A 49709-nucleotide genomic window follows, 5' to 3' on the forward strand; every position below is an offset into this window, starting at 1 on the left:
TAAAGCGAAGGCTAAGCTCGGTTGGGAACCATCAGTGACGTTTGAGCAGTTGGTTCACCTGATGGTGGGAGCTGACTTAAAGGCATTAGGCTTAATTCCCTTAAACGGTCATGTTGTGCCATCGGTACCGGACATTGCAACTGTTCGCCAAGTGGCTGGTAGTTCTCTTTCTTAAGAGGCTCAAACTTTCTTAAGAGGCTCAAAGATTCCTGCACAGTTACCTGGTTGAGAAGCTTTCTTGATGACAGAGACTGAATTTGATCTGACTGACAAGCGCATTTTGGTTACTGACGGTGCAGGTTTCCTGGGCAAACAAGTCATCAATTACCTTTGTAAAGCTGGGGCAGATCCAACCAAGATCACGGTGCCACGATCGCATGATTGCGACCTGCGACTGATGGAAAACTGCCAACAAGCTGTCGATCAGTAAGATGTGGTGATTCATCTCGCGGCACATGTAGGCGGCATCGGCTTAAATCGGGAAAAATCGGCTGAGTTATTTTACGACAACCTAATGATGGGAACTCAACTGATTCATGCTTCCCATCAAGCTGGCATCCAAAAATTTGTCTGTGTGGGAACGATCTGAGGCAAGGACTGCAAAAGACAATTCATTGGTATCGGAAGCACTCGATTGGCGTATGAGTTACTTAGTTGAAGACTGCAGGTTGAAGACTGTAGGTTACATACGAGGTAGTCCTAAATAGGTAAGGATGAGCATACGTCTTAGCACATAAGGCTTTCAGAGCTTAGAGTCAACCTTACAGGCTTGAAGCATCCTGGCTTTTTTGATGCCTTTGCAGCTACCAGCTAAGACATTAACAAAATAATTGGCGCTGTGGCTCCTGTCTTGGGCAGATACTTAACGCTTTTCACGCGGCAGCAAATCAATGGACTCTATGCTACTGGGGATTTCCAAGCATCCTTACTCGTTTAGGACTACCAGGTTTTTTAGATTCGATGGATACCAAGGTTCCTGCCAAAAATCATGGGGCGACCATCGTCTTGCCAGACAATTGGAAAATCTGAGTTGTTGATTAAGGTCACTTGGACAAGACGTGCAGGCATGGAATTACTCCTTGGATCGTGCTGATCTAGCTTTTAAGCTTCATAGTCGATTGCACTCAGCAACGGGTCTTGGGTTAGTCCGCACCTTTTTCAACTTGTATGAATCTGCTACGAAGATACGTTGCGATCGCCTACAAAGCAATTCGTCATTTGACCCATGCGATCGTGAAGCGATCGTTACAGTCAGTCTGAGTAGAAGCATTTGGCAAGCGGAACTTATACTGAAATGACGGAGGGAAATTGACATGGTTAACACACTGCCATCCCCACAAAACCTGATTACCGACACCTGGGTACGTGCAACCTGGGAGGAATTTTTGGCAGTGTGCGATCGCCTTGACCTTCCTTCAGACGATCGTCCTGCCTTAGAGAAAGCACGGTGCTACTACGATGCGGGTTGGATGAGGATTGAAGCTGTGGGTATTGGTTCAGCTCATGGGCAAGATAATTCGCTTCTAGCAGCCGTAGTCACGCTCTACGGAACGCTGCGAAATATCCCTCAGATTGCGTTTACGAATGGCAGTTTTCGCAAAGTGGGTGAACGAGAGTGTCAGCCCGATCTGGCTTACTACATTGGGGCTGGAGTGCAACGCCCGCCGAAGAATAACCAGCCTGTGGATGTCAATGCCTATGGTGCGCCAACTTTAGCAATTGAAATCGCGTCTACCACGTTAAACGATGATTTAGGGCAAAAGCGCTTACTGTATGAGCGTTTAGGAGTGCAGGAATATTGGGTGGTGGATGTGCAAAATGCGATCGTGATTGCCTTTGCAGTCGCAGAGGGAGGCAGTCGGCAAATTCAGGTATCGCAAGTGCTACCGGGGTTGGCGATGAAGACGGTTGAGGAAGCCTTGCAACAGAGCCAGACGGCTGATGATACAGAGGTTAATCGCTGGCTCATGCAGCAGTTTCAAGCCTTGGGTTGATTGTATTTCCCCACAGCCCAGCAGACCTCACTCAAAAATGACAGTGATTCTTATACGGATGGCAGGCTCCCAGTCTACTTCTCCCCTTACTATGAATCGGTTGTTCAGTGGAACGACGTTATAGACCTTCATGGTAGCGTCCCCTTGAAAAGGAGTGCCATTTCTGTCAACCTCGGTAAGCGCCGCAACCGCACTGTTTCCGGGTGTCACTCCAGTTCGATCAATTGATTCAGTAAATATCCTACTAGCTGTTATGACCTTTTGAACTGATGCCATTCATTCTCTCCTTTTGTTTTTGCTGAGGACTGCTACGAGGATAGGTTGCAGGCACTGATGAGGCAATTCGTCATTTGACCCATGCGATCGTGAAGTTTTTGTTACAACTTCTGGAAAATTTATTGCAATCAGGGATTAATTTGAACAGCCTCCAAATTAGCCCCCAAAATGTATGGAATCTTTGTCGCTTAGCGATACGCAAAACCTCCATCAAGGCATTCAGAAGCTCTACACCCTTCACAATCTTGATACGTTTGGTGTAGATGCGCTTTCAATCTTGAATCAGCTTGTTCCCAGCGATATTCCAACCTTTCATGTCACTTACGTTCGGACGCGCCAAACTTCAGATACTCACCTACCCGGCTTTCCTGGCTTTACCCCTGAAATGAAACGGGTACGTCTGCAACATTTTGATGAGCATCCCGTTATCCATCACATGCCGCAGACCCTTAATGGAGTCTATAAAGTCTCAGATTTTGTTAGTCAGAAAAAACTTCATTGCCTTGAAGGATTTTATCAGCAGTTTTTACGACTGGTTAACATAGAAGATCAGATGGTCTTTTTTCTACCAAATGCTAATTCGGGCAATTGGTGCAACCTTGCTCAAACAGATGCAACCCTGGTGGGATTTGCACTGCATCGCACTCAGCGAAACTTTATGGAACGCGATCGCCTCATTCTCGATCTCCTGCGTCCTCACTTGTTCCAGGCATATAGCAATGCTCAACACTATCAGCGATTGCAACAAGATCTAAGCCAACTTCAGCAGTCCCTCAATCCTCTTGGCTTGATGATTTTAGATACTGAGGGACAGGTACAGTTCGTCACGCCCCAAGCCATAGTATGGCTGGAAGCCTATTTTGCCAAACCGACTGGCAACTTTCAACTGCCTGACCATTTATGGGCTTGGATCAAGCATCAAGTCACTAGCGCTCAAACAGACCTGCCAAAGGCGTGTTTGCCACTGCGAATCGAACAGACTGATAAGCAGTTGGTGATTCGTTTAGTCGTCGAACCTGGGAATCAATACCTGCTTTTTCTGGAAGAACAGACGCTACCCGTGTTGAATTCACTAAAGCTATTGGGCTTGAGTCAGCGAGAGACTGAAGTTCTCTTTGAGGTGATGCAAGGCAACGATAACAAAGCGATCGCAGCCCAATTGAGTGTTGGCAAAAGCACCATCCGCAAGCACCTGGAAAGCATTTATCGCAAGTTGGGGGTGCAAAGTCGCACCGAGGCGATCGCGCAGGCATTGACAAAACTAGGGCTTTTACATGCTTTGCCATTGAGCTGAGGGTTTGAGGGTGAAGGGAAGGCTCACAGCGATTACTAATCGGGTAAGCTACAGTCCTGTGAAGACGGGTGTGGGGTGTAGGGTGTGGGGTAGCACCTGCTGACAGTTTTTCTAGAAGCCACTACGCCTCAGCAAGACGTTGAGTAGCTGATGACAGATAGTTTCTTGACTGTGCTTTCTCGATCTACGGTTTGCTGACTCATTTTGACCATTTGCTGACTCATTTCAGTAGTTTCCGCAAGCAAAACGGCAATTTGCTGTCTCATTTTGACCATTTGCTTTCTCAAACTGCGGTTTGCTGTCTCATTTCAGTGGATCGCGCATTCATTTTGGTGTTTTCCGCAAGCAAAAGGGTTGCTTGCTTTCTCAAACTGCGGTTTGCTTTCTCATTTCAGTAGATCCCGTATTCGTAACAGCGATCGCACTGTAGCAAAAGCGATCGCAGATTTGCCGAAATTCGCTCAGGCTGATCGACACGAAAATTCTTTAACGTGAGGGATATTAACCCGATTAAATCACAACGTACCCGTTATGGCTCGTCGTAAAAGAACCTCTCAAGTATTAGAAAAAGCCGTCCGCCGTGCGGCTGGCATGACTTCCATCGATCCTCATTTAGATGTTGGAACCGGACTCACTCTACCGTCCTTTTTCACTCTGATCGAAACCATGCGAACCAGAGAGAACGCCTATAATACTGCTCTTTCTAACGTGGATAAGCTCTACCGTGAAATGCTGGAAACCGAGCGCGAGTTGTCCGATATGGCAGAACATATGCTGTTAGGCGTTGCCACCAAGTACGGCAAAAGCAGCGCAGAGTATGGCATGGCAGGAGGCGTTCCCAAAAACCAACGCCGCAAAGGGCTGCGAGGCGAATCGCCAATCTCCAGCTCTGAGCAACCTGCTTTCGTTGCCAATACAAACGGCAATAGCAACACAAACGGCGACAAGAACGGCAAGCCAGCAGTTGCAACAACGTAGGCTATGTGCAAACTGATGCAGGATCAAACGTGCTTGCATGTAACGCGATCGCCCTCTGACAGCACGGTTTAAAAACAGCTTCAAACCATCATTCACAAGGGACGCTGCGTAGAACTTGGGCGATCAACGGAAACTTCTGCATGAGTCCGACAGTCTCAAGTTGCACCCAGGTAGCTGGTCAACTCCTTTAGGGGAGGGGTTTTTCCTTTTTCACCTTTGACCGCCAGCGACGGTGCATCACCCTGAAGCACTCTGCTTTCAGTCGAACCCAACGTTAGGAAATTGCACTATGAAACGAATAATGCTTGCAGCGATCGGGATCCTTCCGATCGTTGCTCTGGCATCGTTGCCCAAGCCAGCCTCAGCCGGGGTGGTCATTCGGGAATCGAATGTCCGGTATCCTGTAGTCGTTATCGATCGACCTGACTACTCCGATCGACGAGGCTACGACAACCGCAACGACGATCGGCGTGACTACAACAACGATCGACGCAACAACGCTGGCTGGCGCGACAACGACAATCGTAACAACGATTGGCGTGATAATCGCCGATGGAACAACCAGCGCCGGGTTTGGATTCCCGGTCATTGGGAACGCGGTTTTCTAGGGATTGGTCGCAAATGGGTGGCTGGTCGCTACGAGTATCGTTAAAAGTTCTCTGAGGCTGATTTAGGCAGCAAAAGGGGCTGGACATCAGCCCCTTTTGCAACACATCAAAAGACTTCTTGCATCAATCATTTCGCCCTCACCCTCACCCTCACCCTCTCCCTATGGGAGAGGGAACATGATTTCTAGCTCCCTTCTCCCTGGGGAGAAGGGCTGGGGATGAGGGTTTGAACGATTCGCGCAAGAAGTCTGATGATTGAATGATCAGTAACGTCGCCGCTTTCTAAACCTGAGGTTCAAACAACGCTTGAGTTACTTCGAGAGCACCGGATGGGCAATCACAGGACAGTTGATAATTGCCTGGGTGGGTCGCAGTCCAAACAGCCAGGGATTGCCAGGTCCTTCAGGATTAATGGACGCACTGGTTACCAAGCCTGCTTCCACCAGTCCTTTGAGGTCTTCAAACGACGTGATTCGTCTGACCTTGTTTGCCTTGATAGCAGCATCCGTCCACATATTCACATGGGCATCCCACAGAGGGCTGTAGTTGTTAGCAGCGGAGCGATCGTCGTTGGAAGGCGGAATGGGGAAGATATTGATGGGGTCAATCCCCCCGTTTGCCAGGGATGCAGTAAAGCCCTGATCTTGACCCGTGCGAGTGTCAGTAATCCCATTCAAGACAGGCGAGAAACCCAATAAAGCGGAGCGATCGGTTGCTCTTGATTTGCCGATCTCAGGCAGATTGGCAAGCCGAGGTGCAAAGACCCCTTTTTCGAGCACCGATGGTACTTCTGCCGAGACATCCGTCACCAGATGGTAGAAGTACTGTTTGCCACCCTGGAACCCATCCAAAATCGACATGGTTACCGTCTGCTTCTTGAGGTCTAGCGCGATCAAGCGATCGTGGCTCCCCGAACCGTTATGCACCATTTGTACATTGAGTACGACTTGGCTGGGCATCACCACCATCGAAGACCACTGTGCATCACCAATCGCCCCTGGCTTTGCCACTTTAGGTGGAAACGGATTAGGGGAACCCGGCTCGACTTGATACTCCGGGGAAAAATCCACATTGCCCTTGAATTGAATCAAGCCACCGTTCATAGTGACCGTTTGCGCTCCAGCAGAGCCGATCGCATTCTTCATTTTGGGCGCAAAGTTGATGCCCAGTTTCTTTGCAACATTGAAATCAGATGCTTCGGTGATGATGTAATAAACTGGCTCACCTTTGGGTGAACGACCCTTAAACAGGGGCAGCGTAACGGTTGCCTTGCCTGGTGTGAAATTAACTGCTAAAGCGCTTTTAAGGTACACATTGTCGCTTGCCTTAAACTTAACGGCTGTTGTTTCGGAGTAGCTGGGGCGACCGGATTCCTTCGCGGCGGTTGACAACAAAACCTGTGCTTCTGCTACTCCACTTGGTGCAGCTACAACATTGGTTGACACGAGCGGTACCATCAAAGCAAGCAAAAATGCGATCGTCAAGCCTATTTTTTTGTTCATGTATCGTTCCTTTAAGGGCGATTCAATTCATAAAGGTCTTCTCCATTTGGCGACTGCAAGCTGAGAGTGGTCTGAGAGAACATAGAGAATGACTTAAAAGTTGCCATTGTCAGCCTGTAGCATTCACATCAGACATCTAACAGGGCAGCGGTTGGTCGATTAGAACAGAAATGATGCATTTGACCAAAACCTCGGAGGTTTAAGCGACTATGTTGGTGACGATGCTCGGTTCCGGGTCAAAACCTCCGAGGTTTACGTAAGTCCTAAGAGGTTGTTTGAAAAGTGTCTGGTGGTTAAAACCGCGACTACGTAAACAAAGTCCGCCTGCGCGGACTACCGCAGAGTAAGGGTTTTATCACCTGCAACGGCAGGTTTTGCCTCTGTAGCCGCGACTTCAGTCGCCAATGCTACAAGCATCTGGACTTTTAAAACGTCCTCTAAGGCAACGGTTGATAGATTAGAGGTGGAAATTGATCTGCCAACTTGTATGACTGCACCACCAAAACAGAAGACTGCCCTACCTTCAGCATTCATCATTCGGTTTGGTCGTTTCGTCTGGACGACACTCTGGCGCTTGATGATGTCTCGCTTAGCCCCGCGTGATGATTCTGGAGCCTACACTCGCCCCGCCAGTACGTTTAGAGGCACCGTAAGCGCAGAGGCAGGACAGCCATATTTGCCTGCTGCACAGCGGTATCGCCTCTATGTTGGCTGGGGCTGTCCCTGGGCACATCGCACGCTTATGGTTCGCGCCCTGAAAGGGTTAGAAGCTGCTATACCCATCACGATCGTTTCACCATCACCGGAAGCGGGCGGTTGGGTGCTCGATGAACCAGAGGCAGGCTGTCAGACGTTAGCTGATCTGTACCGCAAAGCGACACCGGGCTATTCTGGACGATCGACGGTGCCCGTGCTGTGGGATGACCAGACGCAGACGATCGTCAATAACGAAAGCGCCGACATTATCGTCATTTTGAACGCACAGTTCAATGACTTTGCTCAGCAGCCCGACCTCGACTTGTATCCAGAGCACCTGAAAGTAACCATTGACCAGTGGAACGAGACCATTTATCATGCCGTCAACAACGGTGTCTATCGCTGTGGCTTTGCCCAAACGCAAGCGGCGTATGAGGTTGCTTGCAACGAACTATTTACAGTACTTGACGAGCTTGATGCGGTCTTAAAAACCAAACGATACCTGTGTGGCAGTAGTTTGACGTTGGCAGACGTGCGACTCTTCACAACGCTCTATCGGTTCGATCTCGTCTATTACGGGCTTTTCAAGTGCAACCGCCGCCGCATTCAGGATTACCAGTCTTTGGGCGCATACCTGCAAGAGTTGTATCAACTGCCCGGTATAGCTGATACCTGTGACCTCGAAACGGTGAAGCGGGACTACTACGGCAATTTGTTCCCGCTCAATCCCGGTGCCATTATTCCTTCAGGTCCAGATCTGAGCTATCTCACAGCACCACCGCAGCGATCGCTGGTAACTCATGAGAAAGTTATACCTTAAATTGCTGCCTGTATCAGCGATCGGTTCATTCAAACTGCGATGACGATGTACAGATGACTGGAGTTTCGACTACCAGGGCAGGTTATCCTGGAAGTCTGCGTATTACTGGTTGCCTATGCTTCCGCTCCGTCGATCGCTCCCGTCCCGGCTCTATGCTCGTGGGCTGACGTTCAAACAGTTTGCTAGAACGATCGCTTTGCTGCTGACGCTTTTACTGAGTTGGAGCATGGTTCCTGCTGTTGCTCTGGCGCGCACTGAGGTACCAGCAGTGAAGCCGTCGCAGTCGATTCAACCATATCTCGATCGGGTGATTCAACAAATCACAGAATTTCGTTTGGCGAACGGTATGAAATTCATTGTGCTGGAGCGGCATCAAGCACCAGTCGTCTCCTTTCTCACCTATGCGGATGTTGGCGGTGCAGATGAGCCAGAGGGCAAAACAGGAGTCGCGCACTTTCTAGAGCACCTGGCATTTAAGGGCACGACCCGCATTGGTACCACCGATTACAAAGCAGAAGCCCCACTGTTAGACAAGCTCGATCGGCTCTCGGAGCAGATCCAGGCAGCAACCGCACAGAAGCAGAAAGCAGAACTTGACAAGCTAAAGGCAGAATTTGCTCAGGTGGAAGCAGCGGCGGCAAAGCTAGTCAAGCAAAACGAACTGGGGCGGATTGTGGAGCAAGCAGGTGGTGTCGGGCTAAATGCCAACACTTCAACCGATGCAACGCGCTATTTTTACAGTTTTCCGTCTAACAAGCTGGAACTGTGGATGTCGCTGGAATCGGAGCGTTTTCTGGAGCCTGTCTTCCGGGAGTTCTATAAAGAGAAAGACGTGATTTTGGAAGAGCGGCGACTCCGAACCGATAATTCACCGATCGGTCAGATGGTGGAGGCGTTTTCAGATGTCGCCTTTAAAGTGCATCCCTATCGTCGTCCAGTCATTGGCTATAACCAGGATATTCAGGGCTTAACTCGTAAAGATGTGCAGACGTTTTATGAAACGCATTATGCACCCAATAATTTGTCGATCGCCATTGTTGGCGACGTAAATCCAACTGAGGTCAAACGACTGGCACAGCTTTACTTTGGTCGGTTTAAGGCAAAACCTGCACCCCCGGAAGTTGTAGCCACTGAACCCGCTCAAGCCGAGCCACGATCAGTTACCCTGCGGCTAGAAACGCAGCCGTGGTACCTGGAAGGCTATCATCGTCCGGCAGTCAAGCATCCCGATGATGTGATTTACGACATGATTGCGAGCATTCTCAGCAGTGGGCGCACCTCGCGGCTGTATAAGTCGTTGGTTGAAAAACAGCAGTTGGCGCTGAATGCGGCTGGTTACAGCGGTTTTCCGGGCAATAAGTTTCCTAATTTAATGTTGTTCTACGCGCTCACGGCTCCGGGACATACCGTTGATGAAGTGGCAACCGCTTTAGGCGCTGAAATCGATCGCTTGAAAACTACACCTGTTTCGGCAACCGAACTCGATCGCGTAAAAACTCAGGCACGAGCAGGCTTGCTGCGATCGCTCGACTCGGATACGGGTATGGCACAAGCATTGTTGGAATACGAAATTAAAACCGGAAGCTGGCGCAATTTGTTTAAACAAATCGACCAAATTGCAGCCGTAACAACCCAGGATATTCAGCGCGTCGCGCAGGCAACCTTTGTGCCCCAAAATCGCACGATCGGTAAATTGTTACCAAAAGCATCATGAAGTCAATCAATTGATCATCCCTTCCACAGCTTGGTAGAGAAAGACACTAATGCAATTCGCTTTGTGCATTAACGCTAAAGCTCTTCCAGGAAACAAAGTCGAGATTCAAAACTTATGACACTCACTTCTGTAGTCAAAACGTTAAATGTTCTTTCTTTAGAAGACTGGATGCAGAATCCTCCTCAAGGGAAAGAATGGGTTGATGACAAATTGGTTGATAAGCATCCTCTTGTGTGGATAGATAACCAGGGGAGCGAACAGAATGGTATGACTTTAGAACACAGTCGTATTCAAGCCAATCTGTCATTTTATTGGCGAAGTTACCGAGATTCTAGTGGTCAGGGCGGTGAGATTTATACAGATGTTCCGTGCCGTACCACGAAACAGGGTCGCTCTCCGGATGTTGCCTATCTCACGCCAGCGTTAGCCAATCAATATGGTGCTGCTAATGTTCTCCCTCAAAGCTTTCCGTTGAGCGCTGAAATAATCTCGCCAACTGACTTTGCTGACGATGTGATTGCGAAAGCATACGAGTATTTGCAGTCTGGTGGTGAAGAGGTCTGGCTAATTTTTCCGGCAAATCGATGGGTAATCGTTCTTACTCAATTCACTCGACAAATCTTTGTCTCAGGTGAAATCGTAACAACGCAAACTGCTCTCTCTGGTTTTAGCATAGCCGTTGATGATGTGTTCGCTTAAAACTAAAACACTGAGCGTTAGTGGTTGAAGTGAAAAAACTATCTATGAAAGCAAAGATTATGAAAGCAGAGAAGCGTCAGCAAATTGTTAAGCTATTTACTCTCATTTTTTGCTTTTTGGTGATTCCTATTTTGCTCTTAGTTTTGGCGCTGCGCCCAGCGGCAGCAGAAACGCCGAAACACTATACAGACTTGACGTTTTCGTCACCACCAGCAATCAAACTGCCGGACTACACGCGGTTTAAATTGGCGAATGGCATGGTAGTTTATCTAGTCGAAGATCACGAACTGCCGTTGATTAACGGGACTGCCATTATTCGCACGGGCGATCGCTTGGAGCCGTCGGAGAAAGTGGGTTTAGCAGAACTGGTCGGTACGGTGATGCGATCGGGTGGTACGCAGCGACGCACAGCCGATGCGATCAACGAATTTCTAGAGCAGAGAGCCGCATCGGTAGAAGCCGCGATCGACGAAGATGCTGGTAACGCGGGGTTCAATACGCTGACAGAAGATCTGCCAGAGGTCTTTAGCCTGTTTGCAGAAACCTTGCGGCAGCCTGCGTTTCCGATCGATAAGCTCAACCTGGCAAAAACACAGCAGCGGGGCGGCATTGCTCGTCGAAATGACGAACCAGACTCGATCGCCGATCGTGAGTTTCGCAAGCTGGTGTATGGCGACAGCAGCCCCTACGCCCGTTTTGTCGAGTACGCCACACTTACCAATATTTCTCGTGACGATTTAGTGAGTTTTCACCAACAGTACTTCTATCCCAACAACATTCTGTTGGGCATTGTTGGTGACTTTGACACCAAGGCAATGCGTCAACGGGTGGAAACCACATTTGCTGACTGGAAGCCTTCGGAGGCAAAACCCGCAGCGTTGCCAGCAGTCACTCAAGCAAAGCAAGGCGGTATCTTTTTTGTCAATCAGCCCCAACTGACGCAGAGCAACGTGCAGATTGGGCACTTGGGCGGACAGGTGAATAGTCCAGACTATCCAGCGCTATCGGTGATGAATGAAGTGCTGAATGGGTTTGGCGGACGGCTGTTTAACGAGGTGCGATCGCGCCAGGGCTTGGCGTACTCGGTCTATGCGTATTGGGGTTCACAGTACGACTATCCAGGGCTGTTTGTAGCAGGCGGACAGACGCGATCGGAGGCAACAGTCCCCTTCATCAAAAGTGTGCGGACAGAGATTGAAAAAATCCGTGCCGCTCCCATTGCCACCGCAGAACTTGCCTTTGCCAAAGACTCAGTACTTAATTCCTTTATTTTCAACTTTCAGCAGCCCAGCCAAACGCTGTCTCGTCTCTTGCGCTACGAATACTTTGGCTATCCTGACGACTTTATCTTTCGCTACCAAAAGGGTGTGGCTGCAACCACGATCGCCGATGTGCAGCGCGTTGCCAAAACCTATTTAAAGCCCGAAAACATTGTGACGCTAGTCGTCGGTAATCAAGCGACCATCAAGCCACCGCTGAATACGTTAGGACAGGCTGTCACCGCTGTTGATATCACTATTCCAGGATCAAGTAAAAGTTAGGGGACTGCTCTGTGTAACGCTTTAACGGGTTTTAGCCTTGCCAGGGCGATCGTGGTTCTCACGGCACTGCAAAAGTTTTAACTTGCAAAGCCTTAACTTTAGACAAGCAGATGTGCAATGATAACGGCGAGGACTTAAAAGGCAACAGTGTCCCCTAGACACTCACAAACATTTCAGGCTTGAAAATTTCACGTTCGAGTCTTATCCCTCAGAGAACGATGTTTAGAAAAAACACCCCACCGCCATCAAAAGTACTACCAACCTACATTGCGCCCAACAGTGAATTTCAGGGAACGCTCCACGTAGAAGGTGATCTGCTTGTGGAAGGTATCATTCACGGCACCGTTGAGGTGAGGGGCGATATGCAAATTTCTGAAAATGGGCTCATCGAAGGACCCGAAGTACGAGCCAGAAACTTGACCGTCCACGGAGTCCTCAAAGCGCGAGTCATGGTCGAAGGGAAGCTCACCCTCAGTCGTACTGCTCGTTTAGAAGGCGATGTGAATGCCAGCGCACTCAGCGTTGAAGAAGGCGCATTCTACGTTGGTTACATCGAAACGGGTGAAACCAAAGCCTTGCCCAGTGTGAGAACGCGACCAGAACTGGCAGGCAGCGGTGATGCCTATACTGGCGGTCTCGGTAGCTAACTAGCTCCCTGACTTCTTCCTTCAATCATGATTGGATTGCCTCAAGAAGCGATACAGATCCCCGACTTCTTTTTTCAGCCCTGATTGATTGCCTGAACCTGATGCAGAAGTCGGGGATCTCATTGACGTATGACACTAACGCAAGTTTGGGGTGCGCTGTTACTTTTCATCGTCTGTCCACTGTTGGGCGGGCTACCCCTCATCGCCTGGATCACCTATGCCCTGACACAACGATCGCTAGCAACGCTGGGCACTGGCAACATCAGCGTTTCAGCGGCTTTTTATCACGGTGGACGAGTTGTAGGCATTCTGGCTGTCTTGTCAGAAGCGTTAAAGGGCATTGCAGCGGTTTTGCTGGCGCGATCGTTTTTTCCATCTGATCCGGTTTGGGAGCTGGTGGCACTAATAGCACTGGTTGTCGGACGCTACTGGTTTGGCAAGGGCGCAGGGACAACCAACGTCGTGTGGGGCTACGTCGTGCATGACCCGATCGCGGCTGGCTTTGTCTTCCTCATCAGCGGCATCAGTTTTACGATTCTGCGCGAACGGCGACAGGGACGACTCAGCGTTCTCGTGATCTTTCCGCTCATGACAGCGCTACGCCATCCATTAGACCAGGAACTGATTGGAGCGGCGATTATCCTTTCAGTCGTGCTGGGCTGGATTTATACCAAGCTTCCCGATGACCTGGATCTGCCTTCAACATCGGCGCAAGCGGATACTCAGTCAACGTTCAAATTTTTTCGGCGCGATCGTGCCATTCGTTCGTTGAGTGATCCATTGGATGCCCGCAAGGTGGGGCAAAAAGCCGCGACACTCGCACGGTTGAAGCGATCGGGCTATCCCGTGCCAATGGGCTGGGTGCTTAGTCCAGGTGATGACCCAGAGCCGTTAGTAGAGTTGCTCAAGCCGACACCCAAAGCGCCGCTCATCGTGCGATCGTCGGCTGTAGGCGAAGATTCCGAAACAGCATCAGCAGCAGGGCAATACGAATCCATTTCGAGCATCATTCGCCGCGAACAATTGTTGCCTGCCATTTCTCGCTGCTTTGCCTCGTATAACGAATCCGGTGCGGTGCAGTATCGACGCGATCGCACTCTGCCTGATGCCGCGATGTCAGTCTTGATTCAACAACAAGTACGGGGAGTCTTCTCTGGTGTTGCTTTTAGCCGCGATCCAGTCACGAGGCAAGGTGATACGGTAGCGATCGAAGCTCTACCGGGCAGTGCCTCTCAGGTTGTGTCTGGTCAGGTAACGCCTGAAAGTTATCAGGTGATCGTGCCTGCGATCGATGTTCAGCCCACGACAGGCTCGGCTAAAGCCGATTGGGTGTTGCTGGACGATCACACCTTCACGGTTAACGGCATCGGCACCGTGCCATTGCGTCTCATTCAACAGGTCGCGTTTCTGACCAGACACCTGGAAGCGCAGCACCAGGGCATTCCCCAGGATATTGAGTGGAGCTACGACGGTCAGCAGCTTTGGCTTTTGCAAGCGCGACCCATCACCACGCTGCTACCCATCTGGACGCGCAAAATTGCGGCTGAAGTGATTCCTGGGTTGATTCATCCCCTCACCTGGTCGATTAACCGTCCGTTGACCTGTGGCGTTTGGGGCGATCTCTTCACCCTCGTTCTGCGCGATCGTGCTCGTGGGCTGGACTTCAACGAAACCGCTACCTTGCATTACTCCCACGCCTACTTCAATGCGTCATTGTTGGGACAGTTGTTTCGGCGGATGGGCTTGCCACCCGAAAGCCTGGAGTTTTTGACGCGAGGCGCAAGGTTTAGCAAACCACCCCTGCAAGCTACCCTGCGGAACGTACCAGGACTCTTGCGCTTAGCTAGTCGAGAATGGCGGCTAGAAAAGGACTTCCGGCACGATCATCGTCGTCACTTTGCACCCGCACTGGCAGAGTTTTCCCAACAGCCAGCCTCTGACCTTTCTCCGGTAGCGATTTTAAAGCGGATCGATCGCCTCCTCAACCTGCTGCAAACCGCCACGTACTACAGCATTCTGGCTCCTCTTAGTGCAGCGTTGCGGAAAGCTATTTTTAAGGTCAAGGATGAGCAGTTGGACAATAGCGACACGCCAGAAATTGCAGCATTGCGATCGCTTCAGGAATTGGCACAAGCGGCGAGAGAAGTCTTAGAGAGGGAGTCGGGAGTCAACGTTTCTAGCTCCACAAGCGAAGCAGGAGATGGAAGCGTTGAAAGGAATCGGGAATCGGGAGAGGCGGCGGAAGTAGGGGAGGCAGGGGAAGCGGCGGAAGCAAGAAGAAGACAAAATGTTTCCACTCCCCACTCCCCACTCCCCACTCCCCTTACGCTGCTGGCTCAAACCTTTGAGGGACAAACAATCCTGGCGCAGTTTGATGCACTGATGGAGCAATACGGCTACTTAAGTGAAGTGGGAACTGATATTGCCGTGCCAACGTGGCGGGAAGATCCGCAGCCTGTGCGATCGCTGTTTGTCCAGTTTTGTGAGCATCCACCTGCGATCGCGTCCCCAATCGATCGTCAAAGTGGCAACGTCAAACGGGTACAGCGTCGTCTGGCGCTTAAAGGTCGAGTGACGGAGGTATACAGCCGCTTGCTGGCAGAACTGCGCTGGAGCTTTGTGGCGCTAGAACAGAACTGGTTGGAGTCAGAAAAATTGGTAGCTACAGGCGATATTTTTTTCCTGGAACTGGTGGAAATTCGGCGTTTGGTGGAGAGGGGAGAAGAGACACACGTTCGGGCACTGGTGGAGCAGCGACGATCGCAACTGGAAGCCGATCGCGCACTCGAAATAGTGCCGTTTTTGGTCTATGGGAATGATCCACCCACACCAATAATGAGTGTTCACAACTGGCAGTCATCGCAGCAGCTACGGGGCATTGGCGCGAGTCCGGGACAGGCTGAGGGCATTGTTAAAGTGGTGAGGAGTTTAACCGCATTGCCAGAGATCGATCGCGACACCATTCTCGTTGTGCCATATACAGATTCTGGTTGGGCACCACTGCTTGCCAGAGCGGGAGGGCTGATTGCAGAGGTCGGGGGAAGGCTATCGCATGGCGCGATCGTGGCTCGTGAGTACCGCATCCCGGCTGTGATGGATATTCACAACGCGACTCAATTGCTCCAAGACGGTCAGCGCGTCCGCATCGATGGTCAACAGGGCACCGTAGAAATTGTGTAATTGAGGTTGCAACGTTTAGCTTTCAATACTTCTATGTTTCTCATAACGATTACCAGAAACAAGGGATGTTGCTGAACTCTCTCTACTCTACTTTGTCCGTCACGCCTTCAAGGTAGCCGATTACGCCTTTGCCCCACGGAGTTTCTTCGGCAAGATGTTCACCCACTTTGAGTAGACCTTTTTTGACCCCGTTCCACTGTCGTTGCAGGTTCAGAAAGCTTTGCCAGCGTTGAGGCTGCGATCGCTTGATTTCTTGAAACTCGATATCGACGATCGCCGGAATTTGTGCCTCTGTCGCTTGAGGATATTTGTGCTGTAAATCAGCGCCGCTTCGACCTGAGTTTGAGTCAGTTCGTATTCTTGCATCACAGCTTCTTTGGACATGCCGCCTGCAAGGGAACCAAGAATGATGGCAATGGGAACGCGAGTACCCGTGATGACAGGCGTACCGTGGTGAATCGCCGAGTCTACGCTAATATGGGGTGCGATTTCCATTCCCTTACATCTCCCTATTCGCCTACTTCTCGCAGACTATATTCGTATAGTGTTCGCTCAACACGGAAGCCTGCTTGGATAATTAATTGATCGAGCAACGGTTTTAAGGCTGGGATCAGTCCTTGATCTTTTGCATTGATCAGAATGCCGAGAATTCCTCGTATAGAAAGTCCGTACTGCGTAGCGATCGATCGTCCCAACCGCTCATCAATCAGCAGACGATCGACCTTTAGTTGAAGAGCAAGGGCGATCGCTTCAGATTCACCATGATCAAGCGTTTGTTGGAGAATTTGAATCAGTTGAAAGTTGGTGGGTGTTTGAATTTCTAACCACCCCGCTGATACTGATGAAGTAACCATAGGTTGGATTTCGCGCAGGCGCATGAGTTCATCATAAACAGCAGGCGGAATGACGATTTTTGGGTAGATCTGCTGAAGTAGAGCAATCTTGCCAATGACAGCAAAGTTACTCAATGGCGAAGTATTGCTGACAACACGCATTACCAACCTTCTTCTCGCAGGCTTTTTAGGTCTTGCTTAAGGTCATCTACATCGTAGTGAATGTTAATGCCGCGACTGGCGATTAATCGTTGAAATTCAATTTGGTGTATCCCAGCGAGTTGGCTGGCGCTGCCGAGGGTGATGCGTTCTTGCTGAAAAAGAGCAATGGCAAGTTCCTGTCGCAAATCTGCTTCGGTGAGTTGCAAATGGTCTGGTAGGTCGATCGTGATTTGCATATTTAATCTCTTTATGAAGGTATATCGAAAGCTAGAACTGTCAGGAGCAATTTACGATCGTGGTCGTCTGGATGGTGAACAATAAACCGAAACTGAGTTTCTGCGTCAATAGCCACTTCTCGCACAAAATTGGGGTGTTCCCGAACTGCTTGGGTTGTCTGATTCAAAACAGCAATAAAGTTTTGTTTTGATTAAATATTAGCATTGCAAGCTTTGTATCATGTCGCGCATCAAGCAGTATGATTGCCCGTCGAATCTAACCTATGAAGCGGGCAACCGTATTGAGTTAGCCGATTATCGATCCAACCTAGCTCAAAAACAGCGGATGGATTGATATCAGAGACTTTGGGTATATTTTGAAGGCTAACTTTAAAGTTTACCTTCGGATTTTCTCTTCTTAAGGCGAAATATAAACTAAAATGATATGACATTTGAAGGATTAAACCATGAATGAACATATCACGGAAGAGAGTTCTGTAGTGAATCTAGAGCGAGAAACAAAAGGTTGGTCTCTTCAAAAATTTCTTCCAAGTCTACAATTATTAGTGACGATTGGGATTGCAGTAGGTGGATTTCTGGTAAGTACGAAAGTTGATACAACCAAATTAGAGATTGATAAGGCAAATCAAAAACTCACTGAAATCACAACTAAATTTGAGAAAAACAAAAAATTTGCTGATGAAGTCAATACTGCCATTGATCAACTTTCAGGAGAAAAACCAGTCAAGGCTAAAATGACTCTAATCAGGCTTTACACATTTGCTGATACTGAAAATCCGACTTACAAATATGTTCTAGTTAATCTCGCTTTAGCTAGCGATAAGCCTGAACTTTTAGAAACAATGACTGCCTTGCTTGAAGGAGATAATCCGCAAGGCATTGATGAAAGTGTCTTTAAAAAATATCCCGTTCTTGCAGCAGCAAGAGCTAAGCTAGCTAGAAAAATCGAAAAAGAGGGTGCAGTTACTCAACAAGAGTTGAATACTGGTCAACCCATAACTAGTAACAGCCAGAATAAGCCTTCATCAAAAGCAGAGACTTTGGTCAAAGCAGAGGCTAGTCTTTTAAGTCAGTTGACTTCCAAAGATCTAAAAGGTTGGGTTTTTCTAGGTCGAGCAAATCGTAAAACGAAAACGCTTGAGAGCGATATCATTTCTGGCAGTCAGCTTGATCCCAAGATTAATCAAGAGGTCACAGTGACACAAAGTATCAATATTAGACTGAAACGCCCACCAAATAACTACACTCTTAACAACCTACCAAAGCTAATCGGCACCTCAAGAAAAGGTTCAAAAGTAAAAATTATTAAGGTTAGCCGAGTTTATTCTGAGAGTGGAAATATTGGCGTTTGGGCTGAAGTTGAGGTCATCGAAAAAGTTTAGATTGCATAAAAACTGGCTTCCTACAGTCGATTTGATTTGCATTAACTATACCTGTCCCTAAATCTACAAGACTGTGGCTTACTGATTAGAGAACTGTTGTTGTAGGCGCACACCCTATGTCTCGCCAGCACCTTAAACCATTTCTGCTTTTGCGATTCCTATTAGCGTTGAGCTATTGAGGTGTCTGGGCATTCTTGTACGATCGCCCTCACCTTCAACGGCAACTCAACCTGCGTTGGCGTGTAGCGATCGCCCCAGTCTTGGTTTGCTGGATCGGGAAGGATGGATTTGAGGTAACGCTGAAAGTCGATCGCATCCGCCATAAAGAACCAGGCAGCAGAATTTTTCTCCTATCCTACGCATTAAAGTCGGGCACCTGCCACTTATTCTCGTTCGATCGCGCTTAAGACGGTATGCCTTGTCCGTTTGAATGTGTCGCCTACGATTGCTGCTGCCGTAGAGGCTATTCAAATGGCAGCACGAGGCATTAGGACTACGCTTCATCACTGTGCGAATGCGTGTAGTTGCATTACAGGTGTGTCGCCTGCGATCGCTGCTGGCATAGAGCACATTCAAATGGCAGCACGATACATTGTGAATGTACTCTATGGTTTGGCGAAAGCGCGTACTCACGCCAAGCATCTACGGCATGACAACACGAAGGTATCATCTGCTCTCAATTAGTTGTGAACCAGATGTGGCTACTTGAGCAATCAACCGTCAATGGTCAGCGCTGAATCTAGAGTTGAAGGCTAAGCCCAAGGCATGAACTTGAGCATCCATTTAGTCGCACGTTGGATCGCAAGACTGTGCGCCCCGACAAGGGGTCAAACCAAGTCGAGCTGGGAGCGCTAGGGCGATGATTTTAGCAACGGAGAGGGGGAGATTCGAACTCCCGTTGGGTTGCCCCAAACCTGATTTCGAGTCAGGCGCATTCGACCACTCTGCCACCTCTCCAGAAGGGGCTTAGTTTCAGTTGTGAGGTACTCCAACAACTAAAAACTAATGGCTAACGATCTATTCTACAGGGCAGACGGCGAGTTTTCCTGCGATTCTAAAGTTGTCTTGAAGCCATCGGCAGGTGTCCACTGGAGCGCACCATCCCGATCGATCGCGTAAAGCTGAATACCGAGTTGCTTAAGCTGTGCTTCGGCTTGGGGATGGATTCGACTGGTGGCGATCGCCACTTTTGGTCGTAATACTTGAATGATTTCAGGTTCTAGCCGCTGACCCGACCACAAAAGTACCTGCGTTTCGGACAGGCTCACCGTTTGAAGCAGCGTTGCTTGTTCTGGTGGCAGAGTGCCTAACCATGTCCATGTTTGCCCATGTAGATGCAGTGACGCGATTAACGGTGCGGTGCTGAGCAGTTTAAACTGACTGGAGCCAATCTGAGCGGTTTGTCCGATCGTCAGTGGCGTGGGTTTTACCGTCAGCGAGGCTCCCTGCATTGCAGCTTCATTGACGCGATGCAGTTGCGTGATGGGGAGACGCTCCGCAATTTTGCCCCAGCCGCTTGGTCGCTTGGATGGTGCGTCAGCCGCGATCGCCCAGTTAATTTCGTTGATTCCTGCCTTTTGTAAAAACGGCAGTACCGCAAAGCCAGCAGTAGAGGCATCCCCACTATTGATGAGTGCTGTGCGTCCAGCATCCTGAAGCACCAGAATGGGCTGTCCTGCTGCCAGTAGCGTGACGCGGAAGATGGAAGCGTTTGCCTGCCATGCGGGAACGATCACCAGCCCGATCGCCACCAGCAGCGCCACCCACCATTGCCTCTGCCACCAGGGTTGAAGCCAGGTCAGCAAAAGCAGCGCGTAGAGAGCGATCGCGATTACGGTTGGAATGGTGCCCACCGCATAAGCATTTCCAGGCAATTGGCTGAACCCATCCACCACAAGCATGAGTGCCTGCGTAGGATACTTCAGCAGCCATGCGAGAGCGCTACCAGCAGGCGACCAGAGCAATGCTGCCAGGGCGCTTGCCATGCCGCCAATGCTGAGAATGGAAATCAGGGGCGTTGTAATCAAGTTGACTAGTACGCTGTAAGGCGACAGCACTCCGAAGGCAGCAAGCTGAAGCGGTAGTGTCCACAGGTAAGCGGCGATCGGTACTGCAAACAGAGGCGCGATCGCGCTGGGCATCCAATCCAATTGCTTCGTTAGAGCAGGAACGGTAACCATCAATCCGATCGTTGCCAAAAAGCTGAGCTGAAAGCCCAAGTTCCAGATCCAGAGCGGATTAAACAATAGCAAAAGGACTCCAGTGACTAGCAGTGCTCCAAGCGGCTTGACTTTGCGTTCCAACCAGAGCGCGGTTAAACCACCAAAGCCCATGATTGCCGCACGGAGCACCGCAGGCTGAATGCCCGTGAGTCCGACAAACACCAGTAGCGCCGCTGTACCTGCGAAGAACTGTACCTTGGTTGAAAAGCGACGGGTTAACGCCAGCACGACACCCAAAATGAGCGACGACTGGAAGCCTGATGCTGCCAGCGCATGAGCGAGTCCCGCACGAGTAAACTGATCTTTCAAGTCAAAGGGCAGATCGACTCCGCGACTACCTAACACCATGGCGCTGACCAATGCTCCAGCGGGACTACCGAGCCAGAGAATCTGCGATCGCATCACCCGTTGCCGGATCTGCCACCAACCCCAGCGCGATCGAGCCTCCATCACCTCGGTCTGTTTGCCCCGCATCCCCGCAAAGCAACCTTCTTGCCTGAGATACGCCTGAAAATCAAAGCCACCGGGGTTCGTGGCAGGCTGCGGCAAGTACAAAGCACCCATCACCTTCACCAGTTGTCCCGGATAAAGCCCTGTTGCCTGGAGTAGCGGCACCGTGACGTAAAGCTGACCCGTTGGAGCTTTATCATCCACGTACTGCACTTCGCCGCTGACCGAATTGACCTGCCTCACCGTCAACCAAAACTGTGCCTTTTGACTGCGGGTTAGCTGTGGCACGCTGTCTACCTCACCCACAACAACCCATTCCTGCTTCGGCGCATTTGCAGGTGGAATGAGGCGACTAATTTCGGTAGCGGCTGGTTGCGGTGTGCGCATCTGAAAATATAGTCCAGCAACCAGCCCTATCAGCCCAGCCGCCAGCCAAACCCATCGCTTTGGTGCCGATCGCCAGACGTGCTTGATACCAAACGATAGCCCTACGCCCAAAACCAAGATGCCATAGCTACCGTAGGGCACCTTCGTCAACAGCAGCCCTAAGATGTATGCCAAACACAAAACCACTGCACCCATAGCAGTCATGAAGCACCCCGATCGCAGCAAGAAAAACTACGTTAAGAGTGCCCAACAGGGATAGAAGGTTTGAGTTTTGAGCGGAAACAGTTTTTGGTTGTTAGTGGTCAGTGCCTGAGTCATTCCTGAGCACTTACTCCCCACTCCCAATGCTGTTGCTTCTTCTGCCCTACTCCCTACTCCCTACTCCCTACTCCCCACTCCCCACTCCCCACTCCCCACTCCCTACTCCCTCTCTGCCTTCAAAGTGACAGCCCTAGCTTCACTCCCAGCACGGTATGAATGATGAGAAGACCAAGCGTTACCGTGCCTAAAGAGGCGTGGAACATGCGTAAACCAGGCTTGTCACCCCAAAAGTCGGCAAGTGAGAGTGTGCTGCTGATTGATAGAAGGGCGATCGCGGTGGTACCCGTCCAGAAATGAGGGCTTTCGAGAATCGGTTCTTGCTGCATCACCAGCGATAGCACCCCGCCCGTGTAGCCCAGGGCAAGAAACAAAAACATCAGGGGAGCCAGTTTGCGGTGGTCTGCCCGATGTTTAGCAGCAATGTCTTTATCACTGGCAAGCCGTCCGCGCCAACCAGCATACGCGACGTAGCTACCCATCACGAAGATCACAATGCCCATCATGGCGGGATGTCCCCAATGGGTGATGGGTTCGGGAATGCCCAGAGCGCGAAACCAGGCGGCGATCGGCTCCAGCAGTTCACTCAACGTCGTCATAGATTGCGCTCGTTCGATGGGGTAAGGCTTGTTAGATTAGTTTACATTTTTAACTTGCGATCGCAGAAGGCAGAGAAGAATTGAGTGGCGATCGCTGACTTACAGCCGTTTTCGTTTGCATTCACTACACCCCATACCCTACACCCTACACCCGTGGTTACAGGCTATGGCTGACCCAATCAGTAATCGCTGTATTTGCGTCTGTCTCGTGACATCAGGTATTCTCACACCATCAACATTAGTCTTGGTTGAGCGATGCGATTTCGGCGACAACTGCTTCAGCTACAAATGGTATTCAGCGATCGCATGGTTCTGAAGGCACTGCGAAGCTTTGAAGGGGTCATTTCTAAGCTGCTGTCGATCGCAATGGTCTTTGTGATTTTGATTGCAGTCTACGATCTGGCAGATTACCTGGTTACAGATGTCTTTAGTGAACCTCAGGAGCGTTTCAGCACTACATTATTTACCATTTTTGGCTTGTTTCTGAATATTTTGATTGCGCTAGAAATTTTAGAAAATATTACAGCCTATCTGAAAAATCACGTGATTCAGGTTGAGTTGGTCATTGTCACCTCGCTGGTAGCAGTGTCTCGAAAAATCATCATCCTGGATTTGCAGAAAACGGCTGGCTTAGACCTGATTGCACTGGCAGCAGCCGTTCTCTCGCTTTCCATCAGCTACTGGCTGGTGCGGGGAACGAACCGTCGTTCCAAGCCTCATGATGATGAGACTTGAGTTGGAGGTGAAGAATAAGTTTTGGGGTGTAGGGTGTAGGGTGTAGAGAAATACAGCTGGCGTATGACTCAGTTTTTTCAATTTGAGGCAGATTTTGTGGAGTCGCTGCGTTGCATTCCAATGCAGGTACGACTAAAACTTGATACCTGCGGTGTGAAGCTGAAACTGGCGCACTGGCATCAGTTTAACCAGGACGATCGCCAAGCGCTGATTGAGCTGCCCTGCGAAACCGCAGCAGACGTACAGAGCTATCGCCAGTTTCTGGAGCAACGGCTGCAAGAGCGCACAGGCACAGCGGCTTCAATGTTGACGATCGATCCCGCTCCGGCGTGGCTCGATTCAACCATCATTCCAGAGAGCGTACAGGCAAAAGCTGAAGCAAGTGGTGTTGCGATCGCGATCGATCAGTGGGCACAACTGATTCCTGTAGAACGCTTTGCACTCATCAAGCTCAGCCGTTCCAGCCACGAAAACGCAAATTTTCTACCAGCGCTAAGGGAATTCCATTTAGTCTGATGGCAAAGGCAGAAGTTTCCTGTCAGCAGCAACAGGCACAGCGATCGCCTGCGATCACAGTCGTTTACAACAACCGATCAAGAACGTCGGGGTTTCGAGTTAGGTGCAAAGTCAGTCAAGCCTGCGATCGAGGTCAAAGCTAGCTACACCAACGACTGGAACGATGTCAGCAAAGCGAAAGAAGCCACACAGGCATTGCTGGCAAGTGGGGTTGATGTCGTGTACAACATGCTCGATGCCGCAGCAGCGGGTGTCATCGAAACGTTGGCAGAGAAGAAAGCCTACGCGATCGGCTATTTTGAGGATCAGCTCACACTCGCGCTCAAAACCATCCTTACCAGTGCGGTACAAAACTATGGATTGGCGATCGAAACAGTCGCTGCGATCGCCAAAAACGGACAGATGAAAGGCGAAATTTATACGCTCGGTCTCGATAAACCCGCCATTCTCAATGTGGGAGACTTCAGTACCGCCGTCCCTGAAACGACAAAGCAGAAGGTGTTGCAAGCAAAAGACGCACTCATCGCGCAGAACGTGACCTTTGAAGATTGCAAAATCAACGGCAAAGCCAGTTGGTGCCTTAAGGTCGCAAAAGCCGCCTAGACGATCTGCTGCTTACAATCAGCACCGCCTTTAGCAAAGAAGTGGTTGCTTTAGCGTCGGTTCCTGACGTAGAAGCGTTGCGTAGAGGCGTACCATTGCCATGACCTTGCAAAATGTGGTGCCTCAACGCCACTAAAATTCCTTGTGCAAGGATTTCCTGATCGAACACGATTGAGCATGAAGAAAGAAGGAGAAGCTCAAGCCCCCGCTCCAGGATCGCTACAGACTGCTGGTGCATCTACAGCCACAGCAGCCATTTCAACCATTAAACAACCCTACATCAAGCGGTTTGAAGAAGCTGTGAAGCACCGTAACTGGCTCAATCTTTCGGAGTACGCACTACTTGTTGGCGCAGGCATTGGCTCATTGGCATCCGTTGCCTCCCAGCAGATTTTATTTACAGCAGCGCCTGTATCGGCATTGCTGCTGGTGAACCTGGTCAATCGGCGGCGCTTAGAAGAAACAGCGTTAGCACACACTGAATCGTCTGTAGCACAGCTAGATCAGAAGCTTTCAGCGGATCTCAGCGCACTGCGACAGCAAATTCAGGTGCTGCCTAACTTTTTAGACCTCGCCAGCTTGAGAAAATCTGTCTTGCACGAAACGGCAGAAAGTACAGCAGGGCTGTCTCAAGATGTGACCCAACTGAAACGCGAACTAGCGAAGCCTGAATGGCGTTTGCTGGCGCAAGATGTGCGCCAAATGCAAATCAACTACACTGATTTAGCTGATTCGGTGAACGCTGTAACAACCTATTTGGGAAGCTTATCTACGATCGATCGCGTTGATGAGTTGGCTTCTACACTGACCCAATTGAAAGCAGAACTGGCTCAACTGCGAGGCAACCTGCAAAAACTGGGTGACGAGCAGCAAAACAATAATCCTCGCGTCATGCAGGATCAACTGAACCATATCAACCGTCGTCTGAACACCTTACCAACGCCATTTGATGCCAGCGCCCTCAAGCAAGATGTCGATTCGCTGGTGAAGGTACTGGGCGAGATGGTATCACGGCGCGAACTGGCGCGTTTGATGACGCAAATTGAGCAAATTAGTCAGCAGCAAGAAGCGTTAGACCAGACCGTCACGCCAATCAAAATGGCAACGACGATTCTCAAAAAGCAGCTTGATACGGTCACAACCAAGCTGAATATGACCGAGGAGAGCTTTGGTCCGCTGATGGACAGTGGCTTGCTGCAACCCGATCCAGCGATCGTAGAAGGGCTAAAAGCCACGATCGCTGCTCTGGAGCACCGTTTGAATCAGTTGCCGATCGCCACTGACTTGACCCACCTGCGATCGGATATCCAGCATATGGTGACAACTCAGGTGAGTCACCTTCAACAGCAACTTGGCGGTGTGCAGCAGTTTGCCCAAACCCTGGAGCATCAGCAAAAGTCCCTACGTGATTGGGTCAATCGCCTGCCGCAGGTACTCGACTCCACCGCCCTCGAAAGCCAGGTGAAATACTTATCGGCGCGGGTCGAATGGGCGGAGAGCAACGCAATAGATGTGGAAGCGCAAGTGGATGCAGCCGTGAAGAGCCACCTGGAAGACATCGCGCAGGTGCTGCAAACCACCGAAGCCCCTGTCTACGAGTTGGTGTTTGATGTGAAGGGCGCACAACCGCAAGGGGACGCGACCGTTGGATCTAGTCGCTTACTGTTGGAGCAGGCGCTAGACAGCGCACAAGCACGGCTGATTGTGGTCTACCCCTATCCAAGTTCGCAAACGCTAGATGCAGCACTGATTCAGAAATTTAGGGAGTTTCTCGATCGCAAAGGGTGTCTGGATTTTGGCTGGGGGCACCTGGGCGACATGAGTCAGGGTTATGCGTCACGATCGATCGATCGCCGTCGTGCCCTTGACCCAACCAACAAGCAGTTTCTCCACAAAACACTCAATCAGTTGACCCAACTCAAGCGAGAATATCCCGCGCAGTTTCGCTTTAAGGTGCTCGGTACGGATGAACACTTTCTAGTGTGCGATCGCAGCTACGCCGTTTTGGGTACGCAATCTGTCGCCATCGCCAGTGCTGTTTTTCCTCAAGCAGCCGTTGGTTTACGTACGACTGACAGTGATGTCATTCAAGGCTTAGTCGATCGGTTTGATCACCCGACACTGGATGCTAAGGACGCGATCGCCTACTTCAATCGCGCCTCTACCCGCTATGACCTGGGCGATCGTTTGGGCGCGATCGCGGATTATACCGAAGTGGTGCGGATTCAGCCTCACAATGATGTGGCGTACAACAACCGGGGACTGGCTCGCTATGACCAGAACGATCGTGCTGGTGCCATAGCCGACTTTGAGCAAGCGGTGCAGCACAATCCCGAAAACTTTATTGCCTACTGCAATCGAGGGTTCGTGCGGTCTGAACAGGGCGATAAACTGGGCGCGATCGAAGACTATACCTACGCGCTCCAAATTAACCCTGACTTTGCCACCGCCTACTTTTACCGGGGCTTGGCGCGCACTCGCCTACAAAACAAACTCGGTGCCATTCAGGATTACACCGAAGTGATCCGCCTGAACCCTCAAGACGCAACGGCACACTTCTACCGGGGGCTTGCCTGCGTCAAAATCGGGCAGCGCCTTGATGCGATTCAAGACCTTCGCCAAGCCGCGCAACTGTTCTCCGAGCAAGGTGATACCACTAACTATCAGCAAACCCTTAACACAATCAAAAAGCTACACAAAACGCTGACGATCGCCACCTCAAGTCAGCCCCTGGTAACCAGCGAAGCACGATGAGCCGTCCTCGGTTTGCAGTGCTTTGTTGATTCACCCCATTGGGTGAGCCTGCCCGGTGATGGCGCTCCATCCATAGCCCAGTACTTTAGTCAGTATCAAATGGCTCTGGAGGCTATGTGCTGCCTCCTTTGTCCAGCGCTGAGTGTTACCTTGTGCCCGTGACTTCTTATCCATCGCCTCCCCAACCGCTGCTACAAATCGGCTCTACCGATGTTCAAGTCGTCGCCATTCAAAAACTGCTAACCCACTGGAACCTCTACGATGGCGCGGTGGATGGTATCTTCAGCGTGCAGCTTGAACACGCCCTCAAAGCCTTTCAGCGGCAGGTCTTTTTGCCCGAAACTGGCGTTGTAGACACGTTGACGTGGCGATCGCTCTATGCGGGAAGCCCGATCGACATGCCCATCCTGCAACAGGGTAGTCAGGGCAAAGCAGTCTTTTTGCTCCAGCAAGCGCTACAGGCTGATGGATACACGGCAGTGGCACTGACTGGCACGTTTGACCACCAGACAGAAACAGCGGTTCAAGCGTTTCAGCGGCGCAAAGGGCTAGTCGCTGATGGCATCGTAGCTGCCTGCACATGGCTGGCGTTGAGCAAAATTTCCCGCTGATGGTCACTGAGAGCGTAGATGTAAAGAGCAGTGTAAGGTTGTAGAGATACAATGCCTGTTCTTTGCTGCTTTGCGGCACTCTTCTAGCATGATCATGAAACTGACTTACATGGGTCGCTTTGGTTTGGCGATGCTGGTGGGAGTCTTAGCAGCTTGCTCTCGACCAACCACCGATCGAGCTTCAACGGCGATCAATCCTTCGACGGTGCCTTCAACGCCAGTGGTTGAAAACCCGATCGCCAAAATTATTGAAATCCAAAAGCTACCAGTCTTTGTACGCTTGCTCAACGCACCTCAAGAGCAGCCTGCGAAAGAAGGTATGGGCTTACAAGCAGGCGAAACCATTCGGACTCAAGGCAAAGCACTGACTCAGATTGATCTGATCAACGGGCTGGCGTTTCGGTTGGCTGGGGATGCCGTCTTGACGCTTCAGCCTGATAATCGCCTTAATCTCACCGCTGGTGACATGATTACCTGGGTTCAACCTGGCAAAAAGGTGCCCACAGAAATTGTTACACCTGTAGCGGTCGCTGGCATTCGCGGTACAACAGTGTTTGTCAAAATTCCGAAAGACCCTAAGGCAGGGATATTGTTTTTCGCGTGGGAAGGCTCCGTTACCGTCCGACTACCCGGTCAGACAGAAACCGTGCTGTTAAAAACAGCGGATGAAGTGCGAATTAAACCGGGCGATCGTGACATTCGTCAAATCCGTCAGCGAGTGCGGCGGCTGAGTCGGGCAGAATGGCGACAGAAACGCCAGACCGATCCGCTTTTACGCAGCTTTAAGAAAGGGAAAATGTCTACACTGTCAATCATCGAGCGAATCAAACCTGGAGAGGTGACATTAGGCGCACTCTCTGAATCACCTCTACAAGTGAAGACACTCATTGACAGTAACGCGGACATGCGTAAACAACGCGATCGCATCAAACAAAAGCTGTCTAAACGAACAGACAAACCAGGCAAACCAGACAAAGCAGACAAACCAAGAAACCCAGGCAAACCAAGCAAACCAGACAAACTAGACAAGCCAGACAAAGCCCTGAAGCTAAAGGTTGTGCCCGGTGCCCGTAAACCCGATGCGTCTAGGAACAATCATTCCAGACCAAAGGATAAGAATGATCGTGCTCCAGCAAAACCTGAAGCATCTCGAAACGATCGTGCCCATTCACATCGTCGTCAAGCTGACCCATAGCCCTGATCGACTGACAAAAGTCCTGAACGCCAACGGGGTCGCAAACACGGCTCTTGATCAAGCGAGTACTAACTGTTCAGCAAGCAACCTTCGTGGCAATGTTAGCTCTGACACTGGTACGTAGACGCATCAAGATTGTGTAATCTTTATTGTTTTCGATCAGTACAGCGCCTTTCCTCACCAAGAATTTACTGAAAATCCCTCCTGGTCGGAACTAAGCTAAGTGTATAAGTTTGTTAACAGGGTTTGCACTCACTTCAGATCACACTTGAAGGCGCTATAGACATTCCTCTTCGGTAGCAATTGTTTAGGTTAGCCATCGATCGCCATCGCAATCCATTACTTCGCGAACGTTGGCAGATTGTTCCGTTTTTAATTGGGTGCGCCGATTAAATCAGCCTACTTAGGAGTTGCACAGAAATAACAGCACAGTCTGTAGCCGTCAGCCGTCAGCCGTCAGCAAAAAGCTGATCGCTGATCCAAAAGTGTGCAGTTATTTTTTAGCCAGCTCTTAGTGGGCTTGTGCGTTGGCTAGCCTGAGTTTTTAGATGCTTCTTAGCTATTGAGGATTGCGCCTCGAATTAGCTGAGTTTCGCTGATTGTACTGACGATAGATAAACCGAATCATTAATTTAACGAGGAGCACTAGGCAAGTAATGCAAGCACCAAGCAATCTCGTCAAAGAAGCCTGGGAATTATTAGAAGACGCGATCGTATACTACCGAGGTCGCCCTGTAGGTACCGTAGCAGCACGAGATCCCTATGTCGAATCACTCAACTATGACCAGTGCTTTGTGCGAGATTTTGTGTCAGCAGCACTACTGTTTTTGATTAAAGGCAAGCCTGAAATTGTGCGCAATTTTTTGGTTGAAACACTGGCACTGCAAAGTAGCGATAAGCAAATGGATTGCTTCAATGCGGGACAGGGACTCATGCCAGCCAGCTTTAAAGTGGAATCATGGGATGGGCATCAGTACTTGACAGCTGATTTTGGGGAGCACGCGATCGGGCGAGTGACTCCAGTTGACTCGTGCCTCTGGTGGCTGCTGCTGCTGCGAGCGTATGTCAAATCTACAGGCGATATGACACTGGCGCACGAGCCAGAATTTCAAAACGGCATCATCTTAATTTTGAAACTGTGTCTTGCCGATCGCTTTGATATGTACCCCACCATGCTGGTACCCGATGGCGCGTTTATGATCGATCGACGCATGGGTGTCTATGGGCATCCGCTCGAAATCCAGGCGCTGTTTTATGCCGCACTCCGAGCCGCGCAAGAACTTTTGGCTCCTGGTCGTCGTGGTGATGTCTACATTCAGGTGGTGAATCAGCGATTGAGCATTCTAAACTTCCATATTCGGGAATATTATTGGCTGGATCTCAGTCGGCTCAATGATATCTACCGCTATCGAGGCGAGGAATTTGGCGAAGCGGCGGTAAACAAATTCAACATCTATCCCGATTCCATCCCCTATTGGTTGACAGAATGGATGCCCGAAAAAGGGGGGTATCTGGCAGGCAATCTCGGTCCGGCACAAATGGACTTTCGCTTTTTCTCTCTAGGCAACCTGATTGCAATCACCTCTTCTCTTGCAAGCGAACACGAAGCGCAGTTGATTATGGACTTGATCGAACAACGCTGGCAGGATCTAGTGGGCTACATGCCGATGAAGATTTGCTTTCCCGCTGTCGAAGACCTGGAATGGAAAATTCTCACGGGCTGCGACCCTAAAAACGTGCCCTGGTCTTACCATAACGGCGGTAACTGGCCCGTATTGCTCTGGAGTTTGGCAGCCGTTGCCCAAAAGACAGGTAGACCAGAACTCGGCTGGCGGGCTGTAGAAATGGCAGAGCGGCGGCTCAGTGAAGATGAGTGGCCCGAATACTATGACGGTAGAAACGGTAGACTCGTCGGCAAAGCGTCACGCAAGTACCAAACCTGGACGATCTCGGGCTACTTACTTGCGAGAGAGTTTCTCGAAAATCCACAGCATCTGAACCTGATCACCTTTGACGAAGATTTAGAGATGCTGGCACTCATGGGTAAAGTGCGTGAGTTGCGATAGTACAGTGACGATCGGCGGTCTCATTTTCATTGAACGCTTCATAGACATTGATCATAGACATTGATCACTGAAGCGTTAGCTAAGCATGATAGGCATCAGCCCTGCTAGCCAGCTTGAGCATTAGTGCAAAGGCTACTTAGTTAACGTTTAGTCGTTGTAGTTGTTTATGTCAGGAAATGCTGACGGTAAAAAATTCAGTCAATGAACCTCATCCTCCGCTAGAATCGGCACTACAAGCATTTGTTCTCTAAAGCGAGATGGCTCGACAGGGATCACAATCCGCACTAGACTTAGGTTCTAGGCTTCAATGCATCGTTCGATACAAATCTATTCAGGTTGATGAGGTTTTCTAGTGCAACTGCAACGTGTAGCTGTAAAGCGGGTAACTGGCGCATTCGCATTAATTGACAGCTTGAAGCGCCACGGAGTTGAGCACATTTTTGGCTATCCGGGCGGTGCCATTCTGCCCATCTACGACGAAATTTATCGGGCGCAGGCTGATGGCGGTTTCAAGCACATTCTAGTGCGACACGAGCAGGGTGCTGCTCATGCTGCCGATGGCTATGCTCGCGCTACAGGGCGGGTGGGGGTTTGCTTTGCCACTTCTGGTCCAGGAGCCACAAATTTAGTGACGGGCATTGCTACTGCCCATATGGACTCAATTCCGTTGGTAGTCATTACAGGGCAGGTTCCTAGCTACGCGATCGGTAGTGACGCGTTTCAGGAAACTGACATTTTTGGGATTACGCTGCCGATCGTGAAGCATTCCTATGTCGTCCGTGATCCCAAAGACATGGCACGGATTGTTGCTGAAGCGTTTTACATCGCCACGACGGGTCGTCCCGGACCAGTGCTTGTGGATGTGCCTAAAGATATCGCGCAGCAGTTGTTTGACTATGAACCCGTTGCTTTAGAAGATGTCAAGCTACCAGGATATCGTCCGACGGTTAAAGGAAATCCTCGCCAGATTGCTCACGCGCTGAAGCTAATCAGACAGGCGAAACAACCCTTGCTGTATGTCGGTGGTGGCGCGATCGCCTCAAATGCTCATGCCGAAATTAAAGAACTGGCTGAGCGCTTCAGTTTGCCTGTGACAACGACGTTGATGGGCATTGGCGCATTCGATGAGCATCATTCCCTTTCGGTGGGCATGTTGGGGATGCATGGTACAGCCTATGCCAACTTTGCGGTTACTGAGTGCGATCTATTGATTGCTGTGGGTGCGCGTTTTGACGATCGCGTCACAGGCAAGCTAGACGAATTTGCGGCACGTGCCAAAGTCATTCACATCGACATTGACCCTGCTGAAGTGGGCAAAAATCGAGCGCCAGAGGTGCCGATCGTCGGCGATGTCCATCACGTGCTAGTCGAACTGCTGCGTCGAAGCCAGGAGGACGGTGACGTGCGCGATCCTCAGCGCAACCGCGCATGGCTAAACCGGATCGCCCGCTGGCAAGAAGATTACCCTCTGGAAGTGCCGCACTACGCCGACAGCCTTTCCCCTCAGGAAGTTATTGTTGAACTGAGCATTCAGGCTCCCAATGCGTATTACACCACTGATGTAGGACAGCATCAAATGTGGGCAGCGCAGTTCCTGAAGAACGGTCCGCGTCGTTGGATATCCAGTGCAGGTCTGGGTACGATGGGTTTTGGGATGCCAGCGGCGATGGGTGCCAAGGTGGCATTACCCGATGATGAGGTCATCTGTATTAGCGGTGATGCCAGCATTCAGATGAATATCCAGGAGCTAGGTACGCTGGCGCAGTATGGCATCAACGTGAAAACGGTGATTATCAACAATGGCTGGCAGGGTATGGTGCGTCAGTGGCAGCAGGCGTTTTACGAAGAGCGCTATTCTTGCTCCAATATGGAAGTGGGAATGCCGGATTTTGTCAAGCTGGCAGATGCGTATGGCGTTAAAGGTATGATGATAAGCCAGCGAGAGGAGCTGAAAAGCGCGATCGCCCAACTGCTGAATCACAACGGTCCGGTGCTGCTAGATGCCCGTGTTCGCAAGGATGAAAACTGCTATCCCATGATTCCACCGGGTAAGAGCAACGCTCAAATGGTGGGGTTACCAGAACGCAAAACGTTAGAAAGAGCAGCCGAACTCATTTACTGCGGCGGCTGTGGCTCTAAAAACATCAACAACAACAACTTCTGCCCGGAATGTGGCACAAAGCTGTAGTGGAAGGGTGTGCTGCAAGGCATGTGTAGTTGTAATTAATGACAGCCCCTAGAAGGTTCTTCTAACCTGAGATCGGGACGTTCTTGAAGGCTTGCGTCTTTGGAATCAGGATGTCGATCGCAGTCGTACCTTCAGGAATCTGTATCCATACGTAAGCATCGGCTGTCGCATTCGGGTTCAGTTCGCTCACTGAAATGTTGCTCGTTGCGCGGTTGATGCGATCGACGGCTGGGTAGGTCTCTCCTGTAGTGGGATTGCGTGCGGTTGTGCTGCCAGGAAAAATCACGCCCTGGTCGTAGCTGATCGCGTCTGTCTTCGGCGCAACTCGACGCACACGAAATTGAATGTTGACAAAATCACGCAGTTTCGTATTCGGATTTTGAATGCGGTTCACAGCGACGATTTCTACCTGTGCTTTTTGATCGATCGCTGGTTGAGTGATCTGACCAGCCTGACCTGATGTGCTGCCAGATGTCTGAGGCAACGGTTGTGTTGGCTGTATTGCTGGCTCAGTACTGGGACTGGTCGTCAGGGCTGGATTCTGGTTGAGTACGCTATCAATACCCGAGAAAGCTTGCTGCAAATTGAGAAAGCGGTATGCGAGAAAGCCGCTTACGCCCAAACTCAACAGTGAAAGTAAAAAAGCCAATGTCGTCAAAAACGAAAGCCCTGCATGACCGTGCGATCGCTTGGCATAAGCATTTGATGCACTATCCATCGCTTGAGGATCTCGTGTTCTCATAGAGCAACTATAGCCGCTTGCTATAGAATTATCTGACCTTACCAGCGTTCCACTTTAACCCGTCACTTCTCCTCTATCGCACGAGAGAAATTTTGGCGATCGCGCTGACCGACGCTGGAACTTTAGCAGCACCGAGACACTCAAAAAGGATAGCTTAGACTCTTTAACCTTTTGCAACTGGACTCTATGAATGTTGCTCTTGACTATCTCAAACGCGCTCTAGCAGCCTTACTGCCGACTGCTGGCGTGTTGATAGCAATAGGGTCTGCCAGCGCTGCTCAACCGTTGGCTCAACCGAACCCACGATCGAGTGTCCTGGCACAGGCAGGTGCAACCGATGCCGTTTGCCCAGCGCAGTTAGGTGGTGCGATCGATCGCATCACCAAACGTACGTCTTTGGCTGGCGTGCGTTGGAGCATTTTAGTCCAAACGCTTGGCGCTTCCAACAAGACGCTGTTTGCCAGCAACGCCACAACTCTGTTGATTCCAGCCTCTAATAACAAGCTGCTGACAACCGCAGCAGCCCTCAAAGCGTTGGGTGCTCAGTATCGCTTTCGCACGACTGTGTATGGCGATCGCTCTCAACCTAACCTGACGACCTTACGCATTGTTGGAAATGGTGATCCCAGCTTGACGACATCACAGTTAGTTACCCTCGCCCAACAGTTAAGCCAGAAAGGGGTGCAGCAAGTAGAACAACTGATCGGCGACGATACTTACTTTCGCGGCGCTGCAACGAATCCCTACTGGGATGCCAGCGATACGCTACAAGGATATGGTGCACCAGTCAACAGCCTGATGTTGAACCAGAATGGCATTGGGCTGACGCTCTTTCCACAACGAGTTGGACAACCGCTGCGAGTGCAGTGGGATGATCCAACGGATGCAAATAGCTGGCGCATCAGCAATCAATCGGTGACGGTTTCTGCCAGCGGTAGTGAATATGTGGATGCAGTACGCGGGACAAACCAGCGTCTCATTCAGGTGAGCGGACAGCTTCGCGTGGGATCAGAAGCCGAACCGATCGCCGTTTCTATTCCCAACCCTGGCAATTATTTGATCGACAAATTTCGCACCGCCCTGACGAATGCTAGCATTACGATTCAACGCTCTACCGTCGTCAAAACCACGCCTGCGCCACTAGGACAACTTGAACTGGCGGCGATCGAGTCTGCTCCCCTGGCTCAGCTTCTAATTGAAACCAACCGAGAAAGCAACAACACGTACGCAGAAGCACTGCTAAAGACGCTGGGAGTCACACGGTTTCCTGGCAGTCAGGATGCAACGGTAAGCGGCATTGCTGCTGTCAAAGCAGCTCTAACGCCATTGGGTGTGAATCCGGCTGGCTATAGCATGGTGGATGGCTCAGGACTGGCAAACCGCGATCGCGCCAGCGCAGCCGCCCTGGTGCAAACCCTTCAAGCGATGGCACAAGCTCCTGACGCAAAGGTATATCGCAACTCTTTAGCGATCTCAGGCATAAACGGCACCCTCAAAAATCGCTTTCGCAACACAGCAGCACAGGGCAAGCTGCAAGGTAAAACTGGCACCATTTCAGGCGTAGTTGCCTTATCTGGCTACCTCACGCCACCCAATCATCCCGATGTCGTATTGAGCCTTTTAACCAACTATTCTGGTGCTTCTACAACAACTGTTAGAGGTGCCGTGGATGAAATTGTGCTGGTGCTGACACGGCTGCGATCGTGCTAGAGAAGAAAGGCTAAAGGCTAAAGGATGAAGGATAAAAGACCAGCTAAACCCGCGCGGTGCTCAAGCAGTAGTAAACATTTACATGCAGTGCGTAAATCATGCCGATTAAACCCCTGACTCCTACCTCCTGTTCACTGAATCATCGGTCTAACGCGTTGTTCAAGTAGGAACCGTCAACGGTTGACCGTTGTTTTCTGGCTTGAGGCTGAGCAAAAAGGGAACCGCTTTAGTAACCCAATCTTTGAGTGCAGTGTAATTGGCTGCATCATCGCCGTAGCAGATTTCTAACATTTCGGTGTGAATGATGCCAGGGTTGAGGGGAATAGCCGCCATACCAGGAGGTAATTCTTGAGCAAGGGCACGCGTCAAGCCCTCGATCGCCCATTTAGAGGCACAGTACGAGGCGACGTTTGGTGAGGTCGATCGCCCCCAACCAGAACTTAGGTTCACAATAATGCCCTGTTGCTGAGCGATCATGGCGGGCACAAAATGGCGAATCACGTTCACAACGCCCTTAATGTTGATGTCAATTAACGCCGAAAAGTCCTCAGAAGGAACTTGCCAAAGGGGAGCAAGCGCATTAATAATTGCCGCGTTGTTAATCAACAGATCGGGCGCTCTTTGAGTTGCAAGCACACGTCTTGCCCAGGCTTTGACCTCAGCTTCATTGGCAACGTCGATCGTTTCAAAGCCGTGAGGAGAACCGAAGCGCTGGCGTAGCGTTTCGATCGCCTTGTTAGAACGAGCACAACCCAGAACTGTATGACCGTCTTTGACAAAGCCTTCAGTTAAAGCTAAGCCTAACCCACGACTTACGCCTGTAATGAGAATCAGTTTTGGCATCCGCTCCTGCTTGTAACGCTTTGCTAGCCAGAGTGGTTACTTGCCTGATCACTCCAAACTAACAACCAACGACTAAAAACGACTCAATCTCCACCCACGCTGATGCCGCTACCTTGAACGAGTGCGCCCGTGATGTTAATGCCAGTTAAATTCGCACCAGTGGTTTCAGCATTGCTCACATTAGCGCCCTTCAAATTGGCATTTTTAAGGTTTGTCAGGTTCAGGCTAACGTTACTGGCAAATGCACCTGCTAGATTAGCATTCTGCAAGTTGGCTCCGCTCAGGTCTGCGCCTTCGAGATTGGCGTTGGTTAGATCTGCGCCTTGCAAGTTAGCATTTCTCAAATCGGCACCCGTCAGATGGGCGGCTGTCAGCGTGGCTCCAGCTAAATCGCAGCCAGCGCACGATCGCGTTTCAAGCAAGCGTTTAACGTGAGTCGGGTTTTCAGCCCGTGCTGGCATTGCGAATGCTAGAGCAGCGAATGCTAGACCAGTAGAAAGAAGTTTAACGTTCATCATTTGCCTCCTGGAAACTGAAGTGTCAGTTGGCTACTACATGAGAAAAGGTACAGAAATCGGAATCAACTCAGGTTTGTGTTCATTAAACCCAGATTTGAATCACAGCACTCACGACAGGAACATCAAAGGGGTTTAAGAGTCTTCGTTGAAGAACAGCCCTGCAAAGAATGACTGTATGTTTTGTCAGTAGTAACTTGTGCTTTTTTGTACAACTGCTCATAGGTTGACACAGTGAGCGACGATCGCCCTCTGACCAAAGAATGAACTGTTAAAGCCATAGGAAGGAACCGTAACAGCTTCCTATGCCATCGGTTGATTCAAAGGCGATCGGTCTCTCTTTATTCTCGCGCTAAAAACGGGCGCGATCGTGGGGTTCGTTAAAGTTAATGAGTGGTCCTTTCGGCACGATCCGGTTTGGATTTACCTGTGTTTGGCTCATGTAATAGTGACGTTTGATGTGATCAAGATTGCAGGTGTCTTCGATGCCGGGATACTGGTAGACATCCTTCAGATAGTTCCACAGATTCGGGTAGTCAACGATGCGCTTCAGGTTGCATTTGAAATGTCCGTGGTACACCGCATCAAACCGCAGTAAGGTTGTGAATAGGCAAATATCGGCTTCAGTCAACTGATTGCCGCAGAGATACCGCTGCTGCCCCAACACCGCTTCCCAACGATCGAGGTGCTCAAACAATTCCGTCACGGCTTCTTCATAAGCTTCCTGAGAGGTTGCGAAGCCTGAACGGTAAACCCCATTATTGACGGGCATGTAAATGGCATCGATTGTCTGATCAATCGTTTCTTGCAACGCTTGCGGATAGAAATCGGTGTTGGGTTTAGCGATCGCTGCAAACTCGGTATCAAACATCCGGATGATTTCGCGCGACTCATTGTTGACGATCGTCTGCGTTTGCGTATCCCACAACATGGGTACAGTGATGCGCCCAGTGTAGTGCTTATCGGCTTTGACGTAGATCTCTTGCAAGAACTGAGTGCGATTGACCGTATCAGGAACAGCACCCGGTGCGTCTGAAAAGCCCCAACCTTTGTCGGTCAAAATGGGATCGACGATCGACAGCCCGATCGCGGTTTCCAATCCCTTCAACTGACGCATAATCAACGTCCGATGCGCCCACGGACATGCCAGCGAAATATAGAGGTGATAACGTCCCGCTTCTGCTTTGAAGCCACTGGAACCATCCGCCGTAATTTGGTTCCGAAACGTCGTTGGCATTCGGTTAAATTTGCCCGTCTTGTCGCGCTCAGTCCATTCAGTCGTCCATTTGCCATCCACCATCATTCCTAGTGCCACGAGATACCTCCCTTAAAAGTGTTGAGTTTTGAGTAATGCTTTGCGCCGTGTTGCTAGAGAGTTTTGAGTTGATGAGCGGTCAGCGGTCAGCAATCAGCTTTTTTCTAACCACTCCTTCTGCCTTCTGCCCTCGTTCGACTGAGCGCTCACGCCAAAGTCTGCCTTCTGCCCTCTCACCAAAGCGTTCTAGCTCACGGGGCAAATTGAGCGATCGCGTCACCGTTCGATGCTCAAATTCACCCCACGCGTCACGCGGCACACACCAGAGAATTTCAAAGCCATTGCCATCTGGATCTTCACCGTAAACAGACTTTGATACACCATGATCGCTGGTACCCCGTGCATACCCAGTTTGCTGCAAAACCTGAGCGGCAGTTGCCAGAGCTTCAATGGTCGGGACTGCCCATGCCAGATGGTAGAGTCCGATCGTGCCAGATTTGGGTACAACGGCGTTTGAGCCAAGTGCAATCAAACCAAGATCATGGTGATTGCTGGAACCTGCGGCGCGTAGGAATGCCATTTGTTCCCGTATGCGATCGACCTCCTCAAAGCCGAAGACCGTTGTGTAGAACGTGAGCGATCGCTCCAGATCGCGGACAAACAGCACCGCATGATTTAAGCCTGTAATTGGAATCATGGTGTCACCTCTAAATTGGTGATGTTCTAGGCATCTTTTTCCTGTTTGGTAGGGACGTTACGTGTAACGTCCCTACGGAATGTTGCGTCTCCACCGTGTTATGCCAAATCAAACAACAGAATTTCTGCATCGGTACTGGCATCAAAGACCAGCGTGGTTTCGTTGCTAATGGCAGCCGCATCGCCCTTATCAAGAGTCGTACCGTTGAGCGTTACTTCGCCCTGCACAATTTGTACCCAGGCATAGCGATCGGCTTGCAGAGCATACTCACGTCGCTCACCGGGTTCTAACAGAGTGGCGTACATTGCCGCCTTTTGATGCAGTTTAACCGCACCATTGGTTGCGTCACGGTTTGCCAAAGCTTGCCATTGACCGCGCTTGGTTGCCGCCGGAAACTCTTTTTGCTCGTAGCTGGGCGTGATGCCTTGTTGTTCTGGCAGAATCCAGATTTGCAGTAAGTGGAGCGATTCTGCGTTGGATGGATTGAACTCGCTGTGAGTAATGCCTGTGCCAGCCGAGAAGCGCTGAATACCACCTGCACTCACCGTCTCGGTGTTACCGATACTGTCCCTATGAGCGACAGCACCAGAAACAACATAGGTAATGATTTCCATGTCCCGATGAGGATGGGTTGGGAAACCAGACCCAGGGTCGATCGTGTCTTCATTAATGACCCGCAAGCTACGAAAGCCCATATGCTGCGGATCGTAGTAGTTGGCGAATGAAAAGGAATGGTAGGAGTTCAGCCAACCGTGGTTAGCGTGCCCCCGATCGTCAGCCTTACGAACTGTTAACATAGCGTCTTCTCCTGTTGAAACATACTAGGACATACATTTCGCATGCAAACAGAATAACACATTGATCGTTTGAATGCAAACTGTCTTTGCGCCTGTTCTTGAAACGAAGTTGGCTATCAGCTATCAGCTATCAGCTATCAGCCATTGGGCTTGTCGCTGCATAATGACTCCTGACTCCTGACTCCTGACCGCTGACTCCTGACCGCTGACCGCTGATTGCTGACCGCTGACCGCTGACCGCTGACCGCTGACCGCTGACCGCTCTCGCTCTAACTCACAACGATCGACGCTTGCCATCCCTCGTTCTCGTGATGTTCTGCTTTTATTTAAAGGAATTGTGAGAAGTCTTGTCGTTTTACGCTAGGTTTATGGAAGGTTAGTAGAATCTACGGATTACTAGCTTGCTCGTTTTATTGTAAGAATCGCGCTCGGCTCCCTGTTTGTTTGGATGGGTACTGGATTTCAGGAACTTGAGCCATGCTTGACACAGGTCAACTCCAACTCAGCGGCGATGCTCTTCTGTGGTTCAGACAGGGGCTTGCAGCGGCTGCGACTGAGGCTTACACGTTGGCAGTCGCAAATTACGATCGCGTCATTGATGTCAGACCCGATTTTTACGAAGTTTGGTATGAACGTGGCTTAGCGCTTGAAAAGTGCGGCTCTTATGTAGACGCGATCGCCAGCTTTGATCGCGCCCTCAGCCTGCGACCCAAAGGCGATGCATCGGTGCAAATTTGGCTCGATCGCGGTAATGCGTTGCAATACGGTCTTGGCAGCTATGCAGAGGCGCTCGACAGCTACGATCGCGTCTTGCAGATTAACCCAAGCCACGAAGAAACCTGGCAAAATCGAGGGAGCGCGTTGCTGTATGGGTTGAGCCTGCCCACAGACGCGATCGCCAGCTACGATCGCGTGCTGCACATTAACCCAGACAACTATCTAGCGTGGCGTAATCGTGGGAACGCGCTGGTCGAGCTGCACCGCTACACAGAAGCGATCGCGAGCTACGATCGTGCCCTAACCATCAAGCCAGATGACGAACTTTCTTGGCAAGCCCGCCAACTGGCATCCGAGCGATCGGGTCTAAGCTATCGACCGCCAACCACCAATCCAGCCTGGTATGGCAATGGTTTCAGCGATCCGCCGACGTTTATCGACGGTGACGTTGACACCCACGACAGCTTTACCGCCGAGCCTGATACCGATGATGCTTACGGACGCTCTCAGGGAAGACCCTTCCTGGTCATTGAGGACGATCGCGGCAAGCGCGACCTGATCTTAGAGCGTGATCAATATCAATTAGGACGCGATCCAAAGAGCGACATTTGTCTGCATTCTCAGTTTGCGTCCCGACATCACGCCATTATCACCAAAATTTTTCAGTCCGATGGCAGCTACACCTACCAGATTACCGATGGCGATTTGGACGGTAAGGCTAGCACCAATGGGCTACTCATCAATGGGCAGAAGTACCGCACGTGGATATTGAAGCCCGAAGATGTCATCGTGTTTGGTCCTAAAGTAAGAGCAACCTATCGTTCCTCTGCACCGGGAGCGAACGATCGCTAACGGTCGCTGCCTCAGCATGCACTATAGGGAGATGTCATTGACGCATGCTATGCCAATGCCTGTACACTGAGAACTCAATTGAGAGACGCGATGTCTGACCATTGCTGCCAAAAAAAATCTAGTGAACTCAAAAAGCTAGCCAAGCAGCAAGGGAAAGTTTTATGGATCGTACTCAGCATTAACGCTGTCATGTTTGGCATTGAGTTGCTTGCAGGGGTATGGTCAAACTCGTTGGCATTGACAGGCGACTCACTGGATATGTTGGGCGATGCGATCGCCTATGGTAGCAGCCTCTACGTTATCAACATGGGCAGCAAGGCTCAGGCTCGCTCTGCCGTGCTTAAAGGCGGCATCATGTTTTTATCGGCTGTCGTTGTTTTTGCAAGGGCTGTCTATCAACTTGCCTTAAGTACACCTCCAGAACTCAGAGTCATGAGTGGTGTTGGGGTGATCGCTCTTTGTGCTAATTTAATTTGCCTGTATTTCCTCACGCGGCATCGCAACGACAATATCAATATGTCTTCCGTGTGGCTCTGCTCTCGTAACGACATCATTGCCAACACCTCTGTATTGGGTGCAGCGGGGCTAGTTTATCTGACGCACTCGCCTTTGCCTGACATCGCGGTTGGCGTTTTTCTTGCCTTTGTTTTTGCAAGGTCAGCAGGCTCAGTGCTCTCAGAATCATGGCAGCAGTTGAAGTCGGCATAACTGAGGCTGAACACCATACTTTTCAACGAGCTGTTGATGCTCGTGTGCAAGTGTCAAGGTTGAGCAACAAATGTCCGATTCCCGAAAACGAGTTTTTGAGTCTCATTTCTGAATGTTGAGCGCTCGATCGTGGGTATTAGAAGGTCACATCTTGCGATCGCCCTAAGCATTTCTTAATTTACTTTCGCCCAAGTCGTCATTGTAGTCATAATGGTGTCTTGTTTGACTACTCTGCTGGTTCCTGGGAATGCTGCTCCGTCTTGAGACCATGAAAATACTGACGGCACCAAAGCTGGTTTATCGGTTGCTGGCAGGTTTGTTCTGTTTGTTTTTTCTGGTGGGTGTGATCGCTGTGAGTCAACCTGCGATCGCGCAGGGCAGTTCAGTGCAAGACTTGCAGCGGCAGCGGCAGCAAATCGAGCAGCAGCGATCGCAAATCTCCAAAGAGCACGATCGCCTGAAGAACTTAGAAAAAGCAGCGCAGGGAAACCTTCAAGGACTACGCCAGGGCATCAAAGCCACTGCTAGCCAGATCAAAACCAGTGAAACGCAGCTACAAACAGCAACGGCAAAACTGCGAGCATTAGAAGTATCGCTAGTAGAAGCAGAGCAACTCTATCGACAGAAGCAGTTTTCAACCGTCGCACGGCTGCGGTTTTTGCAACGCCAACAGACCGATCGCGGTTGGGCAGTGCTGCTCCAAAGCCAAAACCTGAACGAGTTTCTCGATCGTCGCCACCAACTCAAACGCCTTTATAAAGCCGATCAACGGTTACTGAGTAATTTTAAGCAAGACACCGATCGCATCGATCAACAGCGCAATCAGGTGGAACAACAGAAGAATCAAATCGCCCTGCTCAAACAAGAGCTTCTGGCACAAAAGGCAGAATTTGAGGCACAGGCAGGGTCACAGCAAACGATGATTGAACGCTTACGGAGCGATCGACGTGCCTTAGAGGTTGCCGAGGCGCAGCTGCTGCAAGATTCTCGCAACATCGGGCTACTCATTCAGCAGCGCGTTGGTAGTGGTGGTGTGGTCTTTCGGGGTACAGGACAAATGATCGCGCCCTGCCTGGGCGAAATCACCAGCGGCTTTGGCTGGCGGACGCATCCCATTCTCGGTTATCAGCGCTTCCACTCTGGCATTGATTTTGGCGCTGATTATGGCACCGCGATCAACGCTGCCGACAGTGGTACCGTCATCTTTGCAGGCTGGTATGGTGGCTATGGCAATGCCGTCATTATTGATCACGGTGGCGGCATTACAACGCTCTACGGTCATACCAGTGAACTCTACGTCTCTGAAGGGCAAACAGTGCAGCGCGGACAGGCGATCGCTGCCGTTGGCTCTACCGGACTTTCTACCGGACCTCACCTGCACTTTGAAGTGCGACAAAACGGTGACCCCGTTGACCCAGCAGCGTACCTTTAGAAAAGTTAAAGGGTGCAGGCTAAAGGCTTAATATTTGACTTTAGACTTTAGACTGTAGCCTTTCCAACAGTGCTATACTCGCGGAAGAGACAAGGGCATGTAGCTCAGTGGATAGAGCATCAGGTTCCGGTCCTGAGGGTCGGGGGTTCGAATCCCTCCATGCTCGTAGAGATTAAAGCCTTGAAACGCAAGTAGTTTCAGGGCTTTTGCGTTTTTGGGTGGGTCTCGTTTTCTGCTTTGCAGGCACGGACGATCGCTAAATTTTGACCTTTTTTGAGTTGTTTGTCCCTTTTATTGGGGTAAACTTGGGGTAAACTATAGAGCATAAGAGTTTACCCCAATCGATGTCGTCATGATGCAAGCCCAAGACGCAAAACATAAGGCTCGTAAAGGCTCGGCTCAGATTAAGGTCTCCAATGAGCGCTTACAACTCGTTTTCAGCGTTGGTGGGAAACGACACTATCTTTCTACTGGCTTTTCGGATACCCCTGCGAACCGCAAACTGGCAGAGATGAAGGCGCGGCAGATTGAGCTGGATATTCTCTCTAACAATTTTGATCCGACGCTGGCTAAATACAAACCCCAGCCAATCCCTACCCCAATTACCCCAGCACCAGTCGCACAACCAGCACTGGATGAACTGTGGGAGCAATATACCGAGTTCAAGCGTCCTAGCCTGTCGCCGAATACGCTGATAAAAGAATTTGCCACGACTAGACGGTGTATTGAGCAGTATCTGCCGACGAAAGCGTTGGCTGACGCGATCGCCATTCGAGACTGGGTCGTGGCAAACCGTAGCCCTGATGCTGCCAAACGCTTTCTGACTCAGATCTCTGCTTGCTGTCATTGGGCTATGAAGTCTGGCATCATCTCCCACAATCCCTTTGATGGCATGGCGTTAGAGGTGAAACTACCCAAGAACCGTGCAAACAATCGAGAAAAAGAAATCGATCCTTTTACCGCAGAGGAACGGGATGCCATTATTCAAGCCTTTGAGCAGAACCGCTATTACCGGCATTACGCATCGTTTGTGAGCTTTTTATTCAAGACAGGTTGCAGACCGAGTGAGGCGATACGTGCGATTGCACAGGCTTTGCCACCGCGCTTCAGTGGAAGCACATCAGTCACGATTTTTGCTTAATTACGTTTGAGCAATCCGTTATCGTTTCTGGAAGTGGTTTAATTTGCAGACAGGGACTCAAAACGCAGGAGTTGCGTAAGTTTCCAGCCAATCGATCACTCCAAGCTCTACTTAAAGCGATTCAGACTGAACGGCATGATCCAGAGGCGCTAGTCTTTCCCAGTCCCAAAGGCAAATATATTGACTTCCACAATTTCCGCAACCGAGCCTGGTCAAGCATCTTGCAAACACTGCCTACTGTTCGGTATCGGAAGCCCTACCAAACTCGCCATACCTTCATTACGCTGGCGCTGGAAAATGGTTTGGAAGCAAAAGATGTCGCCCGACTTGCTGGGAATAGTGCAGAGATGATCTATAAACACTACGCAGGCAATAAACGAGAATTGTCTGTTCCAGAGTTTTGAGATGTTGATCCTTCAACCGGACAAAGGTGGGAAGCAGCAAGGGATGCAAGGCTCTGTCGTTTTATCTTGACACTACTACCGCTTCCCAACGCTGCTTAGATTGCACTCTTACCACTCCTGGCTGCGCTCAGTGTTTTTGCTTTTGACCAAAGTCCGGAGCTGGAACTCGAATGCTTTGAGCACCCATACGTGTGAAGGAAGAAGACTATAATCCAAAAAGCTTTCCAGGAAGGGGGCTTTAAACCCAACTACTTCTTCTGATAGTCAAACGTACTCCCTATTCCTCTAGTAATTTTCTGGAGACGGTAAAATCAAAACATAAAATCACAGAGACATTTTAGTTTAAAACCGTTGAATTTAAGGTTCTACTCCGACTATTCCTACGAGCGATCGGTAAATTTCTACCATTGCCAAAGTGTCTAGTTGACAATAAGCGCAGAGGTCATTAGCCAGCCCTTGCTTCTCCGTTTGGTTTGTGCAGGGAATCATCGTTTCCCAAACGGTCTGTGCCTGATCGCCTCGCTGAATAGTTAAGGTTTTGTAGCTCAAGGATGGCACGAGGACTGGCAGGACATTTTTGATCGAAGTCGAGCCTCGGCAGTCAGGATGCTTGTAGTGATGCTTGAAGATGTCTTCGAGATCCCAAAGTCGGGTCGCGATCGACTCCAATTGAAATGCATAGGCAGGGAAGGCTTGAGCCAATTTTCGCAGCAGGCTCGCTTCAAAGGACTGGTGGTAGACAATGACGGAACCAGCAGGTGCAATGTCGCTGACTAATGCGACAACGAGCGGCGCTCTTGAATCGGACGTGTCGGTGTGAAGGTATTCGCGATGTTCGACCTGCCCCTTTGCGTGGAGGATGTGGCAACTGTACTGGAAGGGGAACTGCTCGTAGGGTTTTAACCCATCAAATCTAGGAATGGCAGGGTTTTGTGCCTCAAAGTCAAGAAGTGAATGGGATAGGTGAGTTCGGCGAGATTGGCAGCGATCGCGGCTCTATCCACGGCAGGCTGATGGCTGAGCACGCTATCAACGTAGGTACGCTGGTTTTCTGACAGAGGGTAGCTGGGTGACAGGTCGGCGGTCACGGAGTGTGTGCGAAGCACGTATTGCCAGCACCCCTTGAGTAAGTAGTGCGTCTTTTTTCTTCCAGTCTAGGCGAGGGATGGTAAAGATCGAGACTTCAGGGACGTGCTGCCAGCAAGTTTGCGTGAACGGGCAAGGGTTGGGATTGGCACAGTGTTTGCCGATGGCGATAGCCTGTGCGTCAGCACGCATCACCAGTGTTAGTTCGAGGTTTTCAGTTAGGGTTACCTTAAATTGCTCCAGTCTCTTGGGTATTTCAGGCAGGAGGCGATCGACCTCTGCGGTGATGTCCGCGACCGTGAAGAGGTTTGCCAAGTCTGGAAAGACGCAGGTCTGAGTGTTAATATGCATCAACTTGGTTCCACTGATGGCTAGCCCCGCCCCAGTCAAGACGTATTTTTGAAGGGCTAAATCCCATTCATGCTCATCTTTAACCTTGCTGAAGGATTTGACTTCAATCAGTTCCTAGGTGCCTGCTGGAGTTTTTTAGAGAATGTCGCAGCGGATGAACAAGCTATCGAAACTGAAGGTGACTTCAAATAGACAGGCGGCTCTAGCGGCGATCGCCTTTTGAGTTGCCTGCATTGCTTCAGTTCCGCTTCCCTCAATCGGTTGCCCAGCGGGAAATTGCTGACGGGCGTATTGCTCCACTTCGTTGCCCTGGTCAATGATCCGCTGTTGGGCTGGAGCTAGGGCAGTGGCTCGGTGTGGCTCCTGCACTTCTAGCCAAAGCTGCTTGTGGCATTGCAGCCCGCTCATGAAATTGGTTTTTGACAGGATGGCAGCCATACTCTGTAGTGAGGTGTTTTGAGTCTCTGTTCAGAGTTAGGGTGCCCGCTTCAGGAGGCTTGCGCTTGAATGCATGAAAACTTGTTGGGGAAGTATCTGACGTTGCAGGAGTTTTGCACCTGTACGCAGACGTACCGGAAGTATGATGACCGCATTGACCCGTACCCGAAAAACCTGGAGGAGACGCTTCCAGCGTTGGAGGCTTTGTGTCAGCACATCCTTGATCCGGTGATTGACCACTTCGGCAGGGAGCGGTTTCAGTTGACCTACGGGTTTTGCTCGAAGGATCTGAAGCGGTTTTTAAGCCAGAAAGACCCAGAGACGGGGATCAAAAATGGGCGAGTTGATTCGAGCCGAGATCAGCACATGGCACATGAGGTGAATCGGAATGGCAGGTATTACTGCGATCGACTCGGTGCTGCCTGTGATTTTCAGCTTGTGGGGCTGGAGAGCGATCGTCTCGTAGAGTGGATTCTGGAGCAGCGCTTGCCGTTTGACTCGCTGTACTACTACGGGGATGATCAACCCATCCACATCAGCTACAGCCCGAACCAACGGCGAGATATTTGGGCATTTACTACCAACAGGATGCCTACGAGGAAAGGGCTTGAGCCGTGGATAGAAGCTGTGAAGCGATTGGACTGAAATGTTCATTTTACTGATGAACAATCACAGAGTCTCGACTCAATTCGATGTAAGTGTGCTGGGAGAGCAGGTCAAGAATGGTTGATAAGTTTGTCCAAAAAAGCCTTTCCAACTCTGAGTTTTTGATGTTCCCTGTTGTCACGAGCAGAAGTTTATAGGGCTGCTGCACGGTAAGAAAAGAATCGACAAAATCTGAGTCTTTGGTAATGACAACTCGTTCTTGCTGAAGGGAAAGTGCATTAATGCTTGAGTCTGGAGTCGCATTTTGCTGGGGAAGTTCTCTGGTGTGGATGGTGTCATGTCCCGCTTCTTGAAGCAGTCGGGCTGACCGAATGGGAAGTTGAGCATCGACGAGAAACTTCATGATGCCAGTTTGTAGATGCTTTTGACCTGGCTCAGGCGGGCAGCGAAAAGGAGGACAGCAAAGATATCGTCTGCTTCCAAATCGTCGTAGTCAGCCAGAATTTCTTCAGTCGTCATGCCAGAACTGAGAAGTTCAAGGATGAACTCAACATGGTAGCGCAACCCACGAATGCAAGGTTTGCCATGACAAATATCTGGATGATGGGTGATGCGCTGCAATAAGTTGTTTTCCACGGTTGACTTGATGTTGATGGGGCATTTGTACTGAGACGCGATCGCAAAGACCGCTCCTCCAGTCTAAATCCCATAGCCTCTGTGCTGCCTGTGATGTTCGGATTGCGGGACTGGAGGGCGATCGCCCTAGCTCATGGTTGAACACTCCACCTTAACAGATTGATACTGCTAGCCAAAAAAATCCGTCTAGCTCGTAAGAATTTCGTCCCAGGCGTCTTGTCGATTTACAAAATAGCGTTTAGAATAACGATTAAGCTAGACGGGCTAGCCAAAGCGGTATTCGTCCTGACAAGCTTGGTATGTTGCAAGAGAGTCACGTCGCCATATGTAGCGTACCAATCTGAAGAACAGTCTTTAAAACGCTCTAACTAACATTTTTGCTTGTCTGGCAGGTTAACTAAATTGAGGAAACTAGTTATGACTAATGCAACCCCTAGTGGGAATAGTAACGGTGTATCTAAGTCTCAGGAGAGCGCATCTGATGGTTCTAGACGCAGAAGTATCCCTCACCCTCGTTACACACTGAGACAAGCTGAAGAATTAGCCAGACAAGCCTTTAAGTTAGGGGCAAATAAGCGTGATCAAGATGATGTTGCTCAAAAGGTTGGATACACAGGCGTTAAGAATGGAGCTTTCAGGGGATTACGGGCTACCGCGAATCAGTTTGGACTGATTGAGTATGAGGGGGACGATTATCTCTCAGTTTCAAGCAAATGGATTAATGCTTTTCACACTGAAGACGATAATCCGGAGCAACTTACACAAGCAAGACAAGAAGCAGTTCTTCTGCCAGACCTCTACAAGCAGTTGATTGATCAGTATAAAGACCATCAGCTACCAAAGCTTGACAAGTTAGCTCGCGAACTATACTTAAATCCAAAGCATGGAATCCTCAAAGAAGCCGCAGAAACAGCCGCTCGTGTTTTTCTTGAATCGATTGACTATGCAGGCATGATTGACTCAAATAGAAATCTCAAAGTTGCTACTTCACAGGGTAACGGTGAGACGCTTACAGAGAAAATTAAAGAGCTGCCTTTAGAAGAAGAAACGAGGACTAATCAGACTAGAAGTCAACAACCTAACGCTAGTAATTGGACTTCTTCTCAAGTCTCTAAATCAAGAACAAACACTGCTCCAGAAACAAACCCTTCTGAGCTTGAAGGGCTAGATCGACATGAGTTTACCCTTTCTAATCATAGAAAAGTATATCTTTACGTACCTGTTCCACTACCTGCTGGGGAGAAAGAACGGCTTAAGAAATATCTTTCTCTAATTACCGACTTTATTTTAGAAGAACCTCAGCCTCCTTCGCCAAAAAGCACCGCTCAAGATGAGAAAGACTATTGGCAATGAAACTTTCTCAATTCTATTGGAATGTACTCAGCGGATGCAAGTTGATTGCCTAACCTAAGCTTATTTGTCGAGAACACCATGAACGTAAAGGATAATCAGTCTGACTCCCAAGAGAGTACACGAGAGACTCAACCCGTAACTCAAGATCCAGTAAGTTCATCTGTTGGTAGTGCTACACAAGTAATGATGCATTGTAGTGATGGATGAAGTACCAAATGGC

General features: G+C 50.2%; 48 protein-coding genes, 2 tRNA genes and 2 pseudogenes. 31 read left to right on the forward strand and 21 right to left on the reverse strand.

The features are described from left to right. From AC5JO6_RS14830 to AC5JO6_RS14855, 6 genes and pseudogenes are all read left to right on the forward strand, one after another. Nucleotides 1-175: pseudogene (locus tag AC5JO6_RS14830) on the forward strand (GDP-mannose 4,6-dehydratase); the annotation flags it as partial. 66 nt (nt 176-241) lie between these two features. After that, a pseudogene (locus AC5JO6_RS14835) lies at nt 242-586 on the forward strand (NAD-dependent epimerase/dehydratase family protein); the annotation flags it as partial. 727 nt (nt 587-1313) lie between these two features. Then, entirely contained in the window at nt 1314-1994 is a 681-nt protein-coding gene (locus AC5JO6_RS14840) for a Uma2 family endonuclease (protein WP_496081843.1), read from the forward strand. A 448-nt stretch (nt 1995-2442) separates the two neighbouring features. Next, nucleotides 2443-3564 carry a response regulator transcription factor gene (locus AC5JO6_RS14845; RefSeq protein WP_496081844.1) on the forward strand — a complete coding sequence of 374 codons (1122 nt, stop codon included), beginning with the start codon at nt 2443-2445 and terminating at the stop codon, nt 3562-3564. 531 nt (nt 3565-4095) lie between these two features. After that, nucleotides 4096-4542 carry a hypothetical protein gene (locus AC5JO6_RS14850; protein WP_496081845.1) on the forward strand — a complete coding sequence of 149 codons (447 nt, stop codon included), beginning with the start codon at nt 4096-4098 and terminating at the stop codon, nt 4540-4542. Nucleotides 4543-4831: 289 nt separating this feature from the next. Continuing rightward, nucleotides 4832-5194, forward strand: a complete 363-nt coding sequence (locus tag AC5JO6_RS14855) for a hypothetical protein (RefSeq protein ID WP_496081846.1) — start codon at nt 4832-4834, stop codon at nt 5192-5194. Between the two features lie 267 nt (nt 5195-5461). Here the strand turns inward: AC5JO6_RS14855 and AC5JO6_RS14860 are convergent, their stop codons facing one another. Continuing rightward, nucleotides 5462-6652 (reverse strand): hypothetical protein, encoded by a 1191-nt coding sequence (locus AC5JO6_RS14860; protein ID WP_496081847.1) that lies wholly within the window; start codon nt 6650-6652, stop codon nt 5462-5464. A 487-nt stretch (nt 6653-7139) separates the two neighbouring features. Here AC5JO6_RS14860 and AC5JO6_RS14865 point away from each other — a divergent pair, with 487 nt between their 5' ends. The 6 genes from AC5JO6_RS14865 (at nt 7140) to AC5JO6_RS14890 (ending at nt 15949) form a co-directional block, all read left to right on the forward strand. Next, nucleotides 7140-8168 (forward strand): glutathione S-transferase family protein, encoded by a 1029-nt coding sequence (locus AC5JO6_RS14865; RefSeq protein ID WP_496081848.1) that lies wholly within the window; start codon nt 7140-7142, stop codon nt 8166-8168. A gap of 226 nt (nt 8169-8394) precedes the next feature. Continuing rightward, on the forward strand, nt 8395-9882 hold the full coding sequence (locus tag AC5JO6_RS14870; protein WP_496081888.1) for a M16 family metallopeptidase: 1488 nt from the start codon (nt 8395-8397) through the stop codon (nt 9880-9882). A gap of 114 nt (nt 9883-9996) precedes the next feature. Beyond that, the gene (locus AC5JO6_RS14875; RefSeq protein ID WP_496081849.1) at nt 9997-10581 is read left to right on the forward strand and encodes a Uma2 family endonuclease; all 585 of its coding nucleotides are present in this window, start codon (nt 9997-9999) and stop codon (nt 10579-10581) included. A 44-nt stretch (nt 10582-10625) separates the two neighbouring features. After that, the gene (locus AC5JO6_RS14880) at nt 10626-12122 is read left to right on the forward strand and encodes a M16 family metallopeptidase (protein WP_496081850.1); all 1497 of its coding nucleotides are present in this window, start codon (nt 10626-10628) and stop codon (nt 12120-12122) included. A gap of 218 nt (nt 12123-12340) precedes the next feature. Further along, entirely contained in the window at nt 12341-12769 is a 429-nt protein-coding gene (locus tag AC5JO6_RS14885; protein WP_496081851.1) for a bactofilin family protein, read from the forward strand. A gap of 129 nt (nt 12770-12898) precedes the next feature. Then, nucleotides 12899-15949 (forward strand): glycerol-3-phosphate acyltransferase, encoded by a 3051-nt coding sequence (locus tag AC5JO6_RS14890; protein ID WP_496081852.1) that lies wholly within the window; start codon nt 12899-12901, stop codon nt 15947-15949. Between the two features lie 210 nt (nt 15950-16159). Here AC5JO6_RS14890 and AC5JO6_RS14895 read toward each other — a convergent pair whose 3' ends face one another. Genes AC5JO6_RS14895 through AC5JO6_RS14905 form a run of 3 tightly spaced genes read right to left on the reverse strand, consistent with a single transcriptional unit; the run spans nt 16160 to nt 17180 of the window. Continuing rightward, on the reverse strand, nt 16160-16444 hold the full coding sequence (locus tag AC5JO6_RS14895; protein ID WP_496081853.1) for a DUF433 domain-containing protein: 285 nt from the start codon (nt 16442-16444) through the stop codon (nt 16160-16162). 14 nt (nt 16445-16458) lie between these two features. Continuing rightward, nucleotides 16459-16944 carry a PIN domain-containing protein gene (locus AC5JO6_RS14900; protein WP_496081854.1) on the reverse strand — a complete coding sequence of 162 codons (486 nt, stop codon included), beginning with the start codon at nt 16942-16944 and terminating at the stop codon, nt 16459-16461. Then, nucleotides 16944-17180, reverse strand: coding sequence for a UPF0175 family protein (locus tag AC5JO6_RS14905; protein ID WP_496081855.1), 237 nt, complete (start codon nt 17178-17180; stop codon nt 16944-16946). The genes AC5JO6_RS14900 and AC5JO6_RS14905 overlap by 1 nt, the downstream gene beginning before the upstream one ends. Before the next feature lie 446 nt (nt 17181-17626). Here AC5JO6_RS14905 and AC5JO6_RS14910 point away from each other — a divergent pair, with 446 nt between their 5' ends. After that, nucleotides 17627-18562, forward strand: coding sequence for a hypothetical protein (locus tag AC5JO6_RS14910; RefSeq protein ID WP_496081856.1), 936 nt, complete (start codon nt 17627-17629; stop codon nt 18560-18562). A gap of 161 nt (nt 18563-18723) precedes the next feature. Here AC5JO6_RS14910 and AC5JO6_RS14915 read toward each other — a convergent pair whose 3' ends face one another. After that, complete coding sequence (locus AC5JO6_RS14915) at nt 18724-18885, reverse strand: hypothetical protein (protein ID WP_496081857.1); 162 nt, start codon at nt 18883-18885, stop codon at nt 18724-18726. A gap of 109 nt (nt 18886-18994) precedes the next feature. On the opposite strand from AC5JO6_RS14915, the gene AC5JO6_RS14920 reads away from it, so the two are divergent. After that, a complete protein-coding gene (locus AC5JO6_RS14920) occupies nt 18995-19246 on the forward strand; it encodes a hypothetical protein (RefSeq protein WP_496081858.1) in 252 nt (83 codons plus the stop codon). A gap of 188 nt (nt 19247-19434) precedes the next feature. On the opposite strand, the gene AC5JO6_RS14925 is transcribed toward AC5JO6_RS14920, so the two are convergent. The 3 genes from AC5JO6_RS14925 to AC5JO6_RS14935 form a co-directional block, all read right to left on the reverse strand. Then, nucleotides 19435-19519: transfer RNA gene (locus AC5JO6_RS14925), tRNA-Ser, on the reverse strand. A 65-nt stretch (nt 19520-19584) separates the two neighbouring features. Beyond that, complete coding sequence (locus AC5JO6_RS14930; RefSeq protein WP_496081859.1) at nt 19585-21825, reverse strand: ComEC/Rec2 family competence protein; 2241 nt, start codon at nt 21823-21825, stop codon at nt 19585-19587. Nucleotides 21826-22058: 233 nt separating this feature from the next. Next, a complete protein-coding gene (locus tag AC5JO6_RS14935; RefSeq protein WP_496081860.1) occupies nt 22059-22538 on the reverse strand; it encodes a DUF4079 domain-containing protein in 480 nt (159 codons plus the stop codon). Nucleotides 22539-22793: 255 nt separating this feature from the next. Here AC5JO6_RS14935 and AC5JO6_RS14940 point away from each other — a divergent pair, with 255 nt between their 5' ends. The 8 genes from AC5JO6_RS14940 to ilvB all read left to right on the forward strand — a co-directional run bounded on the left by AC5JO6_RS14940 (nt 22794) and on the right by ilvB (nt 33206). Continuing rightward, complete coding sequence (locus AC5JO6_RS14940) at nt 22794-23273, forward strand: phosphate-starvation-inducible PsiE family protein (protein ID WP_496081861.1); 480 nt, start codon at nt 22794-22796, stop codon at nt 23271-23273. A gap of 63 nt (nt 23274-23336) precedes the next feature. Further along, nucleotides 23337-23789 carry a nitrate reductase associated protein gene (locus AC5JO6_RS14945; protein WP_496081862.1) on the forward strand — a complete coding sequence of 151 codons (453 nt, stop codon included), beginning with the start codon at nt 23337-23339 and terminating at the stop codon, nt 23787-23789. A gap of 48 nt (nt 23790-23837) precedes the next feature. Next, nucleotides 23838-24392, forward strand: coding sequence for a BMP family ABC transporter substrate-binding protein (locus AC5JO6_RS14950; RefSeq protein ID WP_496081889.1), 555 nt, complete (start codon nt 23838-23840; stop codon nt 24390-24392). 177 nt (nt 24393-24569) lie between these two features. Next, nucleotides 24570-27146 (forward strand): tetratricopeptide repeat protein, encoded by a 2577-nt coding sequence (locus AC5JO6_RS14955; protein ID WP_496081863.1) that lies wholly within the window; start codon nt 24570-24572, stop codon nt 27144-27146. A 158-nt stretch (nt 27147-27304) separates the two neighbouring features. Next, nucleotides 27305-27757, forward strand: a complete 453-nt coding sequence (locus tag AC5JO6_RS14960; protein ID WP_496081864.1) for a peptidoglycan-binding domain-containing protein — start codon at nt 27305-27307, stop codon at nt 27755-27757. 94 nt (nt 27758-27851) lie between these two features. Then, the gene (locus tag AC5JO6_RS14965) at nt 27852-28952 is read left to right on the forward strand and encodes a FecR domain-containing protein (protein WP_496081865.1); all 1101 of its coding nucleotides are present in this window, start codon (nt 27852-27854) and stop codon (nt 28950-28952) included. A 656-nt stretch (nt 28953-29608) separates the two neighbouring features. Further along, nucleotides 29609-31018 carry a glycoside hydrolase 100 family protein gene (locus tag AC5JO6_RS14970; RefSeq protein ID WP_496081866.1) on the forward strand — a complete coding sequence of 470 codons (1410 nt, stop codon included), beginning with the start codon at nt 29609-29611 and terminating at the stop codon, nt 31016-31018. Between the two features lie 352 nt (nt 31019-31370). Next, complete coding sequence (gene ilvB / locus AC5JO6_RS14975) at nt 31371-33206, forward strand: biosynthetic-type acetolactate synthase large subunit (protein WP_496081867.1); 1836 nt, start codon at nt 31371-31373, stop codon at nt 33204-33206. Nucleotides 33207-33267: 61 nt separating this feature from the next. Here the strand turns inward: ilvB and AC5JO6_RS14980 are convergent, their stop codons facing one another. Then, nucleotides 33268-33924: a hypothetical protein gene (locus AC5JO6_RS14980; RefSeq protein ID WP_496081868.1), complete on the reverse strand. Its 657-nt coding sequence runs from the start codon at nt 33922-33924 to the stop codon at nt 33268-33270. 210 nt (nt 33925-34134) lie between these two features. Between AC5JO6_RS14980 and dacB the strand changes: the two genes are divergently transcribed. Next, nucleotides 34135-35658: a D-alanyl-D-alanine carboxypeptidase/D-alanyl-D-alanine endopeptidase gene (gene dacB / locus AC5JO6_RS14985; protein ID WP_496081869.1), complete on the forward strand. Its 1524-nt coding sequence runs from the start codon at nt 34135-34137 to the stop codon at nt 35656-35658. A 159-nt stretch (nt 35659-35817) separates the two neighbouring features. Here dacB and AC5JO6_RS14990 read toward each other — a convergent pair whose 3' ends face one another. From AC5JO6_RS14990 to AC5JO6_RS15015, 6 genes are all read right to left on the reverse strand, one after another. After that, nucleotides 35818-36501: an SDR family oxidoreductase gene (locus AC5JO6_RS14990; RefSeq protein ID WP_496081870.1), complete on the reverse strand. Its 684-nt coding sequence runs from the start codon at nt 36499-36501 to the stop codon at nt 35818-35820. A gap of 83 nt (nt 36502-36584) precedes the next feature. Next, on the reverse strand, nt 36585-37019 hold the full coding sequence (locus AC5JO6_RS14995; RefSeq protein WP_496081871.1) for a pentapeptide repeat-containing protein: 435 nt from the start codon (nt 37017-37019) through the stop codon (nt 36585-36587). Nucleotides 37020-37368: 349 nt separating this feature from the next. After that, nucleotides 37369-38331, reverse strand: coding sequence for a glutathione S-transferase family protein (locus tag AC5JO6_RS15000; RefSeq protein WP_496081872.1), 963 nt, complete (start codon nt 38329-38331; stop codon nt 37369-37371). Between the two features lie 79 nt (nt 38332-38410). Beyond that, on the reverse strand, nt 38411-38968 hold the full coding sequence (locus AC5JO6_RS15005) for a VOC family protein (RefSeq protein WP_496081873.1): 558 nt from the start codon (nt 38966-38968) through the stop codon (nt 38411-38413). A 98-nt stretch (nt 38969-39066) separates the two neighbouring features. Then, a complete protein-coding gene (locus AC5JO6_RS15010; protein WP_496081874.1) occupies nt 39067-39765 on the reverse strand; it encodes a pirin family protein in 699 nt (232 codons plus the stop codon). Nucleotides 39766-39888: 123 nt separating this feature from the next. Beyond that, nucleotides 39889-40062, reverse strand: a complete 174-nt coding sequence (locus AC5JO6_RS15015) for a hypothetical protein (protein WP_496081875.1) — start codon at nt 40060-40062, stop codon at nt 39889-39891. A 180-nt stretch (nt 40063-40242) separates the two neighbouring features. Here AC5JO6_RS15015 and AC5JO6_RS15020 point away from each other — a divergent pair, with 180 nt between their 5' ends. The 6 genes from AC5JO6_RS15020 (at nt 40243) to AC5JO6_RS15045 (ending at nt 45019) form a co-directional block, all read left to right on the forward strand. Further along, a complete protein-coding gene (locus AC5JO6_RS15020) occupies nt 40243-41334 on the forward strand; it encodes a tetratricopeptide repeat protein (protein WP_496081876.1) in 1092 nt (363 codons plus the stop codon). A 90-nt stretch (nt 41335-41424) separates the two neighbouring features. Continuing rightward, nucleotides 41425-42042: a cation efflux transmembrane domain-containing protein gene (locus AC5JO6_RS15025; RefSeq protein ID WP_496081877.1), complete on the forward strand. Its 618-nt coding sequence runs from the start codon at nt 41425-41427 to the stop codon at nt 42040-42042. 268 nt (nt 42043-42310) lie between these two features. Beyond that, nucleotides 42311-43474, forward strand: coding sequence for a murein hydrolase activator EnvC family protein (locus AC5JO6_RS15030; RefSeq protein WP_496081878.1), 1164 nt, complete (start codon nt 42311-42313; stop codon nt 43472-43474). A gap of 93 nt (nt 43475-43567) precedes the next feature. Then, a tRNA-Arg gene (locus AC5JO6_RS15035) sits at nt 43568-43640 on the forward strand. Nucleotides 43641-43826: 186 nt separating this feature from the next. Next, a complete protein-coding gene (locus AC5JO6_RS15040) occupies nt 43827-44615 on the forward strand; it encodes an Arm DNA-binding domain-containing protein (RefSeq protein WP_496081879.1) in 789 nt (262 codons plus the stop codon). A gap of 71 nt (nt 44616-44686) precedes the next feature. Continuing rightward, the gene (locus AC5JO6_RS15045) at nt 44687-45019 is read left to right on the forward strand and encodes a hypothetical protein (RefSeq protein ID WP_496081880.1); all 333 of its coding nucleotides are present in this window, start codon (nt 44687-44689) and stop codon (nt 45017-45019) included. A 357-nt stretch (nt 45020-45376) separates the two neighbouring features. On the opposite strand, the gene AC5JO6_RS15050 is transcribed toward AC5JO6_RS15045, so the two are convergent. The 4 genes from AC5JO6_RS15050 to AC5JO6_RS15065 all read right to left on the reverse strand — a co-directional run bounded on the left by AC5JO6_RS15050 (nt 45377) and on the right by AC5JO6_RS15065 (nt 46894). Then, nucleotides 45377-45940 (reverse strand): DUF2779 domain-containing protein, encoded by a 564-nt coding sequence (locus AC5JO6_RS15050; protein WP_496081890.1) that lies wholly within the window; start codon nt 45938-45940, stop codon nt 45377-45379. After that, the gene (locus AC5JO6_RS15055) at nt 45919-46044 is read right to left on the reverse strand and encodes a hypothetical protein (RefSeq protein ID WP_496081881.1); all 126 of its coding nucleotides are present in this window, start codon (nt 46042-46044) and stop codon (nt 45919-45921) included. The genes AC5JO6_RS15050 and AC5JO6_RS15055 overlap by 22 nt, the downstream gene beginning before the upstream one ends. Nucleotides 46045-46048: 4 nt before the next feature. Next, on the reverse strand, nt 46049-46456 hold the full coding sequence (locus AC5JO6_RS15060) for a hypothetical protein (RefSeq protein ID WP_496081882.1): 408 nt from the start codon (nt 46454-46456) through the stop codon (nt 46049-46051). Nucleotides 46457-46591: 135 nt separating this feature from the next. After that, nucleotides 46592-46894 (reverse strand): hypothetical protein, encoded by a 303-nt coding sequence (locus AC5JO6_RS15065; RefSeq protein WP_496081883.1) that lies wholly within the window; start codon nt 46892-46894, stop codon nt 46592-46594. Nucleotides 46895-46963: 69 nt separating this feature from the next. Here AC5JO6_RS15065 and AC5JO6_RS15070 point away from each other — a divergent pair, with 69 nt between their 5' ends. After that, nucleotides 46964-47539 carry a hypothetical protein gene (locus AC5JO6_RS15070; RefSeq protein ID WP_496081884.1) on the forward strand — a complete coding sequence of 192 codons (576 nt, stop codon included), beginning with the start codon at nt 46964-46966 and terminating at the stop codon, nt 47537-47539. 10 nt (nt 47540-47549) lie between these two features. On the opposite strand, the gene AC5JO6_RS15075 is transcribed toward AC5JO6_RS15070, so the two are convergent. Together AC5JO6_RS15075 and AC5JO6_RS15080 are read right to left on the reverse strand one after the other, a co-directional pair. Beyond that, a complete protein-coding gene (locus tag AC5JO6_RS15075; RefSeq protein WP_496081885.1) occupies nt 47550-47903 on the reverse strand; it encodes a DUF5615 family PIN-like protein in 354 nt (117 codons plus the stop codon). Beyond that, complete coding sequence (locus AC5JO6_RS15080) at nt 47900-48136, reverse strand: DUF433 domain-containing protein (protein WP_496081886.1); 237 nt, start codon at nt 48134-48136, stop codon at nt 47900-47902. The genes AC5JO6_RS15075 and AC5JO6_RS15080 overlap by 4 nt, the downstream gene beginning before the upstream one ends. 417 nt (nt 48137-48553) lie before the next feature. On the opposite strand from AC5JO6_RS15080, the gene AC5JO6_RS15085 reads away from it, so the two are divergent. Further along, nucleotides 48554-49489 carry a hypothetical protein gene (locus AC5JO6_RS15085; protein WP_496081887.1) on the forward strand — a complete coding sequence of 312 codons (936 nt, stop codon included), beginning with the start codon at nt 48554-48556 and terminating at the stop codon, nt 49487-49489. Nucleotides 49490-49709 lie beyond the last annotated feature (220 nt).

The organism is Tildeniella sp. (assembly GCF_059505325.1).

Coding starts and splice junctions, on each gene's coding strand:
- AC5JO6_RS14840 (WP_496081843.1), top strand. CDS start 1,314: ATGGTTAACACACTGCCATCCCCACAAAACCTGATTACCGACACCTGG.
- AC5JO6_RS14845 (WP_496081844.1), top strand. CDS start 2,443: ATGGAATCTTTGTCGCTTAGCGATACGCAAAACCTCCATCAAGGCATT.
- AC5JO6_RS14850 (WP_496081845.1), top strand. CDS start 4,096: ATGGCTCGTCGTAAAAGAACCTCTCAAGTATTAGAAAAAGCCGTCCGC.
- AC5JO6_RS14855 (WP_496081846.1), top strand. CDS start 4,832: ATGAAACGAATAATGCTTGCAGCGATCGGGATCCTTCCGATCGTTGCT.
- AC5JO6_RS14860 (WP_496081847.1), bottom strand. CDS start 6,652: ATGAACAAAAAAATAGGCTTGACGATCGCATTTTTGCTTGCTTTGATG.
- AC5JO6_RS14865 (WP_496081848.1), top strand. CDS start 7,140: ATGACTGCACCACCAAAACAGAAGACTGCCCTACCTTCAGCATTCATC.
- AC5JO6_RS14870 (WP_496081888.1), top strand. CDS start 8,395: ATGGTTCCTGCTGTTGCTCTGGCGCGCACTGAGGTACCAGCAGTGAAG.
- AC5JO6_RS14875 (WP_496081849.1), top strand. CDS start 9,997: ATGACACTCACTTCTGTAGTCAAAACGTTAAATGTTCTTTCTTTAGAA.
- AC5JO6_RS14880 (WP_496081850.1), top strand. CDS start 10,626: ATGAAAGCAAAGATTATGAAAGCAGAGAAGCGTCAGCAAATTGTTAAG.
- AC5JO6_RS14885 (WP_496081851.1), top strand. CDS start 12,341: ATGTTTAGAAAAAACACCCCACCGCCATCAAAAGTACTACCAACCTAC.
- AC5JO6_RS14890 (WP_496081852.1), top strand. CDS start 12,899: ATGACACTAACGCAAGTTTGGGGTGCGCTGTTACTTTTCATCGTCTGT.
- AC5JO6_RS14895 (WP_496081853.1), bottom strand. CDS start 16,444: ATGGAAATCGCACCCCATATTAGCGTAGACTCGGCGATTCACCACGGT.
- AC5JO6_RS14900 (WP_496081854.1), bottom strand. CDS start 16,944: ATGCGTGTTGTCAGCAATACTTCGCCATTGAGTAACTTTGCTGTCATT.
- AC5JO6_RS14905 (WP_496081855.1), bottom strand. CDS start 17,180: ATGCAAATCACGATCGACCTACCAGACCATTTGCAACTCACCGAAGCA.
- AC5JO6_RS14910 (WP_496081856.1), top strand. CDS start 17,627: ATGAATGAACATATCACGGAAGAGAGTTCTGTAGTGAATCTAGAGCGA.
- AC5JO6_RS14915 (WP_496081857.1), bottom strand. CDS start 18,885: ATGGCGGATGCGATCGACTTTCAGCGTTACCTCAAATCCATCCTTCCC.
- AC5JO6_RS14930 (WP_496081859.1), bottom strand. CDS start 21,825: ATGACTGCTATGGGTGCAGTGGTTTTGTGTTTGGCATACATCTTAGGG.
- AC5JO6_RS14935 (WP_496081860.1), bottom strand. CDS start 22,538: ATGACGACGTTGAGTGAACTGCTGGAGCCGATCGCCGCCTGGTTTCGC.
- AC5JO6_RS14940 (WP_496081861.1), top strand. CDS start 22,794: ATGCGATTTCGGCGACAACTGCTTCAGCTACAAATGGTATTCAGCGAT.
- AC5JO6_RS14945 (WP_496081862.1), top strand. CDS start 23,337: ATGACTCAGTTTTTTCAATTTGAGGCAGATTTTGTGGAGTCGCTGCGT.
- AC5JO6_RS14955 (WP_496081863.1), top strand. CDS start 24,570: ATGAAGAAAGAAGGAGAAGCTCAAGCCCCCGCTCCAGGATCGCTACAG.
- AC5JO6_RS14965 (WP_496081865.1), top strand. CDS start 27,852: ATGAAACTGACTTACATGGGTCGCTTTGGTTTGGCGATGCTGGTGGGA.
- AC5JO6_RS14970 (WP_496081866.1), top strand. CDS start 29,609: ATGCAAGCACCAAGCAATCTCGTCAAAGAAGCCTGGGAATTATTAGAA.
- AC5JO6_RS14980 (WP_496081868.1), bottom strand. CDS start 33,924: ATGGATAGTGCATCAAATGCTTATGCCAAGCGATCGCACGGTCATGCA.
- dacB (WP_496081869.1), top strand. CDS start 34,135: ATGAATGTTGCTCTTGACTATCTCAAACGCGCTCTAGCAGCCTTACTG.
- AC5JO6_RS14990 (WP_496081870.1), bottom strand. CDS start 36,501: ATGCCAAAACTGATTCTCATTACAGGCGTAAGTCGTGGGTTAGGCTTA.
- AC5JO6_RS14995 (WP_496081871.1), bottom strand. CDS start 37,019: ATGATGAACGTTAAACTTCTTTCTACTGGTCTAGCATTCGCTGCTCTA.
- AC5JO6_RS15005 (WP_496081873.1), bottom strand. CDS start 38,968: ATGATTCCAATTACAGGCTTAAATCATGCGGTGCTGTTTGTCCGCGAT.
- AC5JO6_RS15010 (WP_496081874.1), bottom strand. CDS start 39,765: ATGTTAACAGTTCGTAAGGCTGACGATCGGGGGCACGCTAACCACGGT.
- AC5JO6_RS15015 (WP_496081875.1), bottom strand. CDS start 40,062: ATGGCAAGCGTCGATCGTTGTGAGTTAGAGCGAGAGCGGTCAGCGGTC.
- AC5JO6_RS15020 (WP_496081876.1), top strand. CDS start 40,243: ATGCTTGACACAGGTCAACTCCAACTCAGCGGCGATGCTCTTCTGTGG.
- AC5JO6_RS15025 (WP_496081877.1), top strand. CDS start 41,425: ATGTCTGACCATTGCTGCCAAAAAAAATCTAGTGAACTCAAAAAGCTA.
- AC5JO6_RS15030 (WP_496081878.1), top strand. CDS start 42,311: ATGAAAATACTGACGGCACCAAAGCTGGTTTATCGGTTGCTGGCAGGT.
- AC5JO6_RS15040 (WP_496081879.1), top strand. CDS start 43,827: ATGATGCAAGCCCAAGACGCAAAACATAAGGCTCGTAAAGGCTCGGCT.
- AC5JO6_RS15060 (WP_496081882.1), bottom strand. CDS start 46,456: ATGCATATTAACACTCAGACCTGCGTCTTTCCAGACTTGGCAAACCTC.
- AC5JO6_RS15065 (WP_496081883.1), bottom strand. CDS start 46,894: ATGGCTGCCATCCTGTCAAAAACCAATTTCATGAGCGGGCTGCAATGC.
- AC5JO6_RS15070 (WP_496081884.1), top strand. CDS start 46,964: ATGCATGAAAACTTGTTGGGGAAGTATCTGACGTTGCAGGAGTTTTGC.
- AC5JO6_RS15075 (WP_496081885.1), bottom strand. CDS start 47,903: ATGAAGTTTCTCGTCGATGCTCAACTTCCCATTCGGTCAGCCCGACTG.
- AC5JO6_RS15085 (WP_496081887.1), top strand. CDS start 48,554: ATGACTAATGCAACCCCTAGTGGGAATAGTAACGGTGTATCTAAGTCT.